Here is a 56,696-nt window from a genome sequence, read left to right on the forward strand (position 1 = left end):
ATGCGCTGTCCCTCCCGAGCTGATTGATTTAACAGAGATTGGGTGTCAATAATCAGCTTCTCCGTTTCTATGTACGTATGCCCTTCTGACAGACAAGTCGTTTCAAGCGTGTACAATATGGCGGCTTTTACCCGCTCAGGGTGATTACCCGAAAGGCCCATTCTGCTGCCCAGCTCATCCGCTTTCCCAAATCCGATGCCTTCTACATCTTTCACAAGCTGATAAGGGTTTTCCTGAATCTTTTCAAGCGTCTCGGATTCATAGGCTTGGTAGATTTTCATAGACAGCTGCGGGCCGAAGCCAAACTGATTCAGGGAAATCATGATTTGCTCCAGTCCCTGATGACGCTGCAAGGCGCCGGCCAGCGTATCAGCTTTCTTTTTTGACAGCTTCGGAACGTCATAAAGCACTGAAGCGTCAGCCAATATTTTATTAATAGCGCTGTCGCCCAGCTTTTTCACAATTTCCTCGGCTGTTTTTTTGCCGATTCCCTCGAACAAATCACTCGATAAATATTGAATGATGCCTTCCTTAGTCGTCGGAATCTCCTTTTTGAAATGCTCCGCCTGAAATTGGAGCCCGAATTTTGGATGGGTTACGATCTTTCCGTAAAACGTGTAGGTCTCTTCTTCTTGAAGCGCAGGGAAGTAGCCCGTCACGGATACGGCTTTATCTTCAATAGCTTCGGAGGTCTCTGTGACTTTCACTTTCAGAACCGTATATAAATTGGTGTCATTATGATAGATGACTGTGTTGACTGTCCCTTTTAAATAGGGCTCTTCCTCCAGTTTAAGCTGATCCGGATGCTGCTGCACGAGCTGTCCCTCCTCCTCTGCCTGTTATGATGGGTCGATCAGTTTTTTTGCATGAAGCGCAAGCATATGATCTGGCTGGATGTCAATCGCCTTGTCCAGCATTTCCAGCGCTTTTTCTCGATTTTCTTTATAAGCATAAGCAACACCGGCATTGTAAAATGCATCAGCGTGCCCAGGATCTTGCTCTGTTACAGCTGCGAATTGGCTGAGCGCTTCGTCCAGCATGCCCTCGTTCGCTAAGCACATCCCAAATTGAAAGCGCGCTTCTGTATCGTTCTCATTCAGTTCGACCGCTCTTTGTAAATATGGCAGTGCAAGCTTAGGCTGTTCGAGCTTGACAAGAACCGTTCCGAGCATATAAAACAGGTCGCCGTTTTCCATCCCGGCACGAAGCGCTTTTTCAAACATGTCTTTCGCTTCTTTGTACATTTCTTTTACAACATAGACATTTCCTGCTCCATAATAAGCAGTGGCGGCGCTGCTGTCTAATTCAAGCGCTTTATCATAAAACGCTAAAGCCCGTTCCAGCTCGTTCACGGATGAAAGCAGGTTAGCAAAGTTAATATACGGAATCGCGTCTTCTTTATTTTCTTCAATCGCTTTTGTAAATGCCTCTGCCGCTTTCTCGTAATCGCCTTTTTGCATCGCCTCTATACCGAGTTGATTATAATCCACCGACCATCTTCCTTTCATTAAAAAACCCCAACTCAGTGTTGAGGTTTTTCATCTTTTATACGTACCACAATTTTGTTCCGTCTTTGTACACATCATCAATAGTTCCGCCGCCAAGGCATTCTTCGCCATCATAGAAGACAACGGCTTGACCCGGCGTGACAGCACGGACTTGTTCATCAAAGATGACTTCCGCTTCTCCTTCACCTGTCATGCGCACCGTCACTTTATGATCTTCTTGGCGATAACGGAATTTAGCCGTGCAGGAAATCTCTTCGCCCTTCATGATATCCGAACGAACCCAGCTAATATTCGTAGCTGTAATTTTGTCGGAATAAAGAAGCGGGTTATGGAACCCTTGATCCACGTAGAGGATGTTCTTTTCAAGATCTTTACCAACCGCAAACCACGGCTCGCCGCTTCCTCCGATGCCAAGGCCGTGACGCTGTCCGATCGTGTAGTACATTAACCCGTCGTGGCGTCCTTTTACTTCGCCGTCCATCGTCATCATATCGCCCGGCTGTGCAGGGAGATATTGGCTGAGAAACGTTTTGAAGTTGCGTTCGCCGATAAAACAGATGCCCGTACTGTCTTTTTTCGTTGCCGTTGCAAGATCTGCCTCTTTGGCAATTTCACGCACACGGCTTTTTTGAAGCTCGCCGATCGGGAACATGACTTTGCTTAGCGTTTCTTCTGTCAGCTGATTCAAGAAGTACGTTTGATCTTTGTTTTCATCAATGCCGCGCAGCATTCTGACTTTGCCGCCGCTTCTGTCGACCCTTGCATAGTGGCCAGTCGCTAAATAGTCGGCGCCAAGTGACAGGGCATGCTCCAAAAATGCCTTGAATTTAATTTCTTTGTTGCACAGCACATCCGGGTTTGGTGTTCTGCCTGCTTTATATTCATCGAGGAAGTATTGAAATACCTTCTCGTAATATTGCTTTTCAAAATTAACGGCATAGTACGGAATTCCAATTTGATTGCAGACGCGGATCACATCTTCATAATCCTCTGTCGCCGTGCAAAAACCGTTTTCGTCCGTATCATCCCAGTTTTTCATAAAGATTCCGATTACATCATAGCCCTGTTCTTTTAACAGCAGGGCCGCCACAGATGAGTCTACTCCGCCGGACATGCCGACGACGACTCTTGTATCCTCCGGCCGTTTTTCCATTTTATTCACTCCAATAACTAAGCCGCCTTATTGTGTCAGCCGTTTGACAACGTCGGCCACATGTTTGGCAGCGGTTTTCACTTGCTCAGCCGTATTGCCGAGGCCGAAGCTGATCCGAATCGAGGACGTCAGCCGGTCACTCTCATCCCCGAACATGGCAGTCAGCACATGTGACGGCAGGACCGAACCGGCGGTGCACGCTGATCCGCTTGAGACAGCGACTCCCGCCATATCAAGATTTACAAGCAGTGCTTCTACTGATACACCGGGGAAATACAGGTTCAGTACATGCGGCAAACTATGCTCTTTGTCCCCGTTGATCTCGAATGCCACACCGGCATGTTCAAGCGTGTCGGCAACAATTGTTTTAAACGATTGATACTTCTCGTTTTTTTCGTCCCGTTCTTCACTTGACAGCTTGATGGCTTCTTTCAGCCCGACAATACCGGGAACATTTTCTGTTCCGGCACGGCGTTTTCTTTCTTGCTCTCCTCCGAACAAGAGCGGGGAAAGCTTCACATCTTTACTTGCATATAAAAAGCCTGTCCCTTTTGGCCCGTTGAGCTTGTGCCCAGAAACAGACAGAAGGTCAATATGGCTGTTTTTCACATGAATTGGCAGCAACCCGAATGCCTGAACAGCATCCGTATGAAAATAAGCCTGGTGTTCCTTCAGCAGCTCACCGATTTCATCGATCGGCTGCACTGTTCCGACTTCATTATTTCCATACATCACTGTCACAAGGATTGTATCATCACGCAGTGCTTCTTTCACCTGATTTGCACTGACTCTTCCATTTTGGTCAACGTCCAGATACGTTACTTCAAATCCGTCTTCCTCAAGTTTTTCACACGTGTGAAGCACGGCGTGATGTTCAATTTTTGTCGTGATGATATGTCTGCCCAAATCTTTTCTTGCAAGCGCGGTTCCCATGATAGCCAAGTTATCAGCTTCCGTGCCCCCGCTTGTAAAAATGATCTCCTGCTCTGTAGCTCCGATTTCAGCTGCAATCTGCGCTCTTGCTTCGTCCACCCATTTTCGAGATTCTCTTCCAAATGAATGAATACTGGATGGATTGCCGAAATTGCCGGAGAAATGCGGTATCATTTTTTCCAGCACGCGCTCATCCAGCGGAGACGTTGCGGCATGATCTAAATAAATCCGTTCCATTATGTTTACACCTCTGATCTAAATATAGAACATATAAGCTTCTTGCTCTCCGTCTGTATAGCTTGCAAGATCCTCTAGTGTTGTACTGTCTAAAACCTCTTTCACAGCATCCCGAATGCGAATCCAGAGTTCACGCTTGGCAGGCTCCTCGTCTTCCAGCACTTCAACAGGACTGATCGGCCCCTCAAGTACACGGATAATATCTCCCGCCGTAATTGCATCCGGCTCGCTGCCTAATACATATCCGCCGTATGCGCCTCTGATACTTTTCACTAAACCGGCATTTCTGAGCGGCGATACCAGCTGCTCCAAATAATGCTCGGACAAATTATTCGTCTGTGCGATGCTTTTTAATGAAGTCGGACCCTCACCATGCTTTTTTGCAAGCTCGATCATAATGGTCAGCCCGTATCTTCCCTTAGTTGATATTTTCAACATGAACACCTCTGTTATTTCATGATTTTCCACATTTATAATGGTAATTTCTATATGATTCGTCCGTTTATTATCTAATAGACCAACTGTTATTATAACATATCTTCAGTAAATTTTCATTGAGGCAGGCGGAAACGGGCCTTCCCTCTTTTCTAATGTCCAGTTTTCCGTTACCCTGTAATTAAGTAAGGAGAGATGATGATGAAGCCATTGGCATATCGGATGCGTCCGACAAAAATAGAGGATATTATCGGCCAGCAGCATCTGGTGGCTGAAGATAAAATTATCGGCAGAATGGTTCAGGCAAAACATTTGTCATCCATGATTTTGTACGGGCCTCCCGGAATTGGAAAAACATCAATCGCAACAGCAATCGCCGGTTCAACAAGTATTGCTTTTCGGAAGCTGAATGCTGTCATTAACAATAAAAAAGATATGGAAATCGTAGCCCAGGAAGCTAAAATGTCAGGTCAGGTGATTTTGATTCTGGATGAAGTTCACAGGCTGGATAAAGGGAAACAAGATTTTCTATTGCCTTATTTAGAAAACGGGATGATCATTTTGATCGGAGCAACCACGGCTAACCCGTATCATGCCATTAATCCTGCGATCAGAAGCCGGACACAGATTTTTGAGCTTGAGCCGTTAACACCGGAACTGATTAAACAGGCTCTGGAACGGGCGCTTCATGATGAGCATCGGGGCCTTGGCACATATTCTGTATCCATTGATGATCAGGCGATGGAGCATTTTGCCCACGGATGCGGAGGAGACGTCCGATCCGCTTTAAATGCGCTTGAGCTGGCCGTCTTGTCAACGAAGGAGTCAGCTGGCGGCGTAATTCACATTACATTAGAAACCGCGGAAGAATGTTTGCAGAAAAAGAGCTTTTCTCACGATAAAGATGGTGACGCGCATTATGATGTTTTGTCCGCCTTTCAAAAATCAATCCGCGGCTCTGATGCCAACGCCGCTCTTCACTATTTGGCAAGATTAATTGAAGCTGGCGATCTGGAAAGCATCGCAAGACGACTGCTTGTTATCGCCTATGAAGATATCGGCTTAGCAAGCCCGCAAGCCGGTTCAAGAGTGCTGCACGCTATTCAGACCGCTGAGCGAGTCGGATTTCCCGAAGCACGAATCCCGCTGGCCAACGCAGTCATTGAACTTTGCCTCTCACCGAAATCAAACTCAGCCATTCTCGCAATCGATGAGGCGCTGGCGGATATCAGAGCCGGAAAAATCGGGGATGTCCCGAAGCATTTAAAGGACGCGCATTATAAAGGAGCACAGGAATTAGGAAGAGGAATCGACTATAAATACCCGCACAATTACGACAATGGATGGGTCGAACAGCAATATCTCCCTGATCCTTTAAAGAACAAGCAATATTACAAGCCGAAGCAAACGGGCAAGTTCGAATCCGCGTTAAAGCAGGTATACGACAAATTAATGAAAAGAAAATAAGACAAAAACAGCCTTGATGACTCAAGGCTGTTTTTTACGGGTTATTTATCTTTCACACGTTTGATTTCAATGTCTTTCAAAAGCTCCATGACAACATGTCCGCCCATAATCAAACCGGCAACTGACGGCACAAAAGCATTAGAGGATGGCGGCATTTTTGCTTTGCGGATTTTCGCTTCATCATTTCCCACTTCTTTTCTGACATCTTCCCGAATGACAATCGGGCTTTCGTCAGAGAAAATCACTTGAACGCCCTTTTTGATACCCTCTTTGCGTAATCTCGTACGGACAACCTTTGCAATTGGATCAGTGTGCGTTTTTGAAATATCAGCGATTTGGAAGCGTGTCGGATCCGTTTTATTCGCTGCACCCATGCTGGAAATGAGCGGAATATCCCGTTTCAGACATTCTTTCATTAAATGAATTTTATAATGAATGGTGTCTGACGCATCAATGACATAGTCAAGATTATATTCAAAAAATTGCTCATACGTTTCTTCCGTATAGAACATTTTTAACGCGATCACTTCACACTCTGGGTTAATGTCTGCGATCCGCGCTTTCATTAAATCAACTTTCGGCTGTCCGACTGTTGAAAGAAGCGCGTGAAGCTGGCGGTTTACATTTGTAATGTCCACATCATCTTTGTCGACAAGCAGAATGCGGCCGACGCCTGACCGCGCGAGAGCTTCCGCCGCGAACGATCCGACTCCGCCGACCCCAAGAACAGCAACCGTGCTGTTTTTCAGCGTTTCAAGGCCTTCTTTTCCGATAGCTAATTCATTGCGTGAAAACTGGTGTAACAAGAACCTCACTCCACATTCGTATTCTGGTTTTCATCTATAAAATGGCTGATCCATGAGCAGCCGTTTTTTCTGCGCACAAAAAATAAAGTCCCAATAGTGCCGTTGCAGCTTTCCTTTGTTTTGAACCCGCTCTCAGCAGGTGGGTGCCCTCTTTTAAATCTTGTAAGTCCTCTTTACCGAATGAAAAGAGGCATGTACGCCATTTAAAAATGCGGGCTCCCAAATCAAAAAAATGTTCGGTCAAAACTAGGTGTACAACTAACACATCAGGACTTTATTTAACTTGTCAAAATCATATCACAGACGATTTTGATTTTCAAGAATCGAACTGCTCATTCAGTTCTTAACTTTTTTCTTAATAGAAAGATGAAGCTCATCAAGCTGGGCGTCGCTTACTTCCCCTGGCGCTTCTGTCATCAGGCAGCTTGCACTTGCCGTTTTCGGGAATGCGATCGTATCTCTTAGGTTCGTACGTCCTGCGAGAAGCATAACGAGTCGGTCTAAGCCGAGCGCGATTCCGCCGTGCGGAGGAGCGCCGTATTCAAATGCTTCTAAAAGGAATCCGAACTGCTCAGCTGCTTCTTCTTGTGAGAAGCCAAGAAGCGCAAACATTTTTTCCTGAATATCCTTTTCGAAAATACGGATCGAACCTCCGCCAAGCTCATAGCCGTTTAAGACGAGGTCATAGGCTTGTGCTTTCATGTCTTCAGGCGCTGTTTCAATCAGCTCAAGGTCTTCACGGACAGGCATTGTGAACGGATGGTGGGCTGCGTAAAAACGGCCTTCCTCCGGATCATGCTCTAAGAGCGGCCAGTCGATGACCCATAAGAAATTAAACAGGTTTTCGTCAATCAATCCGCGCTCTTTCCCAAGCTTTAAGCGCAGGGCGCCGAGTGATGCAGCAACAACTTCGAACTTATCCGCTCCGAACAGCAGCAAATCACCTTCAGCAGCATCAAGTGCTTCAATCAGCTTAGACTGCTTTTCTTCATCAAAGAATTTGGCGATCGGGCCTTTCACTCCGTCTGCCTCAACTTTCACCCAGGCAAGTCCCTTTGCCCCGTAGTTTGCAGCAAAAGCGCCAAGAGCGTCGATGTCTTTTCTGGAGTAATCGCCGGCTCCGCCTTTTACATTAATCGCTTTGACAACGCCGCCGTTTTCCACAGCTGATGAGAATACTTTAAATTCTGTATCCTTCACAATGTCAGACACATCTGTCAACAGCATGTCAAAACGCGTATCAGGTTTATCAGAACCGTATTTGTTCATTGCCTCGTCATACGTCATTCGAGGAAGAGGAAGCTTGAGCTCCACCCCTTTTGTTTCACGCATAATCTTTGCCATCATATCCTCAGCCAATGACATAATGTCCTCCTGGCTCATAAAGGACATTTCAATATCGATCTGCGTAAACTCAGGCTGGCGGTCCGCACGCAAGTCTTCATCGCGGAAACAGCGGGCAATCTGATAATAGCGTTCAATGCCGGATACCATCAGAAGCTGTTTAAATAGCTGCGGAGACTGAGGCAGCGCATAGAACTCACCTTCGTGCACACGGCTCGGCACCAAGTAGTCACGTGCTCCCTCAGGTGTGCTTTTTGTTAAAATCGGCGTTTCAATATCAAGAAACCCGTTATCATCTAAAAAGCTGCGGACTGCTTTCGTCACGTTATGCCGCATCTGCATCGTTTGAAACATAGCCGGTCTGCGCAAATCTAAGTAACGGTGTTTTAAACGGACGTCCTCTGATACGTCTTCTGCTTGATCAGAAATCGCAAACGGCGGTGTCTTTGCAGCACTTAATACTGTCACTCCATCAGCGTGAATTTCGATTGCGCCTGTTTTCAAATTCGCATTGACCGTGCCTTCTTCACGCGCTACCACTTTCCCTTTAACATCAAGGACGTATTCGTTTCTGATGCCTTCTGCAATAGCAAGCGCTTCTTTTGACACATCAGGGTTAAAAACGACTTGAACAATTCCTGTACGGTCACGCAAGTCAATAAAAATCAATCCGCCGAGGTCCCGTCTTTTTTGGACCCAGCCTTTCAGCGTTACAGATTCACCAATTGCTTTTTCAGTTATATCACCGCAATAATATGTTCTTCCAAACAATGCGTTCCACTCCTTATCCCTTTTGGTTTGCCTTCATCACATGTATAAATTCATCAAGTGCCACTTCAATCTGTTCGCCCGTCTGTGAATCCTTTACATTGATTTTATTTTGGGCAAGCTCATCTTCACCCATAATCGCAATAAATCTGGCATTCAGGCGGTCAGCTGTTTTAAACTGGCCTTTCATTTTCTTATTTTCATAATCAATTTCGCTGGAAATGCCTGCTTCTCTCAGTTTGTACACCAATGAAACAGAATAATCCTTCGCTTTTTCGCCGAGTGTGACGATATAGCAGTCGATTCCCTGATCAACAGGCAGTTCTCTTTTTTCAGCATCAATTGCGGCAAGCATGCGTTCAATGCTCATCGCAAATCCGATGCCCGGCGCTTCAGGTCCGCCGATCTGTTCGACAAGTCCGTCGTAGCGTCCGCCGCCGGCAAGTGTCGTAATCGCGCCAAAGCCCTCCGCATTGCTCATGATTTCAAATGCGGTGTGGTTGTAATAATCCAATCCTCTCACAAGGTTAGGATCGATTTCATACGAAATGCCAAGGTCGTTTAAGTATTGTTTCACTTTTTCAAAATAAGCGGCTGATTCTTCATTTAAATAGGTCAAAATCGAAGGTGCCGATTTCATCAGCTCATGATCTCGGTCTTTTTTGCAGTCCAAGATTCTGAGCGGGTTTGTGTGCAGCCGTGACTGGCAGTCTGAACAAAACTCTTCGATGCGAGGCTCAAAATGTTTCACGAGCGCTTCTCTGTAGCTTTTGCGGCTTTCTTGATCGCCGAGACTGTTTAGAACAAGCTTAACATTTTGCAAGCCTGCTTTTTGATAAATACTCATCGCAAGCGCCATTACTTCTGCATCGATCGCAGGGTCTTTCGAGCCAATCGCTTCAATTCCGAATTGATAGAACTGGCGGAAGCGGCCCGTCTGCGGACGTTCGTAACGGAACATCGGCCCGACATAATAAAGCTTTGTCGGCTGAACAGGATTTGCGAATAGCTTGTTTTCATTAAAAGCGCGAACCGCCGCGGCTGTTCCCTCTGGACGAAGCGTCAGGCTTCTGCCTTTGCGGTCCTGAAAGGTATACATTTCTTTTTGTACGATATCCGTTGACTCCCCTACACCTCTGGCAAACAGTTCTGTATGCTCAAAAATCGGTGTGCGGATTTCTTTATATTGATAAGTGCGGCAAGTGTCTCTCATAATTTGTTCAACAAACTGCCAGCGATCTGATTCTCCAGGCAGAATATCCTGTGTTCCTCTCGGAATGTTATATCCCATATGTAGACCTCCTTATGTATTCCTTATAAAATATACAATTATCGTTAATGATGAAAATGAAAAAAACCCCCGCCCCTACTATACATGTATAGTAGGGACGAGAGTTATACCCGTGGTGCCACCCTAGTTGGAATATGTTCATATTCCCGCTCGATCCTTTAACGCAGGTTCACGTTCACTGCCTAATGACGGGATTAACGCGTTCAGCAGGAAACCTCCGGAGTGTTGTTTCGAGAAAGACGCAATGGGATCCGCTTTCAGCCGGGGCGGTTCCTCTCTAGCCATGCAATCTGACCTACTCTTCTCCATTATTGGTTCAAATCATTCATCATTTGCTATGTACTCAATTTCTATTATAATAATGGGATTGGGGTTCTCTGTCAAGCTTTATTCCGGTTGTTTTTCCTCATCGCTGCTTCTTTGGACATAAGACCAAATTCAGAAGCTGTTTCCGTAAGATAACCGGTCGTATCGGGGTCAGCGTGATCGCTGTAATGCAGATTTGCTTCACCGTCGTGAAATGCGCGTCCCATTTTTGGATGATATTTCATGATTTGCACACCTTTTTGATTTATTTACGCCTAGTATAAACAAATCATTTTATTTTTATTTAAAAATCAGAAAGGACTTTACGATATTAAGCAAGAATGCTTTTTTTATGATCATCGAAAGGAGGACACAATGAGCAAGAAATACTTTGTTCTTATTGTATGTATTATCGTCGCCGGGGCGCTTTTCACGCCTTTTTCATCTGTTACAGCCGCTCAGGGAGAAGCGGTCATCGCAACAGATGAAATGAACGTCAGAAGCGGCCCGGGGCTTAGCTACGGCATTACAGCGGAAGTGAAAAAGGGAGAGCACTACCCGATTTTAAAGGAAGACGGAGACTGGGTGCAGATACAGCTTAGTTCCGGAGAAAAAGGATGGGTGGTCTCCTGGCTTATTACAAAGGAAGACCAGGCCAGCTCAAGTTCTTCAGAAAGCAGTAGCACTGTGACATCAACAGACCCCGATCTGCGGATGAGAACCGGACCGGGCACTTCATACGAAGTCATCGGCAAATTCCCTCAAGGCAGCCAAGCATCTGTCATTGATAAAGATTCCGGCTGGATCAAGATATCCTATCAAAATGCCACCGGATGGGTGTCATCTGAATATGTCACGTCAGGCGGAAGCAGTTCAGCGGCTGATGAGAGCGATCAAACCGAATCTTCCGGGGCATCAACGGGCACAGTCGGTGTTTCTTCACTTAATGTAAGAGCCTCCGCCTCACATGACGCGGCGATTATAACAAAACTTGACCGCGGAATGAAACTGACGATTCTCAACGAGAAAAATGGCTGGGCTCACATCGAGGTGAATGGGCTGAAAGGCTGGGTTGCAAGTCATTACCTTTTGACTAGTTCTGATCCAGCTGAAGATTCAGCAAATGCCGGCAGTTCATCCACCGCTAAAAAAGCCTATATCGTATACGGAGGAACGAATTTAAGAAGTGAAGCGTCAACATCAGCTTCGATCGTTGAACGTGCTGCCAAAGGCGATTCGTATACCATTACTGGTTCAAAGGGAAGCTGGTATGAAATAAAGCTTGATAACGGGCAGACTGCTTATGTAGCCAATTGGGTGGTCCAAACGTCTAAAAGCGCAGAAGAAGCAGGTGAGCCGCCTGTCTCTGATTCCCCGTCCGGAAACGGCTCTCTGAACAATAAAACGATTATTGTTGACCCGGGACACGGAGGAAAAGACAGCGGAACGATCGGCTATTCGGGCAAATTTGAGAAAAACCTGACGATCAAGACGGCAAAGCTGCTCGCCAGTAAACTCAGATCAGTTGGAGCAGATGTGTATGTGACACGCCAGGATGATACCTTTGTCAGTTTACAGTCACGGGTCTCCACGTCTCACTATCGCAACGCTGACGCCTTTATAAGCATTCACTATGACAGCTATGCAGATACTTCCACAAGAGGCAGCACTGCTTATTACTACAGTCCTGCCAAAGATCAGGAACTGGCATCAGATGTACACTCTGAAGTGGTAAAGCGTTCTTCCATTCCTGACCGCGGCGTGTTATTCGGAGATTATTTTGTGCTCAGGGAAAACAGGCAGCCCGCTATGCTGTATGAGCTGGGATATGTAAGCCATCCGCAGGAAGAAGCCATTGTACATAGCAATTCATACCAAGAAAAAGTAACAGACGGGATTGAAAGCGGATTAGAGAAATATTTCCAATAAAAAAAGCTGCCTCTTGGCAGCTTTTTTATTTTGAATCCATAATGAGCGTGACCGGTCCGGAGTTTGTTAGCTGAACATCCATCATTGCTCCAAACGTTCCGGTCTCCACCTTGATTCCTTTTTCACGAAGCAGGTCATTCCATTTTTCATAAAGCCCTAAAGCTTTATCAGGTTTGGCGGCGTTCATGTAGTTCGGCCGGCGCCCTTTTTTCGTATCTCCGTAAAGCGTAAACTGTGAGACAGATAAAATCTCTCCTCCTATATCTAAAAGAGACAGATTCATTTTTCCTTCACTGTCATCAAAAATACGTAGATGAACAACTTTATCGGCTAAGTAAGCTGCATCCTCTTCTGTATCATCGTGAGTGATGCCGACCAGCACCATGAGGCCTTGTCCAATTTGACCGACAACCTCTTCATCCACAGTAACGTTTGCTTCTGTTACTCGCTGAACAACTAATCTCATTTTTTAACCCCTCTAGTTCATGACGCGGCGCACAGAATAGATATCTCTTATCTGTTTAATACGCTCGACGACTTTATGCAAGTGATTAATATTCTGAATGAAAATCGCCATATGAATGGTTGCCACTTTATTGCGGTCCGATTTGCCAGAGACAGATGAAATATTTGTTTTCGTTTCATTCACTGCCTGAAGCACCTCGTTCAGCAATCCGCGGCGGTCATAACCAAGAATCTCTATCTCAACATTGTATTCCTTGCGCTTTTGAACCTGTGACTCATGTTCCCACTCTACCGGGATCAGCCGCTCCTGGGCTTCATTCGTTTTGACATTCGGACAGTCTTCACGATGGACCGAAACCCCTCTGCCTTTTGTGATAAATCCGACAATATCGTCACCCGGTACAGGGTTGCAGCATTTTGATAAACGGACAAGAAGATTGTCGATGCCCTTGACGCGAACACCCGCTTCCCGTTTTCTTCCTTGCGGGTATGGCTTAGATTCCGCAGTGACTTCCTGGACGATCTTTTCCTGTTCTTCCTGGTCGCGCTGCTTTCTCTCTTTTTCCGTCAGGCGGTTTGCCACCTGCAAGGCTGTAATGCCGTTGTAGCCGACCGCTGCGTACATATCCTCTTCATTTGAGAAATTAAACTTGTCAGCAACCTTCTGGATATTCTCCGGCGTTAAGACATCCTTCACTTCAAAATCCAGATTTTTAATTTCTTTTTCTACCAGTTCACGGCCTTTTTCGACATTTTCTTCGCGCCGCTGTTTCTTAAAGAATTGACGGATCTTATGCTTCGCCTGGGATGTTTGGGCAAGCTTCACCCAATCCTGGCTCGGACCGTAGGAATGCTTAGAGGTGAGAATTTCAACGATATCACCTGTCCGAAGCTTATGGTCCAGCGTTACCATTTTTCCGTTTACTTTGGCACCGATTGTTTTATTGCCGATTTCAGAGTGAATCCGGTAAGAAAAATCAATCGGAACAGAACCGGACGGAAGCTCGATTACATCTCCTTTCGGCGTAAAGACATACACCATGTCAGAAAACAAATCGATTTTGAGCGATTCCATAAATTCTTCTGCATCAGTTGATTCATTTTGGAATTCTAGAATTTCACGGAACCAAGAAAGCTTTTTCTCAAAGGTTGCGCCTTCATTGGCCGCTTTCCCTTCTTTATAAGCCCAGTGAGCCGCAACCCCGTATTCCGCAATTTCATGCATTTCAAAGGTGCGGATCTGCACTTCAAGCGGATCGCCTTTAGGCCCGATAACCGTTGTATGAAGCGATTGATACATATTCGGCTTCGGCATTGCGATATAATCTTTGAATCTGCCGGGCATCGGTTTCCAGCATGTGTGAATGATGCCGAGCACCGCGTAGCAGTCCTTTATGCTATTCACAAGAATGCGGACAGCCAGCAAATCGTAAATTTCGTTGAATTGCTTATTTTGCAGCACCATTTTTCGATAAATACTGTAAATATGCTTTGGACGTCCCGAGAAGTCAGCCTTGATATTCACTTCTTCGACACGTTTCTTCACTTCATTGACAACCTCTTCGACATAAAGCTCACGTTCTGCGCGTTTCTTCTTCATGAGGTTGACAATTCTGTAATATTGCTGAGGATTCAAATAACGGAGCGCCGTATCTTCCAATTCCCACTTAATTTTTGAAATCCCGAGACGATGCGCCAAAGGAGCAAAAATTTCCAGCGTTTCATTTGAAATTCTCCGCTGTTTTTCCTGAGGAAGATGTTTCAGCGTCCGCATATTGTGAAGACGATCCGCCAGCTTGATCAGTATGACCCGGATATCTTGAGCCATAGCGACAAACATTTTGCGATGATTTTCCGCCTGTTGTTCCTCTTGAGATTTATATTTAATTTTGCCGAGCTTCGTTACGCCGTCCACAAGCATTGCCACTTCTTCGGAAAATGCTTCTTTCAGGTCATCGAGCGTCACATCTGTATCTTCCACGACATCGTGCAAAAATCCGCCTGCGATCGTGGAAGGGTCCATTTCAAGATCAACGAGAATGCCCGCAACCTGAATCGGATGAATTATATATGGCTCGCCCGATTTGCGGTATTGCTCGCGATGAGCACCTTCAGCGTACAGATATGCTTTTTCGACAAATGCGATATGCTCATCGGATAGATAGCTGCGCGCTTTATCAATAACTTGCTCGGCAGTCAATACTTGTTCGTTCGCCATGGAATCACCTTTTTTAAAATGTAAACTGTATTGTAGTTTATTATCAAGAAAAAAACGAAAGATGTAAAGAGCAGAAGTTCAAATAGCCAAATATTATATAAAATAAATGTCAAAACAATAGGAAAAAAGCACCCTGACATGGAGTGCTTTTTCCGTTATGCGATTATCCTCAGTATTTCATTAATGTTAAAATGTCATAATCATCAAGTTTTTCTCTGCCGTCAAGGTAAGAAAGCTCGATTAAGAAAGCGATACCAGCAACAACGCCGCCAAGCTCTTCAACAAGTTTGATTGTGGCTTCAATTGTGCCGCCTGTCGCAAGCAGGTCGTCTGTAATAAGCACACGCTGCCCCGGTTGAATGGCATCTTTGTGGATCGTTAATACGTCTTTTCCGTATTCCAAGCCGTAATCCACTTTGATCACTTCACGTGGCAGTTTGCCTTCTTTGCGGACCGGCGCAAAACCTACGCCTAGCGCGTAAGCAACGGGACAGCCGATAATAAAGCCGCGGGCTTCAGGGCCGACGACCAAATCAATTTGTTTTTCTTTCGCATATTCAACAATTTGATCTGTGGCATAGCGGTATACATCGCCTTTATCCATCAGTGTCGTAATATCTTTAAATTGCACGCCCTCTTTCGGGTAATCCGGTACAATTGTTACGTATTGTTTTAAATCCATCTGTTTTATGTCCTCCTCGTACTTTCATAAGCCTCTGAATCTTGTTTCATCAGCTTATTCAGCCATTCCTTCAGCTCTTCAGCAGAAGAATAATTCAGCTTTTGATCCAGTTCCATCAGCTGCTGTTTCTCCTGATATGTTTGTGAGTCTGTTAAGTCGCGTTTCTTTACTCCGCTAACCACAGACAGCACACCATTCTCTATTTTAACAAAACCTAGATCAAAAAACACCTTTGTCATGAAATTGATTGTTTCAACGGACCAGCCTTTATGTCTTGCAAGCTCTGAACCGTGTTTTTTCACGTCAAAAGCGCCTCTTTTCAGCAAGAACGCATAATACCATTTAAAGTGGTCTCTTGCGGGAAATGTTGATAAAAAGTGGTCCTCATGATTGAGAAAAATGAAATATATCCGCTCAGGCGCCTTGCCTTCCAGCAAACGTGCAAGCATGTCCAACGAAGGCGGCGGATCAAGTAATACAATATATGCACCATCGAGGTCAAACGCCTTCGCTTGATCTACAGAGCTAATGACGTGCACTTCGCGGCGAAGGTCTTCAGTCTGAAGAAGTGTTGTTGAGTCTTCTTTGAAAGAGACAATGGCCCGTTTAGCAGATGGAAGGGCGGAAACTGTGTCTTCCCACATCCGTTTTCCCCTTAAATCAAACAGCTGCCATTCAGAAACAGCGGCATCCTTAATCATAAGCTGCGGTTTTTTTCTATTGTTCCATTCGTTGATTGACATCTCGCCGACAATTGAAATTCTTGTACCCGGGACGATGCCTTCTTCAAGCTCACCTTTATTAAAACCGACGCAATCAAGCTGGGATGACTCGTTTCTGACCGTCATTTTGACATGATTTTTATTAGCCCCGATCTTGCGAACATCTTCCAGCACAGCGTTTTCTACGAGAACGTGCGGTTTCGGGTTCAGCATGCCAAATGGGGACAGCTGGTTCATCTCTGTGATGCTTTCAACTGTAATGTCCTCGACATCGCAGACAAGATCGACTTCCTGTACAGGAATAAAATCTTCTTCCGTAAGCGTGTTGTTCGCTATTTCATTCAGCCTGTTACGCAAATCCGGCACATCTTCGGCATTCAGCGTCATCCCCGCCGCCATTGGATGGCCGCCGAAATGAGGGAGAATATCTCTGCATTCAGAAAGGCTCTCGAATAAATTAAAGCCCCTGATGCTTCGGGCCGAACCTTTAGCAATCCCTTTTTCTTCATCAATGCCGAGCACAATGGCCGGTCTGTAGAAACGGTCCACTAGCTTTGAAGCCACAATCCCGACGACTCCCGGATTCCACCCGGCTTTGGCTACGACAATTGCAGTTTGATTGAGACCTTGCTGTTCAACCATTTCAATCGCTTCATCCGTCATTTTACTGACCATCTTTTGGCGTTCTTTGTTCAGCTGATCAATTTCAGCGGCAAGCTCTTCCGCTTCAAACGGATCCTCTGACATGAGCAAATGAACAGCGGGATCAGCCTGTTCAATTCTTCCGACGGCATTCAGCCTTGGTGCAAGCTGGAAACCGACTGTTTCTTCGTTCGCTTCTCCGATGTCCCCGCCTGACAGCTTGATCAGCTCTTTTAAACCCAGCCGAGTCGTCCGCCGAAGCCTTTCAAGTCCTAGTGTTGCAATTAATCTGTTTTCGTCATGCAGCGGGACAAGATCGGCAATAGTACCGATTGCCGCCAAGTCAAGCAGTTCATCTGGAAGTTCGCCCAATAAAGCGTGAGCAAGCTTAAACGCGACTCCGACCCCGGCCAATTCTTTAAACGGGTAGGTGCAGCCCGGCTGCTTCGGGTGGACGATCGCGTGAACATCCGGGAGCTCCGGTCCCGGCTCATGGTGATCGGTTATAATGACATCCAGCCCAAGTTCCTTTGCCACCTTTGCTTCATGCACAGCGGCAATTCCTGTATCAACCGTAATAATCAGAGAGAAGCCCCGTTCTTTAATCGAACGGAACGCCTGTTCATTAGGGCCATATCCTTCTTTAAAGCGGTCAGGTATATAAAAATCAACTTGAGCCGACAGCTTTTGCAGTGTGTGCAGCATCACTGACGTACTGGTAACTCCATCGGCGTCATAATCGCCATATATCATAATCTGTTCTTGTTGTGAAATCGCCTGTTTTATACGCTCTGCCGCTTCTTTCATGCCCTTCATTTCAAAAGGGTCATAAAAATCGGCATCCTTTGTATGTAAAAACAGCTTTGCGCTTTCTGCCGTATCAAAGCCTCTTTTTACAAGCAGGGACGCAACAAGAGGTGTTATATGCAATTGTTCTGTGAGTGATTTGACCTTATCCTGATCTGGTCGCTGGATTTCCCATCGCATTTTTGACGCTAACATAAATTCACCCCTCAACCACCCTATTATACTAGAGCAAGCTGAGGGGTTTCAAATATTATTCGAAAACTAGTCTTTTTTCTCAATCACGGCTGATGCATCCTGTGTATCGGTCTGATCAGCAAGTTGAGTATCCTCTTGTTTATGTATCGCAGTTTTGTTTTCTTTCCGCAGCACTTTTATTTCGCGCTTTAATTTCATCACCTGAAAAATCCCAACAGAAAACACGATCAGCGCTCCCATTAAAACTGAGCCTAAAATGACAAGAATGAGCGGCCATTCTGATCTGCCAAACAGGTAATCAACTTCTACCGATCTGACATTAATGACTGCAAAAATAGCGACAATTAAGGTAAAAATAAGTGCGAAAATAATGGTCCATTGTTTATTCATTCTCTTTCCCCCAAACTTCACTTATTGAGGTAACTTTCCCTATCAAGACTGGTTTTAAACATGGCTTGACGCTAGGTCAAGCCTCATTTGCAGTTAATTTTTCCCGGATCAGCCTCTTCAGTCCGTTTCTCTCACCGGAAATCACAAGGGTATCGCCCTCATCAATGACTGTTTCAGATCCCGGATTTAATTGTTTTTCTTGATTCTTCTTAATGATCGCAATGACAGTCACATGATATTCCTGCCCTGCATCCAAATCACCAATTGTATGATGAATGGCAGGCGCTCCAGTCTCTGCTTTAAACCATTCTATGATCAAATCACCAAGGGCTGCCTCGACGCTTTCTAATGCTTTCGGTTTATATGCCATTCCGCCGAGAATTGCAGAAATTTGCCTAGCTTCAGCGTCATCTAACTGCACGGAGGCAACACATTCTTCATGATCGTTTTCGTCAAAATAGTACAGCTCTCTCCGGCCGTCATGATGAATAATAATTGAAATTTTATCGTGGTTTCTAGTAATCATTTCAACTTTTTGCCCTATGCCCGGCAGCTCTGATTCGCGAACCCTCATATATAACCCTCCCACATTCTGAAAACCTGTCACAAACACTCTTAACACCATTTATATGTTTAAATGTAAGCGTATGTCATTATAGCAAATGTCTATTTTAAGTTCAATGAAACTTCAAAAAAGCAGGCTGCCCTGCAAAGGACAGCCTGTTTTTTTATTGTGCCGAATCTTTTTTCAGTTCTTTTCCTTTCCATGCAAGCCAAATTTGTGCAGCAATGTAGAGAGAGGAATAAACGCCTGTTAACAGCCCGACCAATAAAGCAATTGAGAAGTTTGTAATAGAAGATGCTCCAAAGATCAGCAATGTCACGACAACAATCACGACAGTTAATACTGTGTTAATAGATCGTGTAAAGGTTTGCTGCAGGCTCAGGTTTACAATATGATTCAGGTCGGCAAATGTTTTCGGTTTGCGCTTTTTCATATGCTCGCGAACCCTGTCAAATGTAACGATAGTATCGTTAATAGAATACCCGATAATCGTCAAGACGGCCGCGATGAACGTAACATCTACCTCAAGCCTTGTAATGCTAAAGAACGTGACGATAAAGAAAGCGTCATAAAGCAGTGAAGCTATTGCGGCAATCGCCATTTTGTATTCGAATCGGATCGAAACGTAAATGATGATGCCAATTGAAGCTATAGCAACTGCGTACAGCGCATTTCTTGCCAGCTCTTTGCCGACTGTCGGTGAAACTGTGCTGACATTTGGCTCTGATCCGTATTTGTCTTTGAAATACGTTTTGACTTTTGCAATGGTTTCTTTATCTGGCACTCCAACAAAACGGGCAACACCGATATTGCTCTTTTCGCCTGACAGAACTACAGTATCAGGTTCCATGCCCAGAGATTGAAAATCCTTCTCCACCTGCTCTGTCGTCAGCTTATGGTCGCTTTGCACTTCAATACGTGCACCGCTTGCAAAGTCAATGCCAAGATTCAGCTTGAACACAAGCAGGATAATAATCCCGGCTATCGTGACCGCACTGGAGAAAATAAAGAAATATTTGCGTTTGCTCGTGAAATCCCATTTTTGGAACGGTGTATGCGGCTCTGTACTTTCGTCCGTATCCTGAATATCCATGATATGCTTCTTGTTGACGCCGAACCAGCCTTTTTTCCGATCAAGCCATCTGCTTTCCACAAGGAGAGCGAGAAGAAATCTCGATAAGAAAACGGCAGTGATAAAGCTTGTCAAAATCGACAGAATCAGCATCGTCGCAAACCCTTTAACAGAGCTTGTCCCGAAGATAAAGAGCACAACTGCTGCAATAATCGTTGTAATATTCGCGTCAAAAATCGTCGCAAATGACCGTCTGTTTCCTGAACGGAAGGCAGAGCGGACTGACTTTCCTAGCTTGAGCTCTTCTTTAATCCGCTCATAGGTGATGATGTTGGCGTCAACAGCCATCCCGACACCTAAAATGAGAGCGGCAATTCCCGGAAGTGTAAGTACAGCATTCATCCAGTCAAAAATCTGGAGTGTAATGTAGATATAAACTGATAGCGTAATCACGGCGATTAATCCCGGCAGGCGGTAATAGAAAAGCATAAATAAGAAAATAATTGCAATACCGACAATACCGGCAAACACCGTATCATGGAGCGCCTGCTGGCCGAATTGTGCGCCTACTGATGTCGAATATTTTTCAGTCAGTTTCACAGGAAGCGCGCCGGCGTTTAAAATGCTGGCTAAATCTTTCGCTTCTTGAACAGTAAATTGTCCTTCAATTGTAACGTCTGTTGTGTTTAATTCCTGACTTACATTTGGAGCGGATACATATTTAGGATGCTCTTTTTGAACTTCTTTTTTAAAGGAGTCCCCTTTTTCGTAATCCATCCAAATGACAAGCTGGTTATTTGGCGCCATTTTCATGACCTTTTTGGTCACTTCACCGAATTTATCAGCATCTTTCAGTTTAATACTGACAATCGGTTCATTTGTTTTGGCATCATATGTTTGTTTGGCCCCGTTTTCGACGAGGTCAGAGCCATTCAGCAATTCTTTGTCATTCGTATCTCTGAAAGAAAGCTGGGCTTCAGTCGCCAAGATTTCACGCGCTCTGTTTTGGTTTGTCACCCCAGCGAGCTGAACGCGAATCCGGTTATTTCCTTCAATTTGGATGTTCGGTTCGCTGACACCGAGAACGTTGGCCCTGCGGTTCAGCGCCTCTACTGTGCTGACCAGAACGTCTTTTGTGATTTTGTCACCTTTTTTTACGGGCTGTACATCATACAGCACCTCAAATCCGCCTTGCAAATCCAATCCTAACGTAATATTGTTAGCGGCAGGCTTCGTAAAGTAGCCCAAACCCGTGCCGATCAATAAAACGAAAAGGAAAAACGCAATCAAGCGTCCTTTTTTCATTATGTATATCCTCCCTTAAACCTGTGCGAATCAACCTGCTATCTCAGCAGTTCTTCCAATGCTTCCTGGCCTTCTTCACTTCCCAGCCAATTAGACGTTTTAAATGACTCAACGGTTGCATAGTTCATAAATTCGCCAATTTTCACTGATAAAATATCGCTCGTCATCTCATAAATGTGCAGTTCCGTTTTCTTTTTCCACTTCTTACCTGTTAAGTATGACCACAAACTTTCGAGTTCAACATCATCATACCCGAGAATCTTAAACTCTTCCAGTTTGCTGTAAAGAAACGGCCTGACGTGGTCTTTATATAGATCGGCGGGATGCTTCTCCATGAATTCCACGCTCCTTTTTATTGTTTTTCAAGAAGACTTGTCATGCTTGGACGATATATACGCATATCTTTATTGTATATGATTACAGGTAGTTTGAGAAGGCAGGGGGTAAAAATGGCGAAACAGACGTTTTTAAAGGGCACTCTTATCCTTATCGCAGCAGGAATGGTTACAAGAATGCTCGGGTTTGTCAACCGGGTGGTTATCGCCCGTTTTATCGGTGAAGAAGGAGTCGGGCTTTACATGATGGCGGCGCCTACCTTTTTCTTAGCCACTACATTAACTCAATTCGGTCTGCCGGTGGCGATCAGCAAGCTTGTAGCTGAAGCCAGCGCGCGCGGCGATCATCAAAAAACGAAAAATATTTTAGTCATGTCTCTGACCATCACAGGAGTGCTCAGCCTGATCTTTACACCGCTGTTTCTGTTTTTCGCCCCGGTTATGGCTGAAACGATGCTGACAGATAAGAGAACATTGTACCCGCTTCTGGCCATTACGCCAGTTGTACCGATTATCGCTATATCGAGTGTGCTGAGGGGTTACTTTCAAGGAAAACAGAATATGAACCCGCTTGCCGTGTCTCAAGTCCTTGAACAGGTCGTCCGGATTTCACTTGTCGCCGTATGCACGACGATTTTTCTCCCTTACGGAATTGAATATGCTGCAGCGGGGGCAATGATCTCCTCAGTCGCAGGGGAACTGGCGTCACTCCTTTATTTATTCATTTGCTTTAAGTATAAAAAGACAATTAAAATCAGAAAGCACTTTTTCCAGTCAATAAAAAACGGAAAACAAACTTTTTCCCAGTTAATGAGCGTATCCCTTCCAACGACCGGAAGCCGTTTTATCGGAAACCTTTCTTGGTTTTTTGAGCCGATTGTCGTCGCCCAAAGCCTTGCCATTGCCGGCGTGGCGACAGTTGCCGCAACAAAGCAATACGGCGAACTGACGGGCTTTGCCATGACGCTGCTGACTCTGCCCAGCTTTATTACATATTCTTTGTCGACCGCGCTTGTTCCTGCGATCAGTGAAGGAATGGAGCAGAAAAAATTGCAGGTGGTGGAATACCGCTTGGAACAAGCCATGCGGCTCTGCCTGCTTAGCGGAGGCATATCAGTTGTCATTTTATTCGTATTTGCGGATGAGCTGATGAGGGTGATGTATGGGTCCTCAGGCGCTGCTGTATTTATAAAAGTGATGGCCCCGTTTTTTCTGCTTTATTATTTCCAAGGCCCTCTTCAAGCAGTGCTGCAGGCGCTTAATTTAGCCGGGGCTGCGATGATGAACAGCTTAATCGGAGCGCTTGTCAAAACAGGCCTTATTTTCGCCCTTGCCACCAGACCGTCTCTCGGCATTATGGGCGCAGCATTAGCCATTGTGACAGGTATGGTGCTCGTCACGCTTTTGCACGCGGCAACAGTAAGCAAGGTACTGCCGATCAGTATTAAAATCAAGGAGTACGCACTCAGTTTTGCTGTTATTGTGATTTCCGGATTCATCAGCTCCGCCATCAAACAATATGTAAGCTTTGGAGCGTCCGAGGCTGTGAATGTCGCCGGATGGATTGCGATGAGTGCAGGCATCTATATCATCCTCCTGCTCGCATTCGGTTTAATTAAAAAAGATGAGCTTCGCCGCATTCCTATTATCGGACGTCTGATCGTCCGGTAAAGGTCACGTGCGGTGCCCATCTTTTTCATCAATAAATAACTCTCCGTCAGTAAACGAGCAAAAAGAAATGTCTGAAGGGTTTGTATATCCGTGTTTTCGTAACTTTTCATGCAGCCACTGTTTGTCTTTGCCGATTCTGGACAGGTTTTCCGTTTGAATAGAGCCGTCTATAATCAGCGGCATTTCGAGCTGCCGATGCTCTCCGCTGTTTTCTTTCTTTACAACAGTCAGTTTGCCTGACGGCTCTAAAATAGCAAATGATACATCAGATACTCTGTCGATATTATTTTCTCTGAGCTGAACCATTAAATCATCAAAATTATAACGCTGTGATTTCATGGCGTCTTCGTCAATTTTCCCGTATTTAATAATAATGGTCGGCTTGCCGTCCAGAAGCTGGCGAACTTTTCGGTTTTTTAAAGATAAGTATGCGAATGTCACTTGGATGATCATTAATACAAGCATTGGCAAAATGGTGTGAAATAGATGATCTTCTACGTTTTCTATGGCTAAAACGGCAATTTCAGCCATCATGATAAAGACAACGAGATCTAAAATACTAAGCTCCCCGATTTCCCGTTTGCCCATGAAACGAAAAATGACCAGTATCACAAAATATAATACGATTGTGCGAAACGCAATAGTGAGAAGCTCTTCCATCATGCACCTCCAACTCATCATAGGATGCAACAAAACGAACAAATTATGTAAGGAAAACTGATCGTATTTCATAAAGCTTTTACGTCTAATTCATGGGATAAGGGAATACATTTTTACAAAGACGAGCCATCAGCATGTCTGACGGCTTTGTTCAAAAAGATCAGAAGCCTTTTAATACAGGCAGAGAGGAGACATTCATGGAGGAAACGAAACAAGTTGGAAAAGGCATTCTTTACGGCTTAATCGCCATATTCTCAGCCATGCTCCTGACGAGTTTAGCCGTTTCACTATTACTGACAGCAACCTCGCTTGAAGAGGCATCATTCAACTGGCTGATCAACGCCATCTCATTTCTTTCTTTATTTATCGGCGGGTTTATTTCAGGGGGGAAAGGGAAAGAAAGAGGCTGGATGATCGGGGCATTGACTGCCTTAAGCTTTTCTCTGATTATTTTATTGTTTCAGTATTTAGGATTCGGAAAGACATTTACAGCAGAACAGCTGCTATTCCATCTTGGATTTTTAGGGGTATGCATGCTGGGCGGGATTTTCGGCGTGAACATGAGGGGAAACAGGTCTTCCACATAAAAAAGAGCGGGCTTCCCCGCTCCTTCAGCGTGTCGACAAAGCCTCACATTCATTGTCAGGCCTGCGCTCCGGTACTCGGCCTTCCTAGACTTCAAGGGTTTTCAATTCCGCTGAAAAGATGACAAACAAAAAAGAGCGGGTTCACCCGCTCTTTTTTGTTTGCTATGTATAGCTCCTGCTGTTATTCAGCAGCAGAAACTTCTCTGATCGCGCGGCGGTCGAACGTAAGACGTGTGTTTTCACCAGTCTTAATTACGACTTTGCTTTCGTCGATAGAGTCAACAGTACCGTGCAATCCCCCGATTGTCACTACTGAATCGCCTTTTTTCAGTTCCTCCTGCATTTGGCGTACTGCCTTTTGCTGTTTTTGCTGAGGACGAATCAGCAAGAAGTAAAGGACCGCAAACATTAAAATAATAGGAACCAATGTACCTAAAGTGCCTGTCATGATTTTCACCCCTTTCTGTAAGCCTGTTTTTCATTTTTATTTAGAAGCTTTTCGCATTTGGCTTGTTGTAGCCGTAACGCTCAAAGAACTCTTCTCTGAAATCACCCAGACGATCCTCACGAATAGCCTGTCTTACCTGCTCCATTAAGTGTAACAGAAAATGAAGGTTATGGTAAGTTGTTAATCGAAGGCCAAATGTTTCATTGCAGCGGATCAAGTGTCTGATATACGCGCGAGTGTAGTTTTTACATGTATAGCAATCACACTCTTCATCAATCGGACGGAAATCTCTTTCGAATTTCGCATTTTTCATATTGAGACGGCCTTCAGCTGTAAACACTGTGCCGTTTCTTGCAATCCGGGTAGGCAGCACACAGTCAAACATGTCGACCCCGCGGATCGCTCCGTCGATCAGTGCGTCCGGAGAACCGACTCCCATCAGATATCTCGGTTTATCCTTCGGCAGGAGCGGTGTTGTAAACTCGAGTACACGGTTCATGACATCCTTCGGCTCTCCGACTGATAATCCGCCTATAGCATATCCCGGGAAATCAAGGGAGATCAAGTCCTTCGCACTTTGTGTACGCAGATCTTCATATTCTCCGCCCTGTACAATGCCAAACAGCCCTTGTTCATCCTGACGGTTGTGGGCATTCAGGCAGCGTTCCGCCCATCGGCTTGTCCGCTCAACTGATCGCTTCATATAATCGTACTCTGCCGGGTACGGCGGACATTCGTCAAACGCCATCATAATATCAGAGCCGAGTGCGTTTTGGATCTCCATCGCTTTTTCCGGAGATAAAAACAGCTTGTCTCCATTTAGGTGATTGCGGAAATGGACGCCCTCTTCCTCTATATTACGAAACTTGCTTAAGGAAAAGACCTGAAAACCGCCTGAATCTGTTAAAATCGCGCGGTCCCAATTCATAAATTTGTGGAGTCCGCCTGCTTCCTTGACAATATCGTGACCCGGGCGGAGCCATAGGTGATAAGTGTTGCTTAAAATGATTCCCGCATCCATTGCTTTCAGCTCTTCAGGTGACATCGTTTTGACTGTCGCCAGTGTGCCGACCGGCATAAACACTGGTGTTTCAAAGGAGCCGTGAGGGGTATGCACTTTGCCCAGCCGAGCCCCTGTTTGTTTGCATTCTTTTATAAATTCATAGCGTATTGGTTGTTCAGCCACTTTTGATGAGGCCTCCTGTTCTCAAAATTATATAATCAGCATCGCGTCTCCGAAGCTGAAGAAACGGTATTCCTCTTCCACCGCATGGTTATAAGCGCGGAGAACGTTTTCTCTTCCCGCAAGCGCGCTGACCAGCATAATCAATGACGATTTCGGCAAATGGAAGTTTGTAATCATTCCGTCAATGGCTTTAAATTCATAGCCCGGATAAATAAAAATAGATGTCCAGCCGCTTGATGCTTTAAATTGCCCATCATGTTCCCCGGCAATCGTTTCAAGCGTGCGTGTCGATGTCGTGCCGACAGAAATAATCCGGCCGCCATTTTCCCTTACTTTGTTTAAGGCTGCCGCCGTTTCTTCTGACATTTGATAAAACTCTGCATGCATATTATGCTCTTCAACGTCATCGGCACTCACAGGGCGAAACGTTCCAAGGCCTACGTGCAGAGTGATGAACTCAATTTGCACACCTTTGTCTTTCAATTGCTGCAAGATTTCTTCCGTGAAGTGAAGTCCCGCAGTAGGCGCGGCCGCAGAGCCGATTTCTTTAGAATATACGGTCTGGTAGCGCTCTCTGTCATCGAGCTGTTCTTTAATATATGGCGGGAGTGGCATCTCTCCAAGGGATTCCAGCACTTCGTAGAAAATACCGTCATACTGGAATTCCATTTTTCTGCCGCCATGCTCAAGCTCTTCCGTGCAGACAGCCTTCAATCTTCCGTCTCCAAATGTCACAACGGTTCCTTTTTTTACCCGTTTCGCTGGTTTGGCAAGTGTTTCCCACTTGTCACCAGCTTCCTGTTTCAGCAAAAGCAGTTCCACTTTCGCGCCGGTATCCTCTTTTGTCCCGAATAACCGCGCAGGCAGCACACGGGTATTGTTCAGTACAAGACAATCTCCTTTTTTAAAGAAACTGATAATGTGTTTAAACGAGCTGTCAGTCAGCTCTCCTGTATGTTTATCAAGCACCATCAGCCTTGAAGCATCACGCTGCTCCAACGGCACTTGTGCAATTAAACGTTCGGGTAGTTCAAAATCAAATAAATCGACTTTCATGATGATTTCACCTTTATTCTAGTCTTTTGTTATTTCATTCTGCCGAAAAGATTAAGCAAAATTGATAATACCACACTTATGATGATACAAGTGACAACCGGGAAGAAAAATGTGACATTTCCTTTTTTCACAAAAATATCTCCCGGCATCTTGCCGACAAAATGCAAAACTGCTCCAATGATAAGCAAAACAGCACCAAGAATCATAATGATCTTAGGGAATTCAGTCATATCGGGGAGCCTCCATTTGGAAATGATGATAAACGGCCGGTGTCACGATCCTTCCACGCGGCGTTCTTTGGATAAATCCGATTTGCAGGAGGTACGGTTCGTACACGTCTTCAATCGTATGCGGTTCTTCGCCGATTGTGGCTGAAATGGTATCAAGACCCACCGGGCCGCCGTTAAATTTTTCGATCATGCCCATCAGCAGCTTGTGATCAATATGATCCAAACCGAGACGGTCAACCTGAAGCCGCTCAAGCGCATCCTGCGAAATCTCTTCCGTAATCCGGCTGTCACCCAGCACCTGGGCGAAGTCGCGGACCCTTCTCAGGAGACGATTCGCTACGCGGGGCGTACCTCTCGATCTTCTTGCAATTTCAAGAGCGGACGGTTTATCAATCTCAACCTCGAATACATCTGCAGTTCTTGTGACAATATCCGCCAGTTCCTCTTGCGTATAGTATTCAAGGCGCGACATTACGCCGAATCGATCTCTTAACGGCGCTGTCAAAAGCCCTACCCTCGTCGTGGCGCCTACCAGCGTAAAAGGCGGCAGGTCAAGCCGGACCGAGCGGGCAGAGGGACCTTTGCCGATCACAATATCCAGACAAAAGTCCTCCATCGCAGGATAAAGCACTTCTTCAATCGATCTGTGCAGCCTATGTATTTCATCAATAAATAATACATCTCCCGGCTCCAGCGCCGTTAATATGGCAGCCAAGTCACCAGGTCTTTCAATCGCAGGCCCTGATGTCGTCCGCAATTCCACTCCCATTTCATTGGCAACGATGGAGGCAAGCGTGGTTTTCCCGAGTCCGGGCGGCCCGTACAGAAGAACATGATCCAGCGTCTCCTGTCTCATTTTTGCCGCATCTATAAACACGCGCAAATTTTCTTTCACCTTATGCTGCCCGATATACTGCGCCAGATTTTGCGGCCTCAGGCTTTGCTCTATCACTGATTCATGGTTGTCTGCTTCACTTGAGACGAGCCGTTCATCCATGAACATCACCTTACTTCAATAGTTTTTGTAATGCTTTTTTCACGTATTGGTCTGTTGTCAGCCCAATATCTTCTTTCAGGTGAGGAAGCACCTTTTTGATTTCTTTTTCAGCATATCCGAGAACCCTGAGGGCCTCAAGCGCTTCTTCGAGAGCCGTTTCTGCTGTTTGCTTTTCAAGCCTTTCTTCATGATTAAACAGATTTTCAATCATTTCAGGCACAACATCAGCAAGCTTTCCTTTTAAATCAAGAATAATCTGGCGCGCGGTTTTCTTTCCTACACCAGGAAACTTGACCAAAAAGGCTTCATCCTCATTTTCAATCGCTTGGATAACCGCTCCCGGTTCACCTGAGCCCAAAATGGCGAGTGCGCCTTTTGGACCGATCCCGGTCACGTTTAAGAGCTTTGTAAAGAGCGCCTTCTCCTCTCTTGTTGAAAAACCGTAGAGCGAAAAAGCATCCTCTCTGATATGATGGTACGTAAAAATCGTTTCTTGACTTCTCTCCTTATATATAAACGGATTCGGCGTGAAAATCTGATAGCCAATGCCGCCGTTCTCTATCACAATATATTGGGGAGATACATAATCAATCGTCCCTTTAACAAATTCGATCACGCAAATTCACCTCTTTGACTGTTCTTCATTGTACCATAAAAACAGCCAAAGTCTTATAGAAAAGTTAACATATGTTCGCTTCTCTCTCATTCTTCCACGAAAAAAAAGACATGAATACATGTCTTCAATCAGCGGACGTCACCCGCTGTATGTCTTCATATGTTCTATGACGTCCTCAAACTCCGCTTTTGTCCGAAATGGAATGCCTTTCAGCAGATTTTTTTGCATATGGCTTTCCAGCCTTTCTAAATCAATTTGGAAAAAAGACTGAATCGGTTCGGAAGCTGACTCAGGCCGACCATGAAAAGTGGAAATCACTCCATTATCCGATACACCGATATACCCGTTCACCTTGCTGAGCGGAGAAATATCGTCCATTTGCTTCCGGAAGAGCACATAACCCTTTTTTTGTTCGACCAGTGTCCAGCCGGCATAAGCTGCCCAAAAATCATCCATAGAAAGCACTTTTTCACGCTTATGCTCAATGCTGACATCTCCGTCCAAATACACTTTTTCAAGCTGCACATGCACCTGCAGCGGTTCATAGTGCTCCACTTCCGCCCCAAGTGCGCGGGGAGGAGCACCTATTAGAAATGCTGCGGCTGAGCAAAGAATGCCCAGCAACAGATACGCCGTGCTGAATCGTTTCACCCTCTACACCTCTTTGCACACGTTTATGATTAGTTTGACCAAAGAGGCTACTGCTTAACCGTTTTCTCGAAATTTGTTTGCACGTTTTCCCTGACCAGCCGTTCTTCCGTATACACATCAGCGCTTTGCTCAGAAATCGTCAAAAATTGTGTCAGAAAAGCACTGAAAAAATACAGCGCCGCAAAGATCCAAATGACGCCGCCAGCGCCGATCGGTCCAATGAAAAGACTCACAATGCCCGGTGCAATAAACGCACATAATCCGGACCCCAAGTTTAACACAGACATGGCAGCGCCTTTATTATCAGGAGCAAGCGTCGGCAAAAGCGCACTTAATGGCACATAGCCTGCCAATGCCGCACCGTAGCAGCAGGCGATAATCATCAGCACCCAATACTGATGCCCGATTAACTGAGGCGTGTAATAAAGCGCCAGCGTAAAAATGCCGCACCCCACACCTCCAAACCACATCACGGTATTGCGCCAGCCAAGTTTATCTCCGACTGCACCGAAAATAATATTAAACACAATATTAACAAAAAACAGCGTTCCCCATATTTGCAGCCATTCTGAAACAGAATATCCGTAGCGCGCTAAATAAGTCGGGAGAAAGATGGCAAATCCAAATTGTCCTATGGCATTAATTGTCTTGACCACTCCGCCGATGCCGACTTTAGGGTTTTCAAACATAATTGTAAATGCCTTCGACAACTCTTTCCATTTCGGCTGATCTTGTTTTTGCACAGGTGTAAATTTATCTTTGTTAAAAAATAGGGCGAGAAATCCGCCTGCCGCTACAAACAGTAAAGCGCTCCAAAGCGTATTGATTTCCCCAAATGCCGGAACCGCATAGCTTGAATAGAATGGACCGAGCACGTTAAGGCCGCACGTAAACATAAACCAAAACCAGCCGACGGCTTTTCCAAGAATCTTTTGAGAGGTGCTGTATGACACCCACACAAGAAAAGAGTATGCAAACAGCGGATATCCCAAGCCTCTAAGAGCATAGCTGCCTAAGAGAGCCGGATAATACATATGAGGAATCGCCCAGCCGATAAAAGCGGCCGAACCGAGGATAAATGCAAGCAAGCCGACAGTCATCGTTTTTCTTGGCCCCCAAGTTTGGACAAACGTGCCTGAAAGCCAAGCCGAGATGGTGACAGCAATGCCGTACATGGTAAATAACGATGCGGATTGCTGCATACTGAGACCATGATCAACGAGAAAAGGAGACAGCCAGCCTTGTTCGAGGCCATCTCCAACCATAAAGATGACAACGCCAATGTAACCCCAAACCATGTGAGAAGGAATTCCGATTTTGTTCAAAACATTTCCTTTAGCATGTGCTGTATTCATTTTCTCCACCGCCTACTTAAAGTATCAATGGAGTATATACCCAAGCTTGCTGAAATGTAATCCTGCTTGATCAAAAAACGATTTTTTCAGTGTGCTCAATACTGACAGGCATGCCAATAGCATGCGATTGCTGAGCCGCTCTGGCGATCCGTTCCGCCTGAAAACCGTCGTTGCCGGTGCAGGCAGTCTCCCGGTTTGTATCAATCGCTTCCGTAAACCGAAGAATCTCCTCCTCATACGAATCCTTATAGCGTTCCAGGAAAAAGAAATGCGGTTTATCCTTCATCACAAAATCAGCTGTTGACACTTCGACCGTCGTCGGCCTGCTGTTGTCCGCTGCTGCCGAGCCTTTCGTCCCGAAGACCTCAATCCGCTGGTCATATCCGTAGACAGCTTGGCGGCTGTTGTCAATTACAGCCATGGCACCGTTTTCAAAAGTCAGTGTAATGACAGCCGTATCAATATCTCCCAGCTCTGCAAAAGAAGGATTCACCAAAGCCGCTCCTTTTGCATACACTTCCGTCACTTCGCTTCCCATAATATATCTGGCCATATCAAAATCATGGATCGACATATCCATAAACAAGCCGCCCGAGGTACGGACATAATCTATATTCGGGGGTTCTGGGTCCCGAGAAGTAATTTTTAATAAATGGGGCGTACCGATTTCACCATTTTCAACAATCGTTTTGATTTTCTTAAAATGAGGATCAAAACGGCGGTTAAATCCGACTTGAAGTGCAACCCCGTGTTTTCGGACGGCTGCGAGCGCTTCTTTTGTTTCATCTAGAGAAAAACTGACGGGCTTCTCACAAAAAATATGCTTTTTCGCCTCGGCCGCTTCTCTGATCATCTGCGCATGTGCAGCTGTCGGTGAGCAAATGAAAACAGCGTCAATATCAGGGTCATGTAATAAATCACGATAGTCAGAGCTTATGTATTCAATCTGATGACTGTCAGCCCAGCTTTTTATACGGCTTGCCTGAATATCAGAGACCGCTTTTATTTTCATGTGAGGAATCCGGCGTATATTTTGAACATGAAGTTTGCCGATGCGCCCCGCACCGATAATCCCTGTCACAATCTGTTTTGTCATAGCTTGTTCCTCCTTGAACATTTACGAAAGCGCTTTATTTAAAATTAATACTATCCCATTTGTAAGCGCTTTTCAAGAATGGAAATGATCGCTTTATGTCTCTTTTATCACAATCAAGGCTTATAGGTAGCCTTCTTCTTCAAGACCAGATACACTAGAAATAGGCTCTTTTTCCCGAACAGTTTATGATTTTCCTATAAACAACTGCATAAAATAGAGCAAAGAAGGTGAATGAAATGCTGACAAAAGCAGAGGCACTGGCCCATTCAGTCATATACCGCAAGAACAGCAGATTTGATAAAGTCAAAGAAAAGTCCGAGGAATTGACCCTCATCGGAAAGGGAAGAAGCGCCTATGTGTTCGCCTTAACAGAAGGTGATCGAAAAATGGCGCTGAAAGTATTTTTTCCGGAATATCAAGCGACAGCCGTCAAAGAAGCCGCGATCTATGAAAAATTAGCCGGGTCCGCATTCTACCCTGACATTTACGAAACTGGTGATTCATTTATTCTCATGGAATATATTAAAGGTGAAACCTTTTATAACTGTCTAAAGAAAGGCATTGCGATCAGTGATGACATGATTCAGCAGGTTGAAGAAGCACTCTCTGACGCACGGGGAGCCGGTCTGAACCCGTCAGACATTCATTTGCGGAATCTGATTCTGACAGAAACCGGAGCGGTACGGGTGATTGATGTTGCGAGATTTGAACAGACAAAAACGTGCACTCAGTGGGACGATTTAAAATCAGCGTATCATGCACTCTATAAAAAACCGATATTCCCCAAAAAGATTCCGGGTTTTTGGCTTGAGATTATTGCATTTTTATATAAGAAAGATTGGTTCCAAAAGCGTTTCGCGCAACGGAAAAGAAAATATTCTTAATTCGAAAAGGCAGCCGCTCAAGCGGCTGCCTTTGTCCATTTATATTTACTTTCTGACAGCAGAAATCAGTTTCATTTGTTCAGGTGACAGCTTAATTCGATAGCCTCTCACAGTTAAGTAAACCGTTTCTGAGCCCTTCTCGCCGGAATGACAATATGTTTTCTCCATCTCTGTCTCCCCCACCCTTTATTTGTTTTATTTCATCATACCATCAGTTTATTGAGGGAATTTTAAGGAAATGTAAAGATAGCATAAACCCGGTATATGGAAAAATGAGAAAAAAAGGGAGAGAGTCACATCAATATACGCAGCAAAATCCAATTATCATATTTGCACTTCTGATATTCTTCGGCGGCGCCGTCTATTGGATGTTATTTTCACTGAAAAACGTTCCAAAAGGCAGTCTCGTCCAATCGATTGAATCGCCGGACGGCAGCTATACGTTAAACACGTATGTATCCCGAAATACCTTAAGCTTAGATGCAGACAGAGGCGAACTTGTGAATAAAAAAACAATTTACTGGAATTATCCGGACAGCAGCCCATGTGATGAACGAAACAAATGAAAAATGATTCCAACCATTCCTGATTGCTTTTCTTTTATATACGGATTGACAGAGCTTGGCTATTTGTTGTTGAAGGACCTTTTTACAATTGCCATCAGTTTGCCTCTGTAAGAAAAACGCGGCGTAATCGATATGCCGCGTTTTCTTTTTCCCCTTCTCTTCTCATTGATAATTACCGGTCATATAATGTGACAAACCGATTGTAGAAATAGTTCGATTAGACCAAAATCCTTTTTATACATGTATTCGAAATGAAGTGAGGGGGAAGCTTGATGGGAGATTTTGTTGCTAGTTTGAATGCGGTTTTATGGAGTACGCCCGTCATTTATATTTTATTGGGAATTGGATTAGTCTTTTCTATTATGACCCGCTTTTTACAAGTCAGGCATTTGAAGGAAATGATAGTTCTGATGTTCCAGGGAAAGAGCTCTGAAGCCGGCGTTTCTTCTTTTCAAGCATTATCGATTGCGCTGTCCGGCCGAGTGGGAACAGGAAACATTGCGGGTGTGGCGACAGCGATTGCATTCGGCGGACCCGGCGCAGTGTTCTGGATGTGGGCGATTGCCTTTATCGGTGCTGCGAGCGCCTTTGTTGAATCAACTCTTGCTCAAATTTACAAAGTGAAACAAGGCGGCCAATATCGAGGGGGCCCCGCTTATTATATAGAAAAAGGCTTAGGCATTAAATGGTTTGCCGTCCTATTTGCCGCTGCTGCCCTTATTGCAATGGCCCTTCTGATGCCGGGCGTACAGTCCAACTCCATTGCAGCTGGCGTCCAAAATGCATTCGGCATCTCTCCTGCCATCACAGGCTGTATTCTCGTTTTATTATTAGGGTTTATTATTTTTGGCGGCGTCAAACGAATTGCCAATGCCGCGCAAATGATTGTTCCGTTTATGGCCATTGGATATATCCTGCTTTCTTTGATCATTATTGTCATGAATATTACTGAATTGCCTGCTGTCATCTCATTGATTTTCAAAAGCGCTTTTGCATTAGATTCCGCTTTTGGCGGCCTGATCGGCATGGCGATTTCTTGGGGAGTCAAACGGGGCATTTACTCAAACGAAGCCGGCCAGGGAACAGGCCCGCATCCGGCCGCCGCTGCAGAAGTTTCCCATCCGGTCAAGCAGGGATTGGTTCAGGCATTTTCCGTTTATATTGACACCCTATTTGTATGTTCCGCTACAGCATTCATGATCTTATTTACCGGTATGTATAATACTCAGGCTGCAGATGGTGCCTTTATTGTTCAACAACTTAAAGGCGTAGAGGCGGGGCCTGGCTTCACTCAAGCGGCCATTGACAGCGTGCTTCCCGGATTCGGTGCAGGCTTTGTCGCCATCGCTTTATTCTTCTTCGCATTTACAACAATAATGGCGTATTACTACATCGCAGAAACAAATATCGCTTATTTAGCCCGAGGCAGAGAAAGCAAATGGGCAATGCTCAGCTTAAAACTGATTATTTTAGCCGCGACGTTCTATGGTACTGTGAAAACCGCTTCACTGGCTTGGGCATTAGGCGATGCAGGGCTTGGCATTATGGTATGGCTGAACGTCATAGCCATCGTGCTGCTTGCCAAACCCGCGCTTCTCGCCTTAAAGGATTACGAGCGCCAAAAGAAGCAAGGCTTAGACCCAGTATTTGATCCGAAGGCGCTGGGCATCAAAAACGCTGATTTCTGGGAGAAGGAATACACACAGGAAAATGAGCGTGTCTCTTGAATATACAAAAACCGGCCCGATATGACATCGTGCCGGTTTTTTATAAGCGGTAATTGGTATAGACTTCTTGAACATCATCGTCATCTTCAAGGATGTCAATCAGTTTTTCCAGCTTCTCAACGGCCTGATCATCGGCATCTGCATAGGTTTTCGGAAGCATGGTCACCTCTGCCGAAGAAATGGGATATTTCGATTCTAGAGCTGTTTTTACCTCATCAAAACGCTCGGGCTCTGTTAGTACCTCATATTGCTCTTCTTCTGTCTGCAGCTCTTCTCCCCCTGCTTCCAGCACATCAAGCATAAGCTCATCTTCTTCTATTTGCCGTTCTGTACGGTCGATTGCAATGAATCCCTTCCGTTCAAATAAAAAGGCTACACATCCGCTTTCTCCCAGACTTCCGCCATTTTTATTAAATGCTGTACGCACATTTGACGCCGTTCGGTTTTTGTTATCCGTTACACATTCTACCATAACGGCGATCCCTGATGGACCATAGCCTTCATAGGTGATTTCCTCATAGCTGCTTCCGTCTTGGCTCCCTGCGGCTTTTTTAATGGCACGGTCTATATTTTCATTCGGCATATTGGCGCCTTTTGCTTTTTCGATGACAAGACGCAATGCTGAATTTGCTTCTGGATCAGCTCCGCCTTCTTTCGCTGCCACATAGATTTCTTTTGCAAGCTTCATAAAGATTTTCCCGCGCTTTGCATCCTGTGCATTTTTTCTTTTTTGTATGTTTTTCCACTTGGAATGGCCTGCCATGTTTTCACCTTCTTTTGACATTTTCTATGTACACTTTAATAGGTATTGTTCGCTGATGCAAAGAAAAAGGCTGCCGAATATCATTTCCGGCAGCCTTTCCGTCCTAGCGGGAGTTCATTTTATGAAGTCTCGTGAACAGCCTTTTGTCTGTGGACACTTGGACGTCACGGCCATTCGCATAGTTGCGTGCCGCTTTTGCAACATTTTCCCTGTCGGACTTTGTGAACTCTCTGTGGCTTCTGACTGCAACGACCACTCGGTCATCCGTTACCTTAACTTGTGTGTCATTGACGTTTTTCACTTGTTTCACACGGTTGGCAATTTTTGCAGCCAGTCTTCTGTTTTCTTGGTTGTCATATCCGTTGTTCGTCACGTTCCGATTCATGTTTCTGTTATTCGTGTTGTTATATGTTCCGTCAGTTGCCAAAGGAACGCGATCGTCAGCAGTAACACGGTCACGGTTATTTACATTAGTAGTGTTTCGGTTACCGCCGTTCTGGTCCTCCATTAATTCAGTAACAGGACCGTCATTGTCGACGATTCCTTCTCCCTGCCTGTCAGCGTCATTTTCATTTGTATAATATCCGATTGGACGGGTATTGCCGTTATTGCGCGTATCATTCATAGCATTATCGTTTGCTCCGCATGCTGTTAAGCCGGCTGTCATTAGAATCAAGCTAGCGATCGTCATTTTTTTACCCAATGGAAAAGCCCCCCGTGGACGAATTTGAGCATGTTTGCTCGTTTTTATCATGTGCGTCCGAGGGGCATGTTAAGCTTGTAAGTTCTGTCCATTTAGCAGTGAAACAAAAAAAGGAACGATTTACATCGTTCCGAACAATCACTCATCATCTTCTTCCGGCCGGCCAAACATTTGGTTTACTGAAGGCTGATTCGTCATCGGCATTGAAACTCCGGCCGCATATGGATTTTGATTTTGATTAGGATTAGGATTTGGGTTTGCTGCGCCGTAAGGCAAATTAGGACTTCCATAAGCTCCAAGACCCGAATATCCAGGTGCGGAGAAATATGGCTGATGACCATCATCACAGCCGCAGTCGTCATGATCTTTGTACGGCATGTATCCTGGAGCTGCAGCCTGCTGGTATGCTCCCATCACTTGAGGTGTGCCATAATGAGGGCCATACGGCATATGTCCATACGGAGATCCAAAAGCCGGTGATGCGTATTGAGGCGCTCCGAATGAACCGTAATGTCCGTGATGGCTGTTTTCATGATGCTGGTTTTCATATTCACCCGGATCATACTGAGGCGATACAAAACTTGGCTGGTATCCATGAGGCTGATACATTGGATAAGGTTGTGCCGGATAGAACGGGTAGCATAATCCTGAACCCGGAAGAATTGGTGAAACAGGAACCGGACACGGCACGAAATGAGCCGGATAATGAAAATAAGGCTGAACAGCCGGCATATTCGGAACTGTGTGATGAATGTTTTCTTCTTCCATACCGCCTACCTCTGGCGCCTTTGGCATATTAGGCATATTCGGATAATTTGCATTTTCCATATTACTCATAGCCTCCTGTTGTGGAAATTGATCTTGCATGTGATACATATGATCATTATTTCCGTCATGATGTTTTGGCTCCTCCGGTTTAGGAGGCGACCAAGGCTGGAAAAGCTGTTTCATATCATAATAATCGTTCACATCAGCTTCAGGATACACATCTTCCTGCAAATTAGGCATCGGCGGGACATACGGCACAGACTTCTTTTCTTTCGGCTTTGTGTCTTCCACGTCGACAACGGATTTAGGCTTCTCTTTCGCATATGGGTGTTCTGGATGTTCTTGCTTCACACTCCCGGCCGCCGGGCCCGTTTTTGGCTCTTTTCTGACCAGGACACCCTCGGACGGCACTTTTATTTTCATTCCAGGCATGATTGAGTCTGGACTGCTGAGCTGTGTATTGAGTTTCTTCACTTCCTCAACATCAACTCCGTACTTTTCAGCTATTTTCCAGAGCGAATCGCCTTTTTGAACGATATGGATTTTCAACGTTTTCCCCTCCTATGCAAAACGTGAACAGTTCAGCTGTGATTACAATATGTTTCTTCACAACATATGCCTGAACAAAAGAAGTTATGAGTAAAGGAGGGGAAATATTTCTGATTTACGTGATCGCAAGCATTCGATTCAAGGCAAGGAGGGCATTTTGCTGAATGGCTTTTGGCACCTTGATCACGCCTGAAGGTTCTCCTTTTTCTATTTGTTCCAAAGACCACAGCAAATGCGGCAAATCGATTCGATTCATTGTCAGACACGGGCACATGTCAGGATTGAGTGATTCGATTTGTTTATCAGGATGCTCTTGAATGATCCGCTGGACAAGATTCATTTCTGTTCCGATTGCCCACTTGCTTCCCGCTGGAGCCTTGTTGATTGTATCGATAATATATTTCGTTGATCCGCTGTCGTCACTTAACGTCACAACTTCATGTGAGCATTCCGGATGCACAATGATCTGAATGTCAGGGTCACGCTCTCTCACATCATGGATATTTTTCGGGGTGAATTTTTCGTGAACAGAGCAATGCCCTTTCCACAAAATCACTTTTACATTCTTATGATCAGACTCAGTCACTAATTCATCTTTCATCGGGTCCCACACAGCCATATCCTCAAGCGCGATGCCCAGATCATAAGCCGTATTTCTCCCTAAATGCTGATCAGGCAAAAATAAAATTCTTTTTTTCTGGGTAAACGCCCATTCAAGCACTTTTTTCGCATTCGAAGAAGTTACAGTCGCTCCGCCATGCTTACCGACGAAAGCCTTGATCTCCGCAGTGGAGTTCACATAAGTTAATGGTATGATCGTATCTCCGAATGTATGCTGAAGCTTCTCCCATGCCCTATTGGTCTGCTGCATGTCAGCCATGTCTGCCATAGAACATCCGGCTCTCATATCAGGCAGGATGACCGTTTGTTGCTCGCCTGTCAGCATATCAGCGGTCTCTGCCATAAAGTGCACGCCGCAAAATACGATATAATCCGCTTCTTTGTTTTTTTCCGCAATTTGGGCCAGCTGCAGGGAATCGCCTGTTTGATCAGCAAATTGTATCACTTCGTCTTTTTGATAATGATGGCCTGGTATAAAGAGCCTGCTGCCGAACTTTTTCTTAATGGCGGCAACACGCGTTTCCATATCCTTTCTCGACATTCCTTTATAACATTCAGGCATCATATCATTCGATTGTTTTATTACATCAAGAATTGACATAACGGCATTCCTCCGCAGATTCATTTGATAATGTAACATCCATGCTGATATCTAAACTTTTGACGGAATGAGTCAGAAATCCTAATGAAATATAATTCACGCCCGTCCCTTTAAAAGCAGGCAAAGATTCTAACGTAATCCCGCCCGAAGCTTCAGTTTTTATATGGTTCGGTGTGAGATTTGCAAAATGTCGGACCGTATCAGGCGGGCAGTTGTCAAACATAATAACATCTGCTCCTGCTTCAATTGCTTCCCGCAGCTGTTCCTCCGTTTCAATTTCCACCTCGATATTTACCATATGCCCCGCTGCCTGACGAGCTTTTTGGCACGCCTCTAAAATAGAGCCGCATGCTGCAATATGATTATCTTTAATCATGATGCCGTCATACAAACCGAATCGATGATTATACCCGCCCCCTGCTCTGACAGCGTATTTTTCCAGCATTCTCAGCCCCGGTGTTGTTTTTCTCGTGTCACAAATTTTAATCTGTTCATCATCCAGCCGCCGAACAGCCTCCCTTGTCATCGTCGCAATTCCTGACATCCTCTGAATGAGATTTAATACGACCCTCTCTCCTGAAAGAAGCGCAGCCGCCGGACCGCATAACACGGCAATCACTTCACCTTTTCGCAAAATATCCCCATCTGTTTTATGCAAAATGATTTGAACATGTTCGTCTAATAAAGCAAAGCCTTCTTTTATCACTGCAGCTCCGGCAAAGATGCCGTCTGATTTTGCAACAATCTCCGCTTCACAGCTCTGTTCTCCAAAGATTGACTGCGATGTAATATCCCCCATCCCTATGTCCTCAAGAAAAAAGTGATTCAGCAATTTTTTCAGCTGTAAATGATTCATTTTTCCAAATCCCCTCGTTTTTTCTAATCTTCGTTCCCTTTTTTGTATGAACAATTTGTCTTCCTTGCCAGCGTACATCAGCTTGAGGAAAATCGGTGCGGAAGTGAGCCCCTCTGCTTTCCTCCCTCAAAAGCGCTGAAAATGTCATCAGCTTTGCAGTTTGCCATAAATGAGAAAGTTCCAGCTGCGGTATTGTGATATCCTTCACATTCACTTCCTGAAAAGGAAGCGTATGAAGCCAGATGCTCAGCTCAATCAGACTGCCTTGTTCCCGCAAGATAGACATGTGGCTTGTCATTCTGCTTTGCAGTTCATACACCTCTGTGTGCGGTACCTCATAGATTACACTGTTTTCTAGTGCTGATTGATATTGCATGTTATAAACCGGTTTTTGCATGATATGCTCTGCTGCTCTTTTTCCAAACACCAGCGCTTCCAATAAGGAATTACTTGCAAGCCGATTGGCTCCGTGTAAACCGGTGCATGCCGTCTCGCCTATTGCATAAAGCCCCGGCACTGTCGTTTCCCCCCAGCGATTAACTGAAACACCCCCCATTAAGAAGTGCATTCCCGGGGCAACAGGTATTTTTCCGCTTTGGATCTTCACCCCTGCTTTTTCACAAATAGCGGTGATGGTAGGGAAACGTGCTTCGAAATCAGAAATCGCACTGCAGTCGATATAAACACGGTTTCCTTTTGCCATTTCTTCATGAATAACCCGGGAGACGATGTCCCTTGGAGCCAAATCACCTAAAGGATGCCGGTCAGCCATAACCCGACGGCCGTTTTCGTCAACTAAACATCCGCCTTCTCCTCTGACAGCTTCTGAAACAAGCCCATAGGAAACACCATTTTTCACTAGCAGTGTCGGGTGAAACTGGGTAAACTCTAAATCAGTTATTTCCGCTCCGGCCCGGTAAGCTAAAGAAAGGCCGTCACCTGTGACAGATGGATCGTTCGTATGGTGAAGAAACAGGCTTCCGCATCCGCCGGCCGCCAGCACAACTGCATCCGCATATCTTACCTTGATCCGCCCTTGGCTGTCTTTTGTGATGACACCGATACAATGCCCATTCTCCATCAGCAAATCTGCTGCTGTTTCATGCTCATTTACCTCGATATTGCTGTCGATCTGTTTCAGCAAATAATCAACTAGCAGTCTGCCTGTTGCGTCTCCGCCTGCATGAAAAATGCGGTTGTATGAGTGGGCTCCTTCTCTGCCAAGACAAACATCGCCTTGTTCATTGCGGTCGAATGGAAATTCACTCTCCAATAAGCTTTGAATCATGATTTTCCCATCATGTAAAACGTCTGCTGCAATAGCTAGATCGTTATGCCCGCACCCGGCGTATAACGTATCCTCCAGATGGGCTTCAATCGAGTCACCTTTTGCATAAGCCGCAGCAATCCCGCCTTGTGCAAAGACTGAATTGCTGTTTTTGGTGCTTTTCTTTGTGATGACAGTCACTTCGTATGAGGGCGGGAAAGCGGACGCTAAGGAAAGTGCCGCCGCCCCTGAACCGATGACTGCAATCGTCTTTTTAGACATATGCCACCCTCCTGTTGTTTACACCTGTCTTGACACTTATATTTACACAAGGATAAAATAAACTCAAGAGTTTTTTGGAGAACGGATGGAGGAACGACCCGATGATTTATTTAGATTATGCAGCGACAACGCCTATTTGCGAGGAAGCCCTTAATGTATATCAGAAGCTCAGTATGGATATGTACGGTAATGCCAGCAGCCTGCATGATGCAGGAGGAAAAGCAAAGCACATACTGGAGTACTGCCGTGAGAAAATCGCTGACATCATTGGCGGAGAAGCAAGCGGCATCTATTTTACAAGCGGCGGCACTGAATCCAATTTTCTGGCTATTCAATCACTGTTAAACGGCCTTCCAAAAACAAAAAGACATTTCATTACGTCTGCTATGGAGCATCAGTCCATTCATAACTGTGCTGCTTTTCTGGAACAGCATGGATTTGATGTAACAATCATTGAACCGGATGAATACGGGCTTATTACCGAGGAAATATTAGCAGCTCATATCCGCCCGGAAACAGGCCTGGTATCTATTCAGCATGCCAATTCTGAAACCGGGATCATTCAGCCCATTCAACGTCTGTCTTCATACCTGCATAATAGGGACATTCTTCTTCATTGCGACGCTGTTCAAACATTTGGGAAAATCCCTATCAGTACAGAAGAACTGGGGGTGGATGCACTCTCAATGTCCAGCCATAAAGTCCACGGTCCTAAAGGAGTGGGCGCGGTCTATATTCGTTCAGATGTCCCTTGGAAGCCCGTTTACCCTCTTACCTCTCACGAACACGGATTCAGAGCCGGTACCGTGAATGTTCCCGGGATCGGAGCCTTTACTGCCGCTGCTGAGCTGATGTTAAGCGAAATGGATAAACAAATATCCCGCAATGAGACATTAAGAACATACCTATTAGACCAAATCAGCATTCGGTCTCTCCCTGTAACTCTTGCGGCAGACACTTCAAAAACGGAATGTCTTCCGCATATTGTCGGGTGTTTTTTTCACGCATTTGAAGGACAATATGTTATGTTAGAATGTAATCGGAGCAATATTTGCATATCAACGGGCAGCGCTTGTTCTGCCGGTTATCACGGTCCGTCTGCAGCGATGAAAGCATTAAGAAAAACAGACCAAGAAGCCCTGCAATTTATCCGCATCTCTTTTGGAAGGCATACAACGGAGGAACAGCTGGATAAGTTATTACATACGTTTACAGCGCTTTGGGAACAAAAGAAAGGAGAACTTGATATTGACCGAAGAATTAAAGCTCATGGGCGCCAACAGGCGTGACCAGCTTCTTCTGTGGCTGAAGGAATCCACATCACCGCTGACAGGGGGAGAACTCGCAAAAAAAGCGAACGTTTCAAGACAGGTAATTGTTCAGGATATATCGCTCTTGAAAGCGAAAAATGAACCGATTATCGCCACAAGCCAAGGATATGTATACATGGATGCAGCCGCTCAGCAGCACCAGCAGGCCGAAAGAATCATAGCTTGTCTGCACGGTCCTGAACGGACAGAAGAGGAACTGCAGCTTATCGTGGACGAAGGTGTTACAGTAAAAGACGTAAAAATTGAACATCCAGTATACGGAGATTTAACTGCAGCTATCCAAGTAGGCACCCGGAAGGAAGTTAGCAATTTCATCAAAAAAATCAATTCTACGAATGCCGCCTATTTATCACAGCTGACGGACGGCGTGCATCTTCATACACTGACAGCACCGGATGAACACCGCATCGACCAAGCTTGCCAAGCACTCGAGGAAGCCGGTATTTTAATTAAAGACTAAAAAAAGCCCTTTATTGGGCTTTTTTTATAATTGGTAGGACTGATATGCACCAAGAAGCTTCACTTTGCAGCCGAGCGCTTCGAGCTCCTGCATGGCACCTGGAATCAATACCTCATCAAACGCTTTCTCAATATCAATAATAAAGAAATAATGGCCCAATCCGGTTTTAGTCGGACGTGATTCAATCTTTGACAAGTTTAAGTTTCTCCAAGAAAAAGCAGACAGCACTCTGTGCAGCGCCCCGGATTGATCATCCGGAAGCATCACCATCAGGGTCGTTTTGGGCCTTGAGCTCAATTTTGAATTCACTTCAAATGATATGTTTTCATCAGGAGACAGGATCACAAATCTCGTATGATTGTCCCTATAATCCTGTATATCTCGTTTCACGATTTTTAATTCGTATGTAGAAGCTGCCATTTCATTGGCAATGACCCCGATATTCAGCTCAGGATGGTCACTGACAAATTCTGCTGCCGCCCCAGTTGAGTTGGCGTATTCATATGGAACGGAAGGAAAATGACGATGGAGAAATTTATGACATTGCGCAATCGCATGTGAGTGTGAATAAATTTTGTCGAGCTCTTTCCATGCACTCTCTCTGGAAGGATGGACAAGCAAGTGCTGATGAATCGGCAATGTCATTTCACCCACGATTGGCAAGGGCTGCTCATGTATTAAATAGTCTATCGTTAAATTTACTGATCCTTCTAATGCATTCTCTAAAGGAACAAAAGCGAAATCAACTTCGCCTGCAACTGCCGCATCTATACACTCCGGTATGGTGCGGTAAGCAACATGTTCGGCGCCGTTTTGAAAACAAGAACTGACTGCTAGATGTGTGAATGTAGCTGCTGGACCTAAATAACCGACTTTCATGACGATCTTCTCTCCCTTATGCACCTGAACCTAATATTTCAACCTTTTCTACAAAATCAAACTTCCTGAGCTTATTCATTAACGTATGAATGTCCTCTTCCATTGCAGACGTACTGATAGACAGTGTCACATTTGCTCTGCCCTGAAGCGGGATGGTCTGGTGAATGGAAAGAACGTTGCTTCCAGAATCAGCTACCGCCTGCAGGAGCTGAGATAGTGCACCTGATCTATCCTCCAAATGAAAGAAAAGTGTGATAATTTGTTCTTTAACCATAGTGTAGAACGGAAAAACAGCATCTCTGTATTTATAAAACGCACTTCTGCTTAAATCCACCTTTTGAACGGCATCTGCCACTGAATCTGCTTTTTTTCGGTCAAGCAGCTTTTTGACTTCCAATGTTTTTCTCATCGCATCGGGCAATACATCTTCACGGACAAGATAAAATGTCTCCTCTTTCATTTGCATCCCCCCTTTAAAATAGAGAGCCTGACATCCAGGCTCTCCTCTCAGCCATCATTAATCAATAAATTCAAATTCGAATTCCAGAAGCCTGATAATATCTCCATCCTTGGCTCCGCGTTCTCTGAGCGCTTCATCAACACCCATTCCGCGCATCTGTCTTGCAAACCGTTTAACCGATTCATCACGCGAGAAATCAGTCATCTTGAATAACCGCTCAAGACTGTCTCCTGAAAGTACAAATACACCGTCCGGATCGCGTGTAATGTTAAACGGCACTTCTTCATTCTCCATCGTGTACATGACACGGTTTTGTGTAAGCTCTTCTTCGTCATACAGCGGGAATTCCGGCGTGTTCTCCAGCTGATTGGCGACTTCAAACAGAAGCTCACGAAGGCCTTCTCTTGTCACCGCACTGACCGGGAATACCGGGTAATCATCCGTCAGCTTTTCTTTAAAGGCTTCAAGATTTTCCGCAGCCTGCGGCATGTCCATTTTATTGGCAACGATAATTTGCGGACGCTCAGTGAGACGCAGATTGTACTCGCTCAGCTCCTGGTTAATCGTGACGTAATCCTCATACGGATCGCGGCCTTCCAAACCGGACATGTCAATGACGTGAACGATAACCCGCGTCCGTTCAATATGGCGCAAAAACTGGTGGCCAAGTCCGACCCCTTGGTGTGCGCCTTCAATCAGTCCCGGCAAATCAGCCATGACAAAGCTGCGTCCGTCATCCGTTTCAACCATGCCGAGATTTGGGACAAGCGTTGTAAAGTGATAGTCCGCAATTTTCGGTTTTGCAGATGAGACAACAGACAGCAAAGTGGATTTTCCAACACTCGGGAATCCAACAAGTCCGACATCCGCAAGCACTTTTAATTCAAGAACAACGTAGCGTTCTTTTCCCGGCTCGCCGTTTTCTGAAAGCTGAGGCGCGGGATTAGCCGGTGTAGCAAAGCGGGAATTCCCTCTTCCGCCTCTTCCGCCCCTTGCAATGACAGCCTGCTGTCCGTGCTCTGTTAAATCAGCGATGACCTGCTTTGTATCATCGTCTGTCACAACGGTGCCTGGCGGAACTTTAATGACCATATCATCAGCATTTCGCCCGTGCTGGTTTTTGGACATGCCATGCTCCCCGCGAATCGCTTTAAAGTGTTTTTTGTATCTAAAATCCATCAGGGTGCGGAGACCTTCATCCACTTCAAAAACGACGTCTCCTCCCTTTCCTCCGTCACCGCCGGCAGGGCCGCCTTTCGGCACATATTTTTCACGGCGAAACGCAACCATCCCGTTGCCGCCGTCGCCACCTTTTACATATACTTTGACCTGATCTACAAACATAATGTCCTCCGTTCTAAACCGTTAAAAACTCCGCTAGTCCAACCCAATTTCAATCAGACATTCGTGACTTGTGATCTCAAAACGCATGATATCAACGTCCTCATATCCATTTTGCTGAATATCATCAAAAGCAGATGGATCGGCAAAAGCGCCGTGAAAATCAAGGTACAGAATCAGCTGCATGTCAGGATGATCCGTTTGAAGCGAAACCGTTAAATGATTTTCGCTCTCTCTGCTGACTGCTTGATCAAACAGATAAAACAGCTTTCTCATCAGTTTCGCCAGCTTTTGATCATAAGCCGACAAATCCTTAATTTCTCCAAGAACTTCATATTCAAGCGTCATATAATGGGTTTTCCAATTAAATGTAAGAAAGTCGAACGCCAAATGCGGTGTTTTCAGGTTTGAGAGCTTTGATTCGTGCTTTGCGTCTATAACCATTTCTTCAATCATTTCAAAGACGCGGTCATACTTCTGCAAGCTTAAGTTTCCTTTAATCAGCTGCAGCTTATTCATCCAATCATGCCGGGAATGGCCGAGCAGATGAATCAGTTCGTTTGTTAATGCCGTGTCGCTTATATTTTCTTCTTGTTTTTTTGAAACATCCTTCATTTTCGCACTCCCAATCATTTAATTTCTTATTTAGGAGTCTGTATAAGTGTGTATTATGAATTATAACAGAGAAGGCTTTGTTAGAAAAACAATTGTTTTTCCCAGAAATATCATGTTCCTTTTTTCTGGCTTTGGTTGATTTGCAGCCAGGCAGAACATTTTATGTATTACTGCTTGGGGAACATATCCAGTGGGTTTGAGACTTTTATTCTCATTCTTGGCGGGGTCTGCTCGCACATACTCTGCATTTCATTCTTGGTGTTTACTCCGCATATTGCAAAAAAAACTCCAGTCATCATCGACCGGAGTTTTTTGAATCATTATTGAGCTACAGGATATACGCTCACTTTTTTGCGGTCACGGCCGAAACGTTCGAATTTAACAGTTCCGTCGATTTTCGCAAATAGAGTGTCATCTCCGCCGCGGCCCACGTTTTCACCTGGGTAAATTTTTGTTCCGCGTTGACGGTAAAGGATAGAACCGCCTGTTACGAATTGACCGTCAGCACGTTTAGCACCTAAACGTTTAGCCTCAGAGTCACGTCCGTTCTTTGTAGAACCTACTCCTTTTTTAGAAGCGAAAAACTGAAGATCTAATCTAAGCATGTAGCTCACCTCCTATATTATGTTTGTGGTCACACGCAAGTTATCTTTGTAATCCCGTTCGATTGTATCCAGCGAAACAATCATGCCTTCAATCAGCAGCTGAGCTTTTTGGCGCGCCTCCGGATCAAGAGATTCAGGGAATTCAAAGTAAAAATAACCCCCGTCCTCCCCTATATCAAGAAGCGGCTCGAAACCCGCGAGCACAATGACCGCGTTAACGGCTCCAAACACAACAGCTGTCACTCCGGCACAAACAAGATCTTGTCCATGTTCAGCAAAATTCGCATGGCCCGTCATTTCAAAAGACAATATGCCTTTATCATGAGACCTTCTGACTGTTGCCTGAATCATGCTTACGCGTTGATTTTTTCGATCGTCACTTTAGTGTAAGGCTGACGATGACCTTGTTTTTTATGAACGTTTTTCTTTGGTTTGTATCTGAAAACAGTGATTTTTTTCGCGCGGCCTTGTTTTTCAACTTTAGCCGTTACTGTTGCGCCTTCAACTGTAGGGTTGCCGACTTTCACGTTGTCTCCGCCAACAAACAAAACGTCTTCAAAAGTAACTGTTTCACCTGCTTCAGCAGCAAGTTTTTCGATGTAAACAGTTTGACCTTCTTCAACTTTGATTTGTTTTCCGCCTGTTTTAATGATTGCGTACATTCTCTGCACCTCCTATTAGACTAAGACTCGCCAGACACCAGGGGGCTGTAAAAGCTCTTAACACCTGTACTGAGCGGTTGTAGCAATGGTGCTACATCCATAACATTAAAAAATATACCAAAATACAAGACGTTTGTCAATTGATTTTAGTAAGGCAGCAGCAGTTCCTCCATGGAGGAATTCGTCCGCTTGTCGGCAAAGTAAGCGTGCAGCACTTCATTCTCGTCAAGCTGGCTGAGTTTCTGTCCTGATTTCTCTATAATAATCGGATGTTTACAGCCGCGTTTGAACTCGGCCATCACATGATAGACTTTGTCCTCTGCCTTTACAGTCAGCGGCAGCAGCTTTTCAAGCTCACGGTTTTTTCCGTAATACCTTTCAAGGAGAAATCTCACATGGATATAGTGCCTTTGCCTGTATTCCTCAAACAAAGAAACAGCCAGAAAGACAAACAAAACCCATGCGCTGATTTGCAGAGGAATCACAAATAAAACCCAACACCCGAGCAACAGGCAGAAGCAGAGCGACGTTTTTAAATTGAGCCGGTGAGCCTTTTGAAAAGGCAGCTGCTTGGAAAACAACAAAAATAACAGTTTTCCGCCGTCAAGCGGCCAGATTGGCAGCAGATTCACAAATAAAATAGAAAGGTTATAAAAGGTGAAGAGTTCAAAGGTATGCTGATGAAGCACTGAGAATTCTGCAAGCATCCAGGCAGCAAGCTGAAGCCAGATGTGCTGAAGAGGGCCGGCAATAATCACCGCGAACTCTTCCTTTAACGGCCGATTCCCATGCTCTTCCACTTCAACCGTTCCACCAAACGGCAGCAAAAAAACACGCTTGATTCTCCAAGAAAAAAACACGGCCAGAGCAGCATGCCCCAGCTCATGGACCAGTACAATCAGGAGCAGACATAATAATGCTTTCATATGGCCTGTTAGCAGTCCCAGCGCCGCGATAATCCAAAGAAAAGGATGCACATGAATCTTCAAGATAAGGTCAAGCCATTTATTCAAATGAAATCACCTGAATCGGATCAATAAATTTATCGCCGTCTTTCATGGCAAAATAATAGACCCCTTTATTATGATCATCAAGTTTAATCGAACCGAGCTTTTTGCCTTTATCTACAAAATCATATAAAGCAACATCGACATCTTTGAGCTCGCCATAAATACTATAGGTGTTGTCAGCATGCTGCACCTTAACTGTCAGTCCCGTCTGGCTGTCTTTGCTGACTTCAACTACATAGCCTTCCTTTATGCTATCAATTGTATCACTGCTTGTTTCGACTTTAATCCCTTCCCCGTTGTCCTGAAAATCCTGCTGCACTTTCCCGGATGCAGGCGCGACCAGGTCTTGGCCCACTTCGACCTGCTGTTCCTTATTTTTATGTTCAGGAGCCAGAAAAGCGAGCGGATTGCCAAATTTCGTTTCAAACCAATGGCTTGCTGAGGCAAATTGAAATTCAGTTTCGAAGGTTTTGGCAACAACGGGTTTAATCTGGCTGACGGGCCCAATGTTTGTTTTATAGGCTATGGCGGATACGAGAACAAGGCAGGCCGACAGAAGACATTTCAGGATAATTGAATCTGTTTTAACCAGAGGGTGTTTTCCATTAAATGTTGAAATGTTATCTTCATAGACAGGAAGAGTTCCATGCTTTTCTTGATCCGTGACCATCACCCAGGACGGGGGTTTCTGCTTTTCAGAAACTGTCTGAGTAGAGAAACGTTTCGAGCCGGAAAGCTGTTTTCTTCTTTTCTCTAATCGTTTTCTGATTTCATCTGCTCTGTGACTCATTGCCATCATCCTTTGCATTCGTTGGGTTTGTACATCATATGTCTTGTCCATGGCAAATATTCGTTACTCAAAGCAGACAAAAACAAAAAAACCTGACACAGCATTTGCTTTGTCAGATTCTTCTCTTTGATTCTATCACATTAAGATCTTACTCCGAAAAATGATTTAATTTTAGCCATCATTCCTTTGTTTTGCTCTTCAAGCACCTGCAAAGGAACAGATTCGCCTAAGATACGGCGGGCAATATTGCGGTATGCAATGGAAGCGCGGTTTTTCGGGTCCATCGCAATCGGTTCGCCGTGGTTGGAAGCTTTAATGACTTCATCATCATCAGCCACAATTCCAAGCAAATCGATCGACAAATGCTGTACGATTTCGTCGATATCCATCGTGTCACCGTTTTTCATCAGGTGATTTCTGATTCTGTTTACAACGAGCCGCGGCGATTCAATATTTTCCTCTTGCTCCAGCAGCCCTATAATACGGTCAGCATCACGAACAGCTGAGATTTCAGGCGTTGTGACCACAATCGCTTTATCTGCTCCGGAAACGGCATTTTTGTATCCTTGCTCAATTCCGGCAGGACAGTCTATGATGACATAGTCATATTCCTGTTTAAGCTCTTGGACCATATTTTTAATTTGTTCAGGAGCAACAGCTGTCTTATCGCTCGTTTGAGCAGCGGGCATTAAATAGAGCAGATCATCGAAACGTTTGTCTTTTACGAGCGCCTGATGCATTTTGCATCTGCCCTCTACCACGTCTACAAGATCGTAAATAATTCTATTTTCAAGACCCATTACAACATCAAGGTTGCGCAGCCCTATATCAGTATCTACTAAGCATACACGCTTCCCTAAAATGGCTAAGGCGGTACCGAGGTTCGCAGATGTTGTTGTTTTACCTACTCCGCCTTTTCCCGAAGTTATTACGATAGCCTCACCCAATTCACATTCCTCCCTCAAGCCTTGTTAGATCAGGTCTTAAATGAGCCAAATGTTGAAGGCGTTCAATGACCATATTTCCGTCTGTATCTAAATAAGCACATTCCATTTCGTTCCCTTTTTGAATGTGGTCTGGGGAGCGATTTAACACGTGATTGATTCTTAATTGTGTCGGCAGCATTTCAGAGGCGGCGATGACCGCTTGATTATTTCCGTTAAATCCGGCGTGCGCGATTCCTTTAAGTGAGCCCAGAACAAAAATGTTCCCTCCGGCCCTGATTGTTCCGCCGGGATTCACATCACCGATCAGGAGCAAGTCGCCTTTCACCTGCAGCACTTGGCCTGAACGGACAATTTTTGAAACAGAAATAATTTCAGCTTCCTCTTTCATACGCTGTGCTTCTTTTTTAGTAATGACTTCACTGTCAATAGAATGAACAAACAAATCTTTCTTTGACGCAATCAATTCTGTCAGCTGTTCCTCTTGCTCCTTATATAAAAAGCGATTTCCCAGCTTAACATGGACGCTGATTTTCTGGCCTTTTCCATCCGTATATTGTTCAATTGACAGCATATTCTGAAGACCATCGAGAAGCTCATCAAAAGAACACGCATCATCCAGATGCAATGTTAACCCATTCTTTGTTCCTTTTATTGTTACATATTGCTGCTTTTTGGTCTTCACAATATTCACCTCAACAACATACTCATTTCGTCAAAAAAAGATAAAATCCTTTTTACTCATCTCTCAATTCTTTCTTTAGACTCATAAAAAATAATCTAAATGGCAGAACCAGAATAAGAGCGGCTGCAATATTTAATAAAATTGTCGGTATAAACCGGTCAAGTACAAATCCGTTAAACGTCATGATGTCTTTATGAATTAAAGACTGAATGCCGAATACGTAAAATTCGAGCAGGCAGACAGCGAGAACAGCTATCAATATCACCACAAATGCGTTTGTATGCAGCACTTTAAACGCTTTTGAAGCCAAATAGCATAACCCGGCAAAACCAAACATATAAACGCCTAATAGACTTGTATAATTCATGTCATATAAAAGACCAAAAATAAAGCCGTAAATCATCGCGTGTTTTTGGTTGATGAAAGCCGACATAAATATCAGTACAAGCATCAGAAAACGCGGGACGAGCACCTGATCATCTGTCACGAACGGAAAATGCACCAGATCTGTAAAAATGCTTTCCGCAGAAAAAACAAGCATCATAACGAAAGGGAGAAGGAAACGCTTCACGATCCTTCCTCCTCTGTATCGACAGTCGGCACATCCCGATTAACAACAATCACATTATTTAAATCGGTAAGGTCAGCCGCAGGTTTTACATAAGCAACTTTTGTTAATCCATAGGAATCTGACTCGATATCAGTCACTTCACCGATTGTCAGCCCCTCTGGGAAAACGCCGCCTGTGCCTGATGTTTCAATAAGATCGCCTTTTTTCACGTCTTGTTTATCCTTGCGCTCAATAATGGTCATCTTAAGACGTTTTTTGTCTTTGTCATATCCTTCGATCAGGCCGTAGCCTTTGCTGCCTTTTTTTCCGGATATTTTCGTCGCGACTCTGTTATTGCGATCAGTATCGCTTAAAAGCTGAACCGTAGACGTAAAATTGTTAAGTCCGGAACTTTTGATCTTGCCGATTAATGCGCCTTTTTCGTTTGTAACAGCCATATCCTTCGCTACATTTTGCTGAGACCCTTTATTAATTGTGACCTGTTTCGCCCAATTATCAGGGCTTCTGGCAATAACCGTCGCTAAAATTGGCTTGTAATCTTTAATCGATTTGACATGGCCAAGCTCGTCACGCAAGGATTTGTTTTCTTCTTCAAGTTCTTGAAGCTTGGCTTCATATTGTGTCTGTCCGTCCAGTTTCTCTCTCAGACGCTCGTTTTCTTTGTATGTGTTTTTTAAATCATCAATGTTCTCAAATATCCCTGCAAAAAATTCGGCAGGCGTATGAAAAATATTTTGAAATACTCCCGTCGTATCGCCGATCACTTTCTCAGGCCAGGTGGTATTGCGGCCGCCCTTCAGCGAAAATCCAATCATAGCCACCAATATGATAATACACAGAAGTAATAGCATTAACCGTTTATTCGGCATCGTGTTACACCTCTTCTATTGAACTCCCGATTATCTAGTTTTTCCTTTGAAAAGATGGATGTGCTCCAGTGCTTTCCCTGTTCCGATCGCTACACAATCAAGCGGGTCTTCGGCGATAAGGACCGGCATTTTTGTTTCTTCGCTGATGACTTTATCCAAATTGCGAAGAAGCGCTCCGCCGCCGGTTAACACAATACCTCTGTCCATAATATCAGCTGCTAGCTCAGGCGGTGTTTTTTCAAGTGTGCTCTTCACTGCTTCAACAATTGTAGATACAGTGTCACGCAGAGCATTAGAAATTTCTTTTCCTGTAATTTCGATTGTTTTCGGCAGACCTGTCAGTAAATCGCGTCCGCGGATTTCCATATTATCGGATTCTTCAGGAGCTTCTGCAGATCCGATCTCCATTTTAATCGCTTCAGCCGTACGGTCACCAATCATCAGATTGTACGTTTTTCTGATGTAGTTGATAATTGCATCATCCATCTCATCACCGGCTACACGGATCGATTGAGACGTTACAATGCCTCCGAGGGAAATAATCGCAACCTCTGTCGTACCGCCCCCGATATCAACAACCATGCTTCCAGTCGGTTCCCAAACTGGCAGATTGGCTCCGATTGCTGCGGCAAACGGCTCCTCAATCGGATACGCATCACGCGCTCCCGCCTGTCTTGTCGCATCGATGACAGCGCGTTCCTCAACAGCTGTAATGCCTGATGGAACACAAACCATCACATATGGTTTTCTGGCAAACATGCCTTTATTTTTTATAGCTTGATTGATGTAATATTTCATCATCGTAGCCGTTGTTTCATAATCAGCGATAACGCCGTCTTTCATCGGGCGAAGAGCTACCACGTTGCCAGGTGTCCGTCCGATCATATTTTTCGCATCATTTCCGACAGCAACAATCGACTTCGTATCCGTTTGCAAAGCGACAACTGAAGGCTCTCTGACAACAATTCCTTTTCCTTTTACAAAAACAAGCGTATTCGCAGTTCCAAGATCTATACCAAGGTCTCTTGTACCAATTCCAAACATATGTATGTATCTTCCTTTCTTAAAGCAAAAATACCCTAAAGGGAAAAACTCATAAACTCTATTATAGCTTAATTCGACGAAAAAAAAAGTGTTACAAATATCCTTTTTCCTTTAAACTCACAAATTTTTTGTCCCCGATCACCAAATGGTCAAGCAGCTCGATGCCAATCAGGTTTCCGCATTCAAACAGCCGTCTTGTCACTTCAATATCTTCCCTGCTCGGCGTCGGATCTCCAGAAGGATGATTGTGAACACAGATAAAGGAAGCGGCAGATCGTTTAAACGCTTCTTTAAACACCTCCCGAGGGTGGACAATAGATGAATTCAGGCTTCCGATAAATACGGTGCGTTTATGGATGACTTGGTTTTTTGTATTTAAGTATAAACATGTGAAATAGACATAAATACAGAAAATATCTAAGGATACGTATGTTAGACGCACAGCTACAAGAAATGTTTCAAAAATTTTTTCAGATTTAATAAAAAGTGTTTGTAATTTAAAAGGAGATTTGGGAAGTATGCAGTATTTGTCATTATAGAGAGGAGTAATCAAGATGAAATTACAACGTGAGTTACCTGTAGGAACACACCATGACCCACCTATAGGAATGGAGTTAGGTCGTGAAATAAGAGTAGGTGCATAAGTAAAAAGGCCTTTCGCATGTCGAAGGCCTTTTATTTATTGATGGACTCGGCAGCCGCACTCACAATGAAAATGGACATGTCTGTTACCGTACCAATCGCAGACATAATTAGTTGATTCTTTGTGGCAAGATGGGCAAGTGATAGCCGGTTTTTCTTCTGGCTCTCCTTCGTGCTGCTCGTATATCTCTATAACTTCATTTAGTAGGAAGGTAGTTCTTTCAAGTTCTTCAAGTAGCTCTTTTGGTAGCTCTTTCACACCTATCACCTCAAAAAGAAGATACCAGAACATTCGTTCTTAAACAATTAAAAAACTCTCACTTCGAGATAAAGGGGATAAAAGTACCACGCGATTCCTAGAAAAGTAAAAAGCCCTGCTCATATGAGTGGGCTTCATTCATCATAAGGACGGTACTTCTTTCTGCCGGCTTCTAATTCTTTTTTCAAGGATAAAACATGATCTAGTAAGAACAATGCGACTGTCCCCACCTTTTTCACCGGCTTGAGCTTTCCGGATGTCACAAGGGTGCTTAAACGCTGCCGGGTGATTCCAAGCAACTCCCCCGCTTCCGCTGCCGTCAAAACTTCTTCCTGGATAAACTTAATTTTTTCGCTTTCTATCATGTCGGCTTTCTCTCCACATCATAATGAATCCTTTTAACAAAGTAACAACAACGGCTATCATCAATACAGTATGCGCAATCTTTCCAGACATACCCTCGTCAGTCAGATCAATTGCAACGATCCCCGCAACCAAAATGAGCAAAACGGCAAAGTCACTTGTACTGTACTGCTTAAAATATTTTTTCATACTATTGTGGACGTGATATAATGGTATGAGCAAGGGGATTTCTCCCCTTTGCTCACTGTGTATCAGCGCTTCTTGCTTACCCGGCGGGAGCGCTTTTTCTTTTTCTTACTATGCTTTTCGCTTTCCTTCGTCCATATGTCGTAAATGTGTTTAATGATGGTAACGATGCCAGCGATAGCAAGAATCCAGTTTCTCACCTCGTCCACTTCAGCACCTCCTTTCTATACTTTAATTATAACATATCTGTTTACTGTCGTAAATAGATATATCGAAAAATATTTCTTTTCAAGTAAATTTTTTCTTGTAATGTCATAATCCTTTTATATACAATAAAGAGAAGAACTACTCATACTAAGGGGCTATACGATGGCTACAGAACAGACTGAACTTTCGGATGAAAGACAGCTAAATTCAGAGGAAAGTCAACAAAATTCAGAACAACTTCATATTGAATATCCTAGTTCTGAGACACTACTTAATACAATAACTAGGGAATATGATGCCGAGGCTAATAGAAAACGAGATATTGAAACTAGAGCTGGTGTCCTTATAGCTTTATTAGGAGCATTGATAGGATTTTATGCAACAGCGCTAGATTTTTCTTTCTTCAAAAAGGCACATAGCCCAATTGAAATGCTATGTTTTTCAATAATCGCTCTGTTATATATTTTCCCGGCTATTATGCAACTGATCGCATTTAGGCACTTAATTAATGTGCTTAAAACATACGAATATCAGTCGCTCGGATTAGGTGGATTTAACGAGGTAGATGGAAGCCTTAATACCAATGCAAAGCTACCCAAAGATGAACTTCAGTATGCTTTAGCAGATTCATACTATAACATTGTCAAAAAAAACAGTAATGCCAACGACACGAAAGCAAATCTTTATAAAAAAGGAATCGAGAAGATATACATTTCAATAATCGGAATTGTATTAGTGTATATGATTAAGCAAGTCATTCTTTTAATGGTTTAACCAAAAGAGAGGAAGGTTTTAATGGGAGATAAAGACAGTTGGTACAAACATACAACAGTTAATAAACAAACACCAGTTGATAAAACAACAGTTAAAAAGGCCAGAGGATTTGGTTCCCGAGGGGTACAAAGTAACGTCAATAAGATTAAAGACGTAAAATTTGAAAGTAGACATATATTATACGAAGCATTACCAGACTACTTCCATAATACTAATATCAAAAGAGATAAAGAATAACCCTCTCTAATTTAGAGAGGGTTTTTCATTAATTCAATAATCCTTCA

The 56,696-nt window shown here is 44.5% G+C and carries 62 protein-coding genes, 1 other RNA gene, 3 pseudogenes and 2 other annotated features (1 of these 68 cut by a window edge); of the genes and pseudogenes, 13 read left to right on the top strand and 53 right to left on the bottom strand.

Going from position 1 to position 56,696, the window contains the following annotated elements; genetic code table 11:
* From recD2 to cymR, 5 genes are all read right to left on the bottom strand, one after another.
* A protein-coding gene (gene recD2, locus M1M80_RS13925) for an SF1B family DNA helicase RecD2 (RefSeq protein ID WP_003237483.1) crosses the window boundary here: on the bottom strand, positions 1 to 815 show its 5' portion. 1,582 nt of this gene lie to the left of the window's left edge; the window shows 815 of its 2,397 coding nt (coding positions 1–815); the start codon lies at positions 813 to 815; the stop codon falls past the left edge of the window.
* Between the two features lie 24 nt (positions 816 to 839).
* Positions 840 to 1,460 (bottom strand): tetratricopeptide repeat protein, encoded by a 621-nt coding sequence (locus M1M80_RS13930; protein ID WP_232919234.1) that lies wholly within the window; start codon positions 1,458 to 1,460, stop codon positions 840 to 842.
* A gap of 85 nt (positions 1,461 to 1,545) precedes the next feature.
* Positions 1,546 to 2,661 carry a tRNA 2-thiouridine(34) synthase MnmA gene (mnmA, locus tag M1M80_RS13935; protein ID WP_060399134.1) on the bottom strand — a complete coding sequence of 372 codons (1,116 nt, stop codon included), beginning with the start codon at positions 2,659 to 2,661 and terminating at the stop codon, positions 1,546 to 1,548.
* Positions 2,662 to 2,688: 27 nt separating this feature from the next.
* A complete protein-coding gene (locus tag M1M80_RS13940; RefSeq protein ID WP_003237487.1) occupies positions 2,689 to 3,831 on the bottom strand; it encodes a cysteine desulfurase family protein in 1,143 nt (380 codons plus the stop codon).
* 18 nt (positions 3,832 to 3,849) lie between these two features.
* On the bottom strand, positions 3,850 to 4,266 hold the full coding sequence (cymR, locus tag M1M80_RS13945; protein WP_003225879.1) for a cysteine metabolism transcriptional regulator CymR: 417 nt from the start codon (positions 4,264 to 4,266) through the stop codon (positions 3,850 to 3,852).
* 201 nt (positions 4,267 to 4,467) lie between these two features.
* Here cymR and M1M80_RS13950 point away from each other — a divergent pair, with 201 nt between their 5' ends.
* Positions 4,468 to 5,733 carry a replication-associated recombination protein A gene (locus M1M80_RS13950; RefSeq protein WP_060399135.1) on the top strand — a complete coding sequence of 422 codons (1,266 nt, stop codon included), beginning with the start codon at positions 4,468 to 4,470 and terminating at the stop codon, positions 5,731 to 5,733.
* Between the two features lie 41 nt (positions 5,734 to 5,774).
* Here the strand turns inward: M1M80_RS13950 and M1M80_RS13955 are convergent, their stop codons facing one another.
* The 5 genes from M1M80_RS13955 to M1M80_RS13975 form a co-directional block, all read right to left on the bottom strand.
* Entirely contained in the window at positions 5,775 to 6,539 is a 765-nt protein-coding gene (locus M1M80_RS13955; RefSeq protein ID WP_060399136.1) for a tRNA threonylcarbamoyladenosine dehydratase, read from the bottom strand.
* Between the two features lie 83 nt (positions 6,540 to 6,622).
* Positions 6,623 to 6,815: non-coding RNA, 6S RNA (gene ssrS, locus M1M80_RS13960), on the bottom strand.
* Between the two features lie 60 nt (positions 6,816 to 6,875).
* Entirely contained in the window at positions 6,876 to 8,654 is a 1,779-nt protein-coding gene (gene aspS, locus M1M80_RS13965; RefSeq protein ID WP_003237493.1) for an aspartate--tRNA ligase, read from the bottom strand.
* Between the two features lie 13 nt (positions 8,655 to 8,667).
* Positions 8,668 to 9,942: a histidine--tRNA ligase gene (hisS, locus tag M1M80_RS13970; RefSeq protein WP_060399137.1), complete on the bottom strand. Its 1,275-nt coding sequence runs from the start codon at positions 9,940 to 9,942 to the stop codon at positions 8,668 to 8,670.
* 90 nt (positions 9,943 to 10,032) lie between these two features.
* Positions 10,033 to 10,263, bottom strand: a binding site (T-box leader).
* 59 nt (positions 10,264 to 10,322) lie between these two features.
* Positions 10,323 to 10,493, bottom strand: a complete 171-nt coding sequence (locus M1M80_RS13975; protein WP_003237500.1) for a YrzK family protein — start codon at positions 10,491 to 10,493, stop codon at positions 10,323 to 10,325.
* A gap of 130 nt (positions 10,494 to 10,623) precedes the next feature.
* Here M1M80_RS13975 and M1M80_RS13980 point away from each other — a divergent pair, with 130 nt between their 5' ends.
* Positions 10,624 to 12,177 carry an N-acetylmuramoyl-L-alanine amidase family protein gene (locus M1M80_RS13980; protein WP_060399138.1) on the top strand — a complete coding sequence of 518 codons (1,554 nt, stop codon included), beginning with the start codon at positions 10,624 to 10,626 and terminating at the stop codon, positions 12,175 to 12,177.
* A 25-nt stretch (positions 12,178 to 12,202) separates the two neighbouring features.
* Here M1M80_RS13980 and dtd read toward each other — a convergent pair whose 3' ends face one another.
* The 8 genes from dtd to comN all read right to left on the bottom strand — a co-directional run bounded on the left by dtd (position 12,203) and on the right by comN (position 21,575).
* Positions 12,203 to 12,643 (bottom strand): D-aminoacyl-tRNA deacylase, encoded by a 441-nt coding sequence (dtd, locus tag M1M80_RS13985; RefSeq protein WP_003237504.1) that lies wholly within the window; start codon positions 12,641 to 12,643, stop codon positions 12,203 to 12,205.
* A gap of 12 nt (positions 12,644 to 12,655) precedes the next feature.
* Positions 12,656 to 14,860, bottom strand: coding sequence for a GTP diphosphokinase (gene relA / locus M1M80_RS13990; RefSeq protein WP_003237506.1), 2,205 nt, complete (start codon positions 14,858 to 14,860; stop codon positions 12,656 to 12,658).
* 169 nt (positions 14,861 to 15,029) lie between these two features.
* Complete coding sequence (locus tag M1M80_RS13995) at positions 15,030 to 15,542, bottom strand: adenine phosphoribosyltransferase (RefSeq protein WP_003237508.1); 513 nt, start codon at positions 15,540 to 15,542, stop codon at positions 15,030 to 15,032.
* Positions 15,543 to 15,547: 5 nt separating this feature from the next.
* A complete protein-coding gene (gene recJ / locus M1M80_RS14000) occupies positions 15,548 to 17,908 on the bottom strand; it encodes a single-stranded-DNA-specific exonuclease RecJ (RefSeq protein ID WP_060399139.1) in 2,361 nt (786 codons plus the stop codon).
* Positions 17,909 to 17,974: 66 nt separating this feature from the next.
* Positions 17,975 to 18,298, bottom strand: coding sequence for a LapA family protein (locus M1M80_RS14005; protein ID WP_003237512.1), 324 nt, complete (start codon positions 18,296 to 18,298; stop codon positions 17,975 to 17,977).
* Between the two features lie 76 nt (positions 18,299 to 18,374).
* The gene (locus M1M80_RS14010) at positions 18,375 to 18,872 is read right to left on the bottom strand and encodes a cation:proton antiporter regulatory subunit (RefSeq protein ID WP_003237514.1); all 498 of its coding nucleotides are present in this window, start codon (positions 18,870 to 18,872) and stop codon (positions 18,375 to 18,377) included.
* Positions 18,873 to 19,026: 154 nt separating this feature from the next.
* Complete coding sequence (secDF, locus tag M1M80_RS14015) at positions 19,027 to 21,240, bottom strand: protein translocase subunit SecDF (RefSeq protein WP_060399140.1); 2,214 nt, start codon at positions 21,238 to 21,240, stop codon at positions 19,027 to 19,029.
* A gap of 38 nt (positions 21,241 to 21,278) precedes the next feature.
* Entirely contained in the window at positions 21,279 to 21,575 is a 297-nt protein-coding gene (comN, locus tag M1M80_RS14020; RefSeq protein ID WP_003222684.1) for a post-transcriptional regulator ComN, read from the bottom strand.
* Between the two features lie 114 nt (positions 21,576 to 21,689).
* On the opposite strand from comN, the gene spoVB reads away from it, so the two are divergent.
* Entirely contained in the window at positions 21,690 to 23,246 is a 1,557-nt protein-coding gene (spoVB, locus tag M1M80_RS14025) for a stage V sporulation protein B (RefSeq protein ID WP_060399141.1), read from the top strand.
* Positions 23,247 to 23,249: 3 nt separating this feature from the next.
* Here the strand turns inward: spoVB and M1M80_RS14030 are convergent, their stop codons facing one another.
* Positions 23,250 to 23,906, bottom strand: a complete 657-nt coding sequence (locus M1M80_RS14030; RefSeq protein WP_060399142.1) for a DUF421 domain-containing protein — start codon at positions 23,904 to 23,906, stop codon at positions 23,250 to 23,252.
* Between the two features lie 197 nt (positions 23,907 to 24,103).
* Between M1M80_RS14030 and M1M80_RS14035 the strand changes: the two genes are divergently transcribed.
* The gene (locus M1M80_RS14035) at positions 24,104 to 24,493 is read left to right on the top strand and encodes a TIGR04086 family membrane protein (protein WP_032731974.1); all 390 of its coding nucleotides are present in this window, start codon (positions 24,104 to 24,106) and stop codon (positions 24,491 to 24,493) included.
* Positions 24,494 to 24,674: 181 nt separating this feature from the next.
* Here the strand turns inward: M1M80_RS14035 and yajC are convergent, their stop codons facing one another.
* From yajC to iolG, 9 genes are all read right to left on the bottom strand, one after another.
* Complete coding sequence (yajC, locus tag M1M80_RS14040; RefSeq protein WP_003237527.1) at positions 24,675 to 24,941, bottom strand: preprotein translocase subunit YajC; 267 nt, start codon at positions 24,939 to 24,941, stop codon at positions 24,675 to 24,677.
* A gap of 40 nt (positions 24,942 to 24,981) precedes the next feature.
* The gene (tgt, locus tag M1M80_RS14045) at positions 24,982 to 26,127 is read right to left on the bottom strand and encodes a tRNA guanosine(34) transglycosylase Tgt (RefSeq protein WP_003237529.1); all 1,146 of its coding nucleotides are present in this window, start codon (positions 26,125 to 26,127) and stop codon (positions 24,982 to 24,984) included.
* 27 nt (positions 26,128 to 26,154) lie between these two features.
* A complete protein-coding gene (gene queA, locus M1M80_RS14050) occupies positions 26,155 to 27,183 on the bottom strand; it encodes a tRNA preQ1(34) S-adenosylmethionine ribosyltransferase-isomerase QueA (protein ID WP_060399143.1) in 1,029 nt (342 codons plus the stop codon).
* Positions 27,184 to 27,212: 29 nt separating this feature from the next.
* Positions 27,213 to 27,413 carry a DUF2905 domain-containing protein gene (locus M1M80_RS14055; RefSeq protein WP_003222669.1) on the bottom strand — a complete coding sequence of 67 codons (201 nt, stop codon included), beginning with the start codon at positions 27,411 to 27,413 and terminating at the stop codon, positions 27,213 to 27,215.
* Positions 27,406 to 28,410, bottom strand: coding sequence for a Holliday junction branch migration DNA helicase RuvB (gene ruvB / locus M1M80_RS14060; RefSeq protein ID WP_019259052.1), 1,005 nt, complete (start codon positions 28,408 to 28,410; stop codon positions 27,406 to 27,408). Before ruvB ends, M1M80_RS14055 begins: the two co-directional genes overlap by 8 nt.
* A 10-nt stretch (positions 28,411 to 28,420) precedes the next feature.
* Positions 28,421 to 29,026 (bottom strand): Holliday junction branch migration protein RuvA, encoded by a 606-nt coding sequence (gene ruvA, locus M1M80_RS14065; RefSeq protein WP_060399144.1) that lies wholly within the window; start codon positions 29,024 to 29,026, stop codon positions 28,421 to 28,423.
* Between the two features lie 138 nt (positions 29,027 to 29,164).
* Complete coding sequence (gene bofC, locus M1M80_RS14070) at positions 29,165 to 29,677, bottom strand: sporulation cell-cell signaling protein BofC (protein WP_003237539.1); 513 nt, start codon at positions 29,675 to 29,677, stop codon at positions 29,165 to 29,167.
* Between the two features lie 47 nt (positions 29,678 to 29,724).
* Positions 29,725 to 31,032, bottom strand: a complete 1,308-nt coding sequence (locus M1M80_RS14075) for an MFS transporter (protein WP_060399145.1) — start codon at positions 31,030 to 31,032, stop codon at positions 29,725 to 29,727.
* Between the two features lie 70 nt (positions 31,033 to 31,102).
* Complete coding sequence (gene iolG / locus M1M80_RS14080; RefSeq protein ID WP_060399146.1) at positions 31,103 to 32,128, bottom strand: inositol 2-dehydrogenase; 1,026 nt, start codon at positions 32,126 to 32,128, stop codon at positions 31,103 to 31,105.
* Between the two features lie 236 nt (positions 32,129 to 32,364).
* Here iolG and M1M80_RS14085 point away from each other — a divergent pair, with 236 nt between their 5' ends.
* Complete coding sequence (locus M1M80_RS14085) at positions 32,365 to 33,012, top strand: phosphotransferase (protein WP_060399147.1); 648 nt, start codon at positions 32,365 to 32,367, stop codon at positions 33,010 to 33,012.
* Positions 33,013 to 33,057: 45 nt separating this feature from the next.
* Here M1M80_RS14085 and M1M80_RS14090 read toward each other — a convergent pair whose 3' ends face one another.
* The gene (locus tag M1M80_RS14090) at positions 33,058 to 33,180 is read right to left on the bottom strand and encodes a hypothetical protein (RefSeq protein WP_060399148.1); all 123 of its coding nucleotides are present in this window, start codon (positions 33,178 to 33,180) and stop codon (positions 33,058 to 33,060) included.
* Between the two features lie 200 nt (positions 33,181 to 33,380).
* On the opposite strand from M1M80_RS14090, the pseudogene M1M80_RS14095 reads away from it, so the two are divergent.
* From M1M80_RS14095 to M1M80_RS14105, 3 genes and pseudogenes are all read left to right on the top strand, one after another.
* Positions 33,381 to 33,557, top strand: a pseudogene (locus M1M80_RS14095) (DUF5412 family protein); the annotation flags it as partial.
* A 51-nt stretch (positions 33,558 to 33,608) separates the two neighbouring features.
* Positions 33,609 to 33,689: pseudogene (locus tag M1M80_RS21730) on the top strand (hypothetical protein); the annotation flags it as partial.
* 161 nt (positions 33,690 to 33,850) lie between these two features.
* On the top strand, positions 33,851 to 35,305 hold the full coding sequence (locus M1M80_RS14105; RefSeq protein ID WP_060399149.1) for an alanine/glycine:cation symporter family protein: 1,455 nt from the start codon (positions 33,851 to 33,853) through the stop codon (positions 35,303 to 35,305).
* Positions 35,306 to 35,345: 40 nt separating this feature from the next.
* On the opposite strand, the gene M1M80_RS14110 is transcribed toward M1M80_RS14105, so the two are convergent.
* The 6 genes from M1M80_RS14110 to nadB all read right to left on the bottom strand — a co-directional run bounded on the left by M1M80_RS14110 (position 35,346) and on the right by nadB (position 41,715).
* Complete coding sequence (locus tag M1M80_RS14110; RefSeq protein ID WP_032731917.1) at positions 35,346 to 36,068, bottom strand: YebC/PmpR family DNA-binding transcriptional regulator; 723 nt, start codon at positions 36,066 to 36,068, stop codon at positions 35,346 to 35,348.
* A 103-nt stretch (positions 36,069 to 36,171) separates the two neighbouring features.
* Positions 36,172 to 36,771, bottom strand: a complete 600-nt coding sequence (locus M1M80_RS14115) for a YhcN/YlaJ family sporulation lipoprotein (protein WP_003237553.1) — start codon at positions 36,769 to 36,771, stop codon at positions 36,172 to 36,174.
* A 138-nt stretch (positions 36,772 to 36,909) separates the two neighbouring features.
* Complete coding sequence (gene safA / locus M1M80_RS14120) at positions 36,910 to 38,088, bottom strand: spore coat assembly protein SafA (protein WP_003237554.1); 1,179 nt, start codon at positions 38,086 to 38,088, stop codon at positions 36,910 to 36,912.
* Positions 38,089 to 38,203: 115 nt separating this feature from the next.
* Entirely contained in the window at positions 38,204 to 39,310 is a 1,107-nt protein-coding gene (gene nadA / locus M1M80_RS14125; protein WP_003237556.1) for a quinolinate synthase NadA, read from the bottom strand.
* Positions 39,297 to 40,166: a carboxylating nicotinate-nucleotide diphosphorylase gene (gene nadC, locus M1M80_RS14130; protein ID WP_060399150.1), complete on the bottom strand. Its 870-nt coding sequence runs from the start codon at positions 40,164 to 40,166 to the stop codon at positions 39,297 to 39,299. The genes nadA and nadC overlap by 14 nt, the downstream gene beginning before the upstream one ends.
* Positions 40,120 to 41,715 carry an L-aspartate oxidase gene (gene nadB / locus M1M80_RS14135; protein ID WP_060399151.1) on the bottom strand — a complete coding sequence of 532 codons (1,596 nt, stop codon included), beginning with the start codon at positions 41,713 to 41,715 and terminating at the stop codon, positions 40,120 to 40,122. Before nadB ends, nadC begins: the two co-directional genes overlap by 47 nt.
* A gap of 101 nt (positions 41,716 to 41,816) precedes the next feature.
* Between nadB and M1M80_RS14140 the strand changes: the two genes are divergently transcribed.
* Together M1M80_RS14140 and M1M80_RS14145 are read left to right on the top strand one after the other, a co-directional pair.
* Positions 41,817 to 43,004 carry an IscS subfamily cysteine desulfurase gene (locus tag M1M80_RS14140; protein ID WP_060399152.1) on the top strand — a complete coding sequence of 396 codons (1,188 nt, stop codon included), beginning with the start codon at positions 41,817 to 41,819 and terminating at the stop codon, positions 43,002 to 43,004.
* Entirely contained in the window at positions 42,964 to 43,506 is a 543-nt protein-coding gene (locus tag M1M80_RS14145) for a transcription repressor NadR (protein ID WP_032731919.1), read from the top strand. The genes M1M80_RS14140 and M1M80_RS14145 overlap by 41 nt, the downstream gene beginning before the upstream one ends.
* A gap of 24 nt (positions 43,507 to 43,530) precedes the next feature.
* Here the strand turns inward: M1M80_RS14145 and pheA are convergent, their stop codons facing one another.
* From pheA to spo0B, 4 genes are read right to left on the bottom strand one after another with little or no spacing between them, the layout of a single operon-like run.
* On the bottom strand, positions 43,531 to 44,385 hold the full coding sequence (gene pheA / locus M1M80_RS14150) for a prephenate dehydratase (protein WP_003237560.1): 855 nt from the start codon (positions 44,383 to 44,385) through the stop codon (positions 43,531 to 43,533).
* A gap of 16 nt (positions 44,386 to 44,401) precedes the next feature.
* Positions 44,402 to 44,845 (bottom strand): transcriptional regulator ThrR, encoded by a 444-nt coding sequence (thrR, locus tag M1M80_RS14155; RefSeq protein WP_003222630.1) that lies wholly within the window; start codon positions 44,843 to 44,845, stop codon positions 44,402 to 44,404.
* A 57-nt stretch (positions 44,846 to 44,902) separates the two neighbouring features.
* Positions 44,903 to 46,189: a GTPase ObgE gene (obgE, locus tag M1M80_RS14160; RefSeq protein ID WP_003237561.1), complete on the bottom strand. Its 1,287-nt coding sequence runs from the start codon at positions 46,187 to 46,189 to the stop codon at positions 44,903 to 44,905.
* Between the two features lie 33 nt (positions 46,190 to 46,222).
* Positions 46,223 to 46,801 (bottom strand): sporulation initiation phosphotransferase Sop0B, encoded by a 579-nt coding sequence (gene spo0B, locus M1M80_RS14165; protein WP_060399153.1) that lies wholly within the window; start codon positions 46,799 to 46,801, stop codon positions 46,223 to 46,225.
* 77 nt (positions 46,802 to 46,878) lie between these two features.
* Between spo0B and M1M80_RS14170 the strand changes: the two genes are divergently transcribed.
* Positions 46,879 to 47,001, top strand: a complete 123-nt coding sequence (locus M1M80_RS14170) for a hypothetical protein (RefSeq protein WP_003229671.1) — start codon at positions 46,879 to 46,881, stop codon at positions 46,999 to 47,001.
* Between the two features lie 120 nt (positions 47,002 to 47,121).
* Here the strand turns inward: M1M80_RS14170 and rpmA are convergent, their stop codons facing one another.
* From rpmA to M1M80_RS14240, 14 genes and pseudogenes are all read right to left on the bottom strand, one after another.
* Positions 47,122 to 47,406 carry a 50S ribosomal protein L27 gene (gene rpmA, locus M1M80_RS14175; protein ID WP_003222623.1) on the bottom strand — a complete coding sequence of 95 codons (285 nt, stop codon included), beginning with the start codon at positions 47,404 to 47,406 and terminating at the stop codon, positions 47,122 to 47,124.
* A 12-nt stretch (positions 47,407 to 47,418) separates the two neighbouring features.
* Positions 47,419 to 47,757 (bottom strand): ribosomal-processing cysteine protease Prp, encoded by a 339-nt coding sequence (locus M1M80_RS14180; protein ID WP_003237563.1) that lies wholly within the window; start codon positions 47,755 to 47,757, stop codon positions 47,419 to 47,421.
* A 2-nt stretch (positions 47,758 to 47,759) separates the two neighbouring features.
* On the bottom strand, positions 47,760 to 48,068 hold the full coding sequence (gene rplU / locus M1M80_RS14185) for a 50S ribosomal protein L21 (RefSeq protein ID WP_003229668.1): 309 nt from the start codon (positions 48,066 to 48,068) through the stop codon (positions 47,760 to 47,762).
* Between the two features lie 13 nt (positions 48,069 to 48,081).
* Positions 48,082 to 48,157 (bottom strand) — a sequence feature (ribosomal protein L21 leader region).
* A 57-nt stretch (positions 48,158 to 48,214) separates the two neighbouring features.
* The gene (gene spoIVFB / locus M1M80_RS14190) at positions 48,215 to 49,081 is read right to left on the bottom strand and encodes a stage IV sporulation intramembrane metalloprotease SpoIVFB (RefSeq protein WP_019259068.1); all 867 of its coding nucleotides are present in this window, start codon (positions 49,079 to 49,081) and stop codon (positions 48,215 to 48,217) included.
* Positions 49,074 to 49,868 carry a stage IV sporulation protein SpoIVFA gene (gene spoIVFA / locus M1M80_RS14195; RefSeq protein ID WP_060399154.1) on the bottom strand — a complete coding sequence of 265 codons (795 nt, stop codon included), beginning with the start codon at positions 49,866 to 49,868 and terminating at the stop codon, positions 49,074 to 49,076. The genes spoIVFB and spoIVFA overlap by 8 nt, the downstream gene beginning before the upstream one ends.
* A 140-nt stretch (positions 49,869 to 50,008) precedes the next feature.
* A complete protein-coding gene (minD, locus tag M1M80_RS14200) occupies positions 50,009 to 50,815 on the bottom strand; it encodes a septum site-determining protein MinD (RefSeq protein WP_003237566.1) in 807 nt (268 codons plus the stop codon).
* 1 nt (position 50,816) lies between these two features.
* Complete coding sequence (gene minC / locus M1M80_RS14205; protein ID WP_060399155.1) at positions 50,817 to 51,497, bottom strand: septum site-determining protein MinC; 681 nt, start codon at positions 51,495 to 51,497, stop codon at positions 50,817 to 50,819.
* Between the two features lie 52 nt (positions 51,498 to 51,549).
* Complete coding sequence (mreD, locus tag M1M80_RS14210) at positions 51,550 to 52,068, bottom strand: rod shape-determining protein MreD (RefSeq protein ID WP_060399156.1); 519 nt, start codon at positions 52,066 to 52,068, stop codon at positions 51,550 to 51,552.
* Positions 52,065 to 52,937, bottom strand: coding sequence for a rod shape-determining protein MreC (gene mreC / locus M1M80_RS14215; RefSeq protein WP_003237571.1), 873 nt, complete (start codon positions 52,935 to 52,937; stop codon positions 52,065 to 52,067). The genes mreD and mreC overlap by 4 nt, the downstream gene beginning before the upstream one ends.
* 30 nt (positions 52,938 to 52,967) lie before the next feature.
* On the bottom strand, positions 52,968 to 53,981 hold the full coding sequence (gene mreB / locus M1M80_RS14220; RefSeq protein WP_003237574.1) for a cell shape-determining protein MreB: 1,014 nt from the start codon (positions 53,979 to 53,981) through the stop codon (positions 52,968 to 52,970).
* A gap of 91 nt (positions 53,982 to 54,072) precedes the next feature.
* Positions 54,073 to 54,375 (bottom strand): annotated as a pseudogene (radC, locus tag M1M80_RS14225) (RadC family protein); the annotation flags it as partial.
* Positions 54,376 to 55,016: 641 nt separating this feature from the next.
* Positions 55,017 to 55,247, bottom strand: coding sequence for a helix-turn-helix domain-containing protein (locus tag M1M80_RS14230; RefSeq protein ID WP_060399157.1), 231 nt, complete (start codon positions 55,245 to 55,247; stop codon positions 55,017 to 55,019).
* Positions 55,225 to 55,467 (bottom strand): hypothetical protein, encoded by a 243-nt coding sequence (locus M1M80_RS14235; protein ID WP_060399158.1) that lies wholly within the window; start codon positions 55,465 to 55,467, stop codon positions 55,225 to 55,227. The genes M1M80_RS14230 and M1M80_RS14235 overlap by 23 nt, the downstream gene beginning before the upstream one ends.
* Positions 55,468 to 55,496: 29 nt before the next feature.
* Positions 55,497 to 55,640: a hypothetical protein gene (locus M1M80_RS14240; protein WP_164906781.1), complete on the bottom strand. Its 144-nt coding sequence runs from the start codon at positions 55,638 to 55,640 to the stop codon at positions 55,497 to 55,499.
* A gap of 160 nt (positions 55,641 to 55,800) precedes the next feature.
* Here M1M80_RS14240 and M1M80_RS14245 point away from each other — a divergent pair, with 160 nt between their 5' ends.
* Positions 55,801 to 56,412, top strand: a complete 612-nt coding sequence (locus M1M80_RS14245; protein ID WP_060399159.1) for a hypothetical protein — start codon at positions 55,801 to 55,803, stop codon at positions 56,410 to 56,412.
* A gap of 21 nt (positions 56,413 to 56,433) precedes the next feature.
* Positions 56,434 to 56,649, top strand: a complete 216-nt coding sequence (locus M1M80_RS14250; RefSeq protein WP_060399160.1) for a hypothetical protein — start codon at positions 56,434 to 56,436, stop codon at positions 56,647 to 56,649.
* Positions 56,650 to 56,696: the final 47 nt, after the last annotated feature.

The sequence above is a fragment of the Bacillus inaquosorum genome (assembly GCF_023238325.1).
Taxonomy (GTDB): domain Bacteria; phylum Bacillota; class Bacilli; order Bacillales; family Bacillaceae; genus Bacillus; species Bacillus inaquosorum.

Bases quoted from the DNA above. Each gene is read 5' to 3' on its own strand.
- mreC (WP_003237571.1), bottom strand. From the start codon at position 52,937: ATGCCGAATAAACGGTTAATGCTATTACTTCTGTGTATTATCATATTG.
- M1M80_RS14005 (WP_003237512.1), bottom strand. From the start codon at position 18,298: ATGAATAAACAATGGACCATTATTTTCGCACTTATTTTTACCTTAATT.
- thrR (WP_003222630.1), bottom strand. From the start codon at position 44,845: ATGAAAGAGGAGACATTTTATCTTGTCCGTGAAGATGTATTGCCCGAT.
- mreB (WP_003237574.1), bottom strand. From the start codon at position 53,981: ATGTTTGGAATTGGTACAAGAGACCTTGGTATAGATCTTGGAACTGCG.
- obgE (WP_003237561.1), bottom strand. From the start codon at position 46,189: ATGTTTGTAGATCAGGTCAAAGTATATGTAAAAGGTGGCGACGGCGGC.
- pheA (WP_003237560.1), bottom strand. From the start codon at position 44,385: ATGAAAGTCGGTTATTTAGGTCCAGCAGCTACATTCACACATCTAGCA.
- relA (WP_003237506.1), bottom strand. From the start codon at position 14,860: ATGGCGAACGAACAAGTATTGACTGCCGAGCAAGTTATTGATAAAGCG.
- M1M80_RS14055 (WP_003222669.1), bottom strand. From the start codon at position 27,413: ATGACTGAATTCCCTAAGATCATTATGATTCTTGGTGCTGTTTTGCTT.
- nadB (WP_060399151.1), bottom strand. From the start codon at position 41,715: ATGTCTAAAAAGACGATTGCAGTCATCGGTTCAGGGGCGGCGGCACTT.
- nadA (WP_003237556.1), bottom strand. From the start codon at position 39,310: ATGTCAATTCTTGATGTAATAAAACAATCGAATGATATGATGCCTGAA.
- comN (WP_003222684.1), bottom strand. From the start codon at position 21,575: ATGGAGAAGCATCCCGCCGATCTATATAAAGACCACGTCAGGCCGTTT.
- secDF (WP_060399140.1), bottom strand. From the start codon at position 21,240: ATGAAAAAAGGACGCTTGATTGCGTTTTTCCTTTTCGTTTTATTGATC.
- M1M80_RS14030 (WP_060399142.1), bottom strand. From the start codon at position 23,906: ATGGAAGAGCTTCTCACTATTGCGTTTCGCACAATCGTATTATATTTT.
- M1M80_RS14075 (WP_060399145.1), bottom strand. From the start codon at position 31,032: ATGAATACAGCACATGCTAAAGGAAATGTTTTGAACAAAATCGGAATT.
- recJ (WP_060399139.1), bottom strand. From the start codon at position 17,908: ATGTTAGCGTCAAAAATGCGATGGGAAATCCAGCGACCAGATCAGGAT.
- spo0B (WP_060399153.1), bottom strand. From the start codon at position 46,801: ATGAAGGATGTTTCAAAAAAACAAGAAGAAAATATAAGCGACACGGCA.
- rplU (WP_003229668.1), bottom strand. From the start codon at position 48,068: ATGTACGCAATCATTAAAACAGGCGGAAAACAAATCAAAGTTGAAGAA.
- spoIVFA (WP_060399154.1), bottom strand. From the start codon at position 49,868: ATGAGTCACAGAGCAGATGAAATCAGAAAACGATTAGAGAAAAGAAGA.
- M1M80_RS14245 (WP_060399159.1), top strand. From the start codon at position 55,801: ATGGCTACAGAACAGACTGAACTTTCGGATGAAAGACAGCTAAATTCA.
- M1M80_RS13940 (WP_003237487.1), bottom strand. From the start codon at position 3,831: ATGGAACGGATTTATTTAGATCATGCCGCAACGTCTCCGCTGGATGAG.
- M1M80_RS14085 (WP_060399147.1), top strand. From the start codon at position 32,365: ATGCTGACAAAAGCAGAGGCACTGGCCCATTCAGTCATATACCGCAAG.
- nadC (WP_060399150.1), bottom strand. From the start codon at position 40,166: ATGAATCATTTACAGCTGAAAAAATTGCTGAATCACTTTTTTCTTGAG.
- hisS (WP_060399137.1), bottom strand. From the start codon at position 9,942: ATGGGATATAACATTCCGAGAGGAACACAGGATATTCTGCCTGGAGAA.
- M1M80_RS14140 (WP_060399152.1), top strand. From the start codon at position 41,817: ATGATTTATTTAGATTATGCAGCGACAACGCCTATTTGCGAGGAAGCC.
- mnmA (WP_060399134.1), bottom strand. From the start codon at position 2,661: ATGGAAAAACGGCCGGAGGATACAAGAGTCGTCGTCGGCATGTCCGGC.
- M1M80_RS13950 (WP_060399135.1), top strand. From the start codon at position 4,468: ATGAAGCCATTGGCATATCGGATGCGTCCGACAAAAATAGAGGATATT.
- M1M80_RS14010 (WP_003237514.1), bottom strand. From the start codon at position 18,872: ATGAGGGTTCGCGAATCAGAGCTGCCGGGCATAGGGCAAAAAGTTGAA.
- M1M80_RS14105 (WP_060399149.1), top strand. From the start codon at position 33,851: ATGGGAGATTTTGTTGCTAGTTTGAATGCGGTTTTATGGAGTACGCCC.
- iolG (WP_060399146.1), bottom strand. From the start codon at position 32,128: ATGACAAAACAGATTGTGACAGGGATTATCGGTGCGGGGCGCATCGGC.
- M1M80_RS14250 (WP_060399160.1), top strand. From the start codon at position 56,434: ATGGGAGATAAAGACAGTTGGTACAAACATACAACAGTTAATAAACAA.
- M1M80_RS13975 (WP_003237500.1), bottom strand. From the start codon at position 10,493: ATGAAATATCATCCAAAAATGGGACGCGCATTTCACGACGGTGAAGCA.
- M1M80_RS13980 (WP_060399138.1), top strand. From the start codon at position 10,624: ATGAGCAAGAAATACTTTGTTCTTATTGTATGTATTATCGTCGCCGGG.
- M1M80_RS13995 (WP_003237508.1), bottom strand. From the start codon at position 15,542: ATGGATTTAAAACAATACGTAACAATTGTACCGGATTACCCGAAAGAG.
- queA (WP_060399143.1), bottom strand. From the start codon at position 27,183: ATGAAAGTCGATTTATTTGATTTTGAACTACCCGAACGTTTAATTGCA.
- M1M80_RS14090 (WP_060399148.1), bottom strand. From the start codon at position 33,180: ATGGAGAAAACATATTGTCATTCCGGCGAGAAGGGCTCAGAAACGGTT.
- spoVB (WP_060399141.1), top strand. From the start codon at position 21,690: ATGGCGAAACAGACGTTTTTAAAGGGCACTCTTATCCTTATCGCAGCA.
- yajC (WP_003237527.1), bottom strand. From the start codon at position 24,941: ATGACAGGCACTTTAGGTACATTGGTTCCTATTATTTTAATGTTTGCG.
- ruvB (WP_019259052.1), bottom strand. From the start codon at position 28,410: ATGGATGAACGGCTCGTCTCAAGTGAAGCAGACAACCATGAATCAGTG.
- M1M80_RS14035 (WP_032731974.1), top strand. From the start codon at position 24,104: ATGGAGGAAACGAAACAAGTTGGAAAAGGCATTCTTTACGGCTTAATC.
- M1M80_RS13930 (WP_232919234.1), bottom strand. From the start codon at position 1,460: ATGCAAAAAGGCGATTACGAGAAAGCGGCAGAGGCATTTACAAAAGCG.
- M1M80_RS14180 (WP_003237563.1), bottom strand. From the start codon at position 47,757: ATGATTCAGGCAACAGTCAGAAGGTCTCATGATAAAGGCATATTGTCT.
- M1M80_RS14230 (WP_060399157.1), bottom strand. From the start codon at position 55,247: ATGATAGAAAGCGAAAAAATTAAGTTTATCCAGGAAGAAGTTTTGACG.
- dtd (WP_003237504.1), bottom strand. From the start codon at position 12,643: ATGAGATTAGTTGTTCAGCGAGTAACAGAAGCAAACGTTACTGTGGAT.
- rpmA (WP_003222623.1), bottom strand. From the start codon at position 47,406: ATGCTTAGATTAGATCTTCAGTTTTTCGCTTCTAAAAAAGGAGTAGGT.
- M1M80_RS14110 (WP_032731917.1), bottom strand. From the start codon at position 36,068: ATGGCAGGCCATTCCAAGTGGAAAAACATACAAAAAAGAAAAAATGCA.